At 69.8% G+C, this 56397-nt stretch carries 53 protein-coding genes, 1 pseudogene and 1 riboswitch (1 of these 55 only partly in view); of the genes and pseudogenes, 22 read left to right on the top strand and 32 right to left on the bottom strand.

The genetic code is table 11. The annotated features are described in order from the left end of the window. Positions 1-905, top strand: the 3' portion of a protein-coding gene (locus ABZT04_RS12205) for a DMT family transporter (protein ID WP_356055819.1). 37 nt of this gene lie to the left of the window's left edge; only the last 905 of its 942 coding nucleotides appear in the window; its start codon lies beyond the left edge, outside the window; the stop codon is at positions 903-905. A 344-nt stretch (positions 906-1249) separates the two neighbouring features. Here the strand turns inward: ABZT04_RS12205 and ABZT04_RS12200 are convergent, their stop codons facing one another. Continuing rightward, complete coding sequence (locus ABZT04_RS12200) at positions 1250-2581, bottom strand: aminotransferase class I/II-fold pyridoxal phosphate-dependent enzyme (RefSeq protein ID WP_356055817.1); 1332 nt, start codon at positions 2579-2581, stop codon at positions 1250-1252. A gap of 47 nt (positions 2582-2628) precedes the next feature. Here ABZT04_RS12200 and ABZT04_RS12195 point away from each other — a divergent pair, with 47 nt between their 5' ends. Both ABZT04_RS12195 and ABZT04_RS12190 read left to right on the top strand, forming a co-directional pair. Further along, positions 2629-3327 carry a pyridoxamine 5'-phosphate oxidase family protein gene (locus tag ABZT04_RS12195; protein WP_356055815.1) on the top strand — a complete coding sequence of 233 codons (699 nt, stop codon included), beginning with the start codon at positions 2629-2631 and terminating at the stop codon, positions 3325-3327. After that, on the top strand, positions 3327-3959 hold the full coding sequence (locus ABZT04_RS12190; protein WP_356055813.1) for an FMN-binding negative transcriptional regulator: 633 nt from the start codon (positions 3327-3329) through the stop codon (positions 3957-3959). Before ABZT04_RS12195 ends, ABZT04_RS12190 begins: the two co-directional genes overlap by 1 nt. A gap of 10 nt (positions 3960-3969) precedes the next feature. On the opposite strand, the gene ABZT04_RS12185 is transcribed toward ABZT04_RS12190, so the two are convergent. After that, entirely contained in the window at positions 3970-4914 is a 945-nt protein-coding gene (locus ABZT04_RS12185) for an EamA family transporter (protein WP_356055811.1), read from the bottom strand. Positions 4915-5205: 291 nt separating this feature from the next. Here ABZT04_RS12185 and ABZT04_RS12180 point away from each other — a divergent pair, with 291 nt between their 5' ends. Both ABZT04_RS12180 and ABZT04_RS12175 read left to right on the top strand, forming a co-directional pair. Continuing rightward, the gene (locus ABZT04_RS12180) at positions 5206-5682 is read left to right on the top strand and encodes a carboxymuconolactone decarboxylase family protein (protein WP_356055809.1); all 477 of its coding nucleotides are present in this window, start codon (positions 5206-5208) and stop codon (positions 5680-5682) included. 49 nt (positions 5683-5731) lie between these two features. Next, positions 5732-6655, top strand: coding sequence for an RNA polymerase sigma-70 factor (locus tag ABZT04_RS12175; RefSeq protein ID WP_356055807.1), 924 nt, complete (start codon positions 5732-5734; stop codon positions 6653-6655). A 688-nt stretch (positions 6656-7343) separates the two neighbouring features. Here ABZT04_RS12175 and ABZT04_RS12170 read toward each other — a convergent pair. Together ABZT04_RS12170 and ABZT04_RS12165 are read right to left on the bottom strand one after the other, a co-directional pair. Further along, positions 7344-8342 (bottom strand): EamA family transporter, encoded by a 999-nt coding sequence (locus ABZT04_RS12170; RefSeq protein ID WP_356055805.1) that lies wholly within the window; start codon positions 8340-8342, stop codon positions 7344-7346. 52 nt (positions 8343-8394) lie between these two features. Continuing rightward, entirely contained in the window at positions 8395-8943 is a 549-nt protein-coding gene (locus ABZT04_RS12165) for a Clp protease N-terminal domain-containing protein (RefSeq protein ID WP_356055803.1), read from the bottom strand. A gap of 219 nt (positions 8944-9162) precedes the next feature. Here ABZT04_RS12165 and ABZT04_RS12160 point away from each other — a divergent pair, with 219 nt between their 5' ends. Then, the gene (locus tag ABZT04_RS12160; RefSeq protein ID WP_106971117.1) at positions 9163-9330 is read left to right on the top strand and encodes a hypothetical protein; all 168 of its coding nucleotides are present in this window, start codon (positions 9163-9165) and stop codon (positions 9328-9330) included. A 113-nt stretch (positions 9331-9443) separates the two neighbouring features. After that, positions 9444-9872 carry an SRPBCC family protein gene (locus tag ABZT04_RS12155; RefSeq protein WP_356055801.1) on the top strand — a complete coding sequence of 143 codons (429 nt, stop codon included), beginning with the start codon at positions 9444-9446 and terminating at the stop codon, positions 9870-9872. A gap of 105 nt (positions 9873-9977) precedes the next feature. Here ABZT04_RS12155 and ABZT04_RS12150 read toward each other — a convergent pair whose 3' ends face one another. Next, the gene (locus ABZT04_RS12150) at positions 9978-10610 is read right to left on the bottom strand and encodes a PadR family transcriptional regulator (RefSeq protein ID WP_356055799.1); all 633 of its coding nucleotides are present in this window, start codon (positions 10608-10610) and stop codon (positions 9978-9980) included. Between the two features lie 161 nt (positions 10611-10771). Between ABZT04_RS12150 and ABZT04_RS12145 the strand changes: the two genes are divergently transcribed. The 4 genes from ABZT04_RS12145 (at position 10772) to ABZT04_RS12130 (ending at position 13919) form a co-directional block, all read left to right on the top strand. Further along, the gene (locus tag ABZT04_RS12145) at positions 10772-11671 is read left to right on the top strand and encodes an aminoglycoside phosphotransferase family protein (RefSeq protein WP_356055797.1); all 900 of its coding nucleotides are present in this window, start codon (positions 10772-10774) and stop codon (positions 11669-11671) included. Between the two features lie 150 nt (positions 11672-11821). Continuing rightward, the gene (locus ABZT04_RS12140; RefSeq protein WP_356055795.1) at positions 11822-12349 is read left to right on the top strand and encodes a hypothetical protein; all 528 of its coding nucleotides are present in this window, start codon (positions 11822-11824) and stop codon (positions 12347-12349) included. Next, positions 12346-13014, top strand: coding sequence for a methyltransferase domain-containing protein (locus ABZT04_RS12135; protein ID WP_356055793.1), 669 nt, complete (start codon positions 12346-12348; stop codon positions 13012-13014). Before ABZT04_RS12140 ends, ABZT04_RS12135 begins: the two co-directional genes overlap by 4 nt. Positions 13015-13109: 95 nt before the next feature. After that, positions 13110-13919, top strand: coding sequence for a PhzF family phenazine biosynthesis protein (locus ABZT04_RS12130; protein ID WP_356055791.1), 810 nt, complete (start codon positions 13110-13112; stop codon positions 13917-13919). A gap of 6 nt (positions 13920-13925) precedes the next feature. Here the strand turns inward: ABZT04_RS12130 and ABZT04_RS12125 are convergent, their stop codons facing one another. Then, positions 13926-14726 carry a type II CAAX endopeptidase family protein gene (locus ABZT04_RS12125; protein WP_356055790.1) on the bottom strand — a complete coding sequence of 267 codons (801 nt, stop codon included), beginning with the start codon at positions 14724-14726 and terminating at the stop codon, positions 13926-13928. Positions 14727-14836: 110 nt separating this feature from the next. On the opposite strand from ABZT04_RS12125, the gene ABZT04_RS12120 reads away from it, so the two are divergent. Continuing rightward, complete coding sequence (locus ABZT04_RS12120; protein WP_356055788.1) at positions 14837-16624, top strand: substrate-binding and VWA domain-containing protein; 1788 nt, start codon at positions 14837-14839, stop codon at positions 16622-16624. A 12-nt stretch (positions 16625-16636) separates the two neighbouring features. On the opposite strand, the gene ABZT04_RS12115 is transcribed toward ABZT04_RS12120, so the two are convergent. After that, the gene (locus ABZT04_RS12115; RefSeq protein ID WP_356055786.1) at positions 16637-18154 is read right to left on the bottom strand and encodes a glutamate-cysteine ligase family protein; all 1518 of its coding nucleotides are present in this window, start codon (positions 18152-18154) and stop codon (positions 16637-16639) included. A gap of 523 nt (positions 18155-18677) precedes the next feature. On the opposite strand from ABZT04_RS12115, the gene ABZT04_RS12110 reads away from it, so the two are divergent. Together ABZT04_RS12110 and ABZT04_RS12105 are read left to right on the top strand one after the other, a co-directional pair. Further along, the gene (locus ABZT04_RS12110; protein WP_356055784.1) at positions 18678-19262 is read left to right on the top strand and encodes a hypothetical protein; all 585 of its coding nucleotides are present in this window, start codon (positions 18678-18680) and stop codon (positions 19260-19262) included. Between the two features lie 284 nt (positions 19263-19546). Further along, on the top strand, positions 19547-19738 hold the full coding sequence (locus ABZT04_RS12105) for a DUF5999 family protein (RefSeq protein WP_329245543.1): 192 nt from the start codon (positions 19547-19549) through the stop codon (positions 19736-19738). 93 nt (positions 19739-19831) lie between these two features. On the opposite strand, the gene ABZT04_RS12100 is transcribed toward ABZT04_RS12105, so the two are convergent. From ABZT04_RS12100 to kdpF, 10 genes and pseudogenes are all read right to left on the bottom strand, one after another. Next, positions 19832-20881, bottom strand: coding sequence for an endo-1,4-beta-xylanase (locus ABZT04_RS12100; protein WP_356055782.1), 1050 nt, complete (start codon positions 20879-20881; stop codon positions 19832-19834). Between the two features lie 46 nt (positions 20882-20927). Continuing rightward, positions 20928-21755, bottom strand: a complete 828-nt coding sequence (locus ABZT04_RS12095; RefSeq protein WP_356055780.1) for a carbohydrate ABC transporter permease — start codon at positions 21753-21755, stop codon at positions 20928-20930. After that, positions 21752-22744 carry a sugar ABC transporter permease gene (locus ABZT04_RS12090; RefSeq protein ID WP_356055778.1) on the bottom strand — a complete coding sequence of 331 codons (993 nt, stop codon included), beginning with the start codon at positions 22742-22744 and terminating at the stop codon, positions 21752-21754. The genes ABZT04_RS12095 and ABZT04_RS12090 overlap by 4 nt, the downstream gene beginning before the upstream one ends. Before the next feature lie 9 nt (positions 22745-22753). Further along, positions 22754-24046: an extracellular solute-binding protein gene (locus tag ABZT04_RS12085; RefSeq protein ID WP_356055775.1), complete on the bottom strand. Its 1293-nt coding sequence runs from the start codon at positions 24044-24046 to the stop codon at positions 22754-22756. Positions 24047-24182: 136 nt separating this feature from the next. Then, a complete protein-coding gene (locus ABZT04_RS12080; protein WP_356055772.1) occupies positions 24183-25643 on the bottom strand; it encodes a glycoside hydrolase family 43 protein in 1461 nt (486 codons plus the stop codon). Between the two features lie 108 nt (positions 25644-25751). Next, positions 25752-25962 (bottom strand): annotated as a pseudogene (locus ABZT04_RS12075) (DNA-binding response regulator); the annotation flags it as partial. Between the two features lie 88 nt (positions 25963-26050). Then, positions 26051-26683, bottom strand: coding sequence for a potassium-transporting ATPase subunit C (locus tag ABZT04_RS12070; protein WP_356055770.1), 633 nt, complete (start codon positions 26681-26683; stop codon positions 26051-26053). 6 nt (positions 26684-26689) lie between these two features. Continuing rightward, a complete protein-coding gene (gene kdpB / locus ABZT04_RS12065) occupies positions 26690-28819 on the bottom strand; it encodes a potassium-transporting ATPase subunit KdpB (RefSeq protein ID WP_356055768.1) in 2130 nt (709 codons plus the stop codon). Beyond that, positions 28816-30480, bottom strand: a complete 1665-nt coding sequence (gene kdpA / locus ABZT04_RS12060; RefSeq protein WP_356055766.1) for a potassium-transporting ATPase subunit KdpA — start codon at positions 30478-30480, stop codon at positions 28816-28818. The genes kdpB and kdpA overlap by 4 nt, the downstream gene beginning before the upstream one ends. Before the next feature lie 8 nt (positions 30481-30488). Beyond that, on the bottom strand, positions 30489-30596 hold the full coding sequence (gene kdpF / locus ABZT04_RS12055; protein WP_356055764.1) for a K(+)-transporting ATPase subunit F: 108 nt from the start codon (positions 30594-30596) through the stop codon (positions 30489-30491). Between the two features lie 319 nt (positions 30597-30915). Between kdpF and ABZT04_RS12050 the strand changes: the two genes are divergently transcribed. From ABZT04_RS12050 to ABZT04_RS12040, 3 genes are all read left to right on the top strand, one after another. Beyond that, positions 30916-32487, top strand: a complete 1572-nt coding sequence (locus ABZT04_RS12050; RefSeq protein WP_356055761.1) for a Na+/H+ antiporter — start codon at positions 30916-30918, stop codon at positions 32485-32487. Positions 32488-32857: 370 nt separating this feature from the next. After that, positions 32858-34813, top strand: coding sequence for an amino acid transporter (locus ABZT04_RS12045; protein WP_356055759.1), 1956 nt, complete (start codon positions 32858-32860; stop codon positions 34811-34813). A gap of 99 nt (positions 34814-34912) precedes the next feature. Further along, positions 34913-35434 (top strand): hypothetical protein, encoded by a 522-nt coding sequence (locus ABZT04_RS12040; RefSeq protein ID WP_356055757.1) that lies wholly within the window; start codon positions 34913-34915, stop codon positions 35432-35434. Here the strand turns inward: ABZT04_RS12040 and ABZT04_RS12035 are convergent. Beyond that, a complete protein-coding gene (locus tag ABZT04_RS12035) occupies positions 35412-36008 on the bottom strand; it encodes a DUF1707 domain-containing protein (protein ID WP_356055754.1) in 597 nt (198 codons plus the stop codon). The two genes, ABZT04_RS12040 and ABZT04_RS12035, sit on opposite strands and share 23 nt — an antisense overlap. 329 nt (positions 36009-36337) lie before the next feature. On the opposite strand from ABZT04_RS12035, the gene ABZT04_RS12030 reads away from it, so the two are divergent. Further along, complete coding sequence (locus ABZT04_RS12030) at positions 36338-36733, top strand: helix-turn-helix transcriptional regulator (RefSeq protein ID WP_356055752.1); 396 nt, start codon at positions 36338-36340, stop codon at positions 36731-36733. Between the two features lie 21 nt (positions 36734-36754). On the opposite strand, the gene ABZT04_RS12025 is transcribed toward ABZT04_RS12030, so the two are convergent. From ABZT04_RS12025 to ABZT04_RS12015, 3 genes are all read right to left on the bottom strand, one after another. After that, the gene (locus tag ABZT04_RS12025) at positions 36755-37915 is read right to left on the bottom strand and encodes an NAD-dependent formate dehydrogenase (RefSeq protein ID WP_356055750.1); all 1161 of its coding nucleotides are present in this window, start codon (positions 37913-37915) and stop codon (positions 36755-36757) included. A 104-nt stretch (positions 37916-38019) separates the two neighbouring features. Continuing rightward, a complete protein-coding gene (locus ABZT04_RS12020) occupies positions 38020-38952 on the bottom strand; it encodes a LysR family transcriptional regulator (protein WP_356055748.1) in 933 nt (310 codons plus the stop codon). Beyond that, entirely contained in the window at positions 38909-39424 is a 516-nt protein-coding gene (locus tag ABZT04_RS12015; RefSeq protein WP_356055746.1) for a molybdopterin-dependent oxidoreductase, read from the bottom strand. The genes ABZT04_RS12020 and ABZT04_RS12015 overlap by 44 nt, the downstream gene beginning before the upstream one ends. A gap of 205 nt (positions 39425-39629) precedes the next feature. On the opposite strand from ABZT04_RS12015, the gene modA reads away from it, so the two are divergent. Genes modA through ABZT04_RS12000 form a run of 3 tightly spaced genes read left to right on the top strand, consistent with a single transcriptional unit; the run spans position 39630 to position 42402 of the window. Beyond that, positions 39630-40460: a molybdate ABC transporter substrate-binding protein gene (gene modA, locus ABZT04_RS12010; protein WP_356055744.1), complete on the top strand. Its 831-nt coding sequence runs from the start codon at positions 39630-39632 to the stop codon at positions 40458-40460. Between the two features lie 11 nt (positions 40461-40471). After that, positions 40472-41329 (top strand): ABC transporter permease, encoded by an 858-nt coding sequence (locus ABZT04_RS12005; RefSeq protein ID WP_356056177.1) that lies wholly within the window; start codon positions 40472-40474, stop codon positions 41327-41329. Further along, a complete protein-coding gene (locus ABZT04_RS12000) occupies positions 41326-42402 on the top strand; it encodes an ABC transporter ATP-binding protein (RefSeq protein ID WP_356055742.1) in 1077 nt (358 codons plus the stop codon). The genes ABZT04_RS12005 and ABZT04_RS12000 overlap by 4 nt, the downstream gene beginning before the upstream one ends. Before the next feature lie 193 nt (positions 42403-42595). Here ABZT04_RS12000 and gcvP read toward each other — a convergent pair whose 3' ends face one another. Further along, entirely contained in the window at positions 42596-45481 is a 2886-nt protein-coding gene (gene gcvP / locus ABZT04_RS11995) for an aminomethyl-transferring glycine dehydrogenase (RefSeq protein ID WP_356055739.1), read from the bottom strand. A gap of 180 nt (positions 45482-45661) precedes the next feature. Then, positions 45662-45757, bottom strand: a riboswitch (glycine riboswitch). A 114-nt stretch (positions 45758-45871) separates the two neighbouring features. Here gcvP and ABZT04_RS11990 point away from each other — a divergent pair. Continuing rightward, positions 45872-46243, top strand: coding sequence for a PRC-barrel domain-containing protein (locus tag ABZT04_RS11990; RefSeq protein ID WP_356055737.1), 372 nt, complete (start codon positions 45872-45874; stop codon positions 46241-46243). Here ABZT04_RS11990 and ABZT04_RS11985 read toward each other — a convergent pair. The 10 genes from ABZT04_RS11985 to ABZT04_RS11940 form a co-directional block, all read right to left on the bottom strand. Then, positions 46165-47637: a DNA polymerase IV gene (locus ABZT04_RS11985; RefSeq protein WP_356055735.1), complete on the bottom strand. Its 1473-nt coding sequence runs from the start codon at positions 47635-47637 to the stop codon at positions 46165-46167. The two genes, ABZT04_RS11990 and ABZT04_RS11985, sit on opposite strands and share 79 nt — an antisense overlap. Positions 47638-47694: 57 nt before the next feature. Beyond that, positions 47695-48339 carry a MerR family transcriptional regulator gene (locus ABZT04_RS11980; protein ID WP_356055733.1) on the bottom strand — a complete coding sequence of 215 codons (645 nt, stop codon included), beginning with the start codon at positions 48337-48339 and terminating at the stop codon, positions 47695-47697. 215 nt (positions 48340-48554) lie between these two features. Further along, complete coding sequence (locus tag ABZT04_RS11975; RefSeq protein WP_006123076.1) at positions 48555-49028, bottom strand: bifunctional nuclease family protein; 474 nt, start codon at positions 49026-49028, stop codon at positions 48555-48557. 85 nt (positions 49029-49113) lie between these two features. Beyond that, positions 49114-49851 (bottom strand): MerR family transcriptional regulator, encoded by a 738-nt coding sequence (locus ABZT04_RS11970; RefSeq protein WP_356055731.1) that lies wholly within the window; start codon positions 49849-49851, stop codon positions 49114-49116. 43 nt (positions 49852-49894) lie between these two features. Continuing rightward, entirely contained in the window at positions 49895-50776 is an 882-nt protein-coding gene (locus ABZT04_RS11965) for an FHA domain-containing protein (RefSeq protein ID WP_356055729.1), read from the bottom strand. Between the two features lie 61 nt (positions 50777-50837). Next, positions 50838-51674, bottom strand: coding sequence for a DUF881 domain-containing protein (locus ABZT04_RS11960; RefSeq protein WP_356055727.1), 837 nt, complete (start codon positions 51672-51674; stop codon positions 50838-50840). Positions 51675-51679: 5 nt separating this feature from the next. Next, the gene (locus ABZT04_RS11955; protein WP_019059351.1) at positions 51680-52012 is read right to left on the bottom strand and encodes a small basic family protein; all 333 of its coding nucleotides are present in this window, start codon (positions 52010-52012) and stop codon (positions 51680-51682) included. Beyond that, positions 52009-52845 (bottom strand): DUF881 domain-containing protein, encoded by an 837-nt coding sequence (locus tag ABZT04_RS11950; RefSeq protein ID WP_356055725.1) that lies wholly within the window; start codon positions 52843-52845, stop codon positions 52009-52011. The genes ABZT04_RS11955 and ABZT04_RS11950 overlap by 4 nt, the downstream gene beginning before the upstream one ends. A 167-nt stretch (positions 52846-53012) precedes the next feature. After that, positions 53013-55508: a mannose-1-phosphate guanyltransferase gene (locus ABZT04_RS11945; protein WP_356055723.1), complete on the bottom strand. Its 2496-nt coding sequence runs from the start codon at positions 55506-55508 to the stop codon at positions 53013-53015. A 114-nt stretch (positions 55509-55622) separates the two neighbouring features. After that, positions 55623-56231 (bottom strand): CDP-alcohol phosphatidyltransferase family protein, encoded by a 609-nt coding sequence (locus tag ABZT04_RS11940; RefSeq protein ID WP_355903741.1) that lies wholly within the window; start codon positions 56229-56231, stop codon positions 55623-55625. Between the last annotated feature and the right edge of the window lie 166 nt (positions 56232-56397).

Here is a 56397-nt window from a genome sequence, read left to right as displayed (position 1 = left end):
CCACCACCACTCCGCTCCTCCGCCCCGCCCTCGACTGGCGGCTGCGCTTCGGGGCCCTCTCCCTCATCTGGGGCTTCAGCTTTCTGCTCATCAAGGTGGGCACACAGGGCTACGCACCCTTCCAAGTCACGTTCGGGCGGCTGCTGTTCGGGACGGCGGTGCTCGCGGCGGCGATGGCGGTGAAGCGGGAGAGGCTGCCGCGCGGTGCGCGCACCTGGGGTCATCTGACGGTCGCCGCGTTCCTCCTCAACGCCCTCCCGTTCTCGCTCTTCGCCTACTCGGAGCTGACGATCCCCTCCACGCTCGCGGGCATCTGCAACGCGACCTCGCCGTTGTGGGGCATGGCGCTCTCCCTGGTCGCCCTCTCCGAGGACCGGCCGACGCGCGTCCGGGTCGCCGGTCTCGGCCTCGGCTTCCTGGGCGTCCTGACGGTCCTCGGCGCCTGGCAGGGCTTCAGCGGCCTGGACGCCAGGGGCACGGCGATGGCTCTGCTGGCCTCGCTCAGCTATCCGATCGGCTGGATCTACGTCCGCCGGACCCTGGCGGGCACCAGCACCTCGCATCTCTCCCTGACCGGCGCCCAGTTGCTCCTGGCCACCCTCCAACTGGCCGTCGTCACCCCGCTGTTCACCTCCCTGCCGACCCACCTCCCGGTCCTGCCCCTGCTGGCGATCGCCGCACTGGGCGCCCTCGGCACCGGCCTCGCCGTCCTGCTCCAGTACGGCCTGGTCGCCGAGGTCGGGCCCACGACCGCCCAGATGGTCACCTACTTCATCCCGGTCATCGCCACGGCTGCGGGCGTCGCGATCCTGGGCGAGTCGTTGAGGTGGTCGACTCCGGTGGGGGCGGTGATCGTGTTGGCGGGGGCGGGGCTCACGCAGGTGCGGGGGAAGAGAGCGGTGTAGGTCGGCGGGTCGGCGGGCTGCCGTGGACGTGCACTGGGGCGGTGGCCGACTCGGCCGGGCTCTGGGCTCTGGGCTCCGGACTCCGCGGGCGGAATGGCGCAGGCTTGCCGGTTTTCGGAACGAGGACGCCTTGCCGAGACTCTCGGCCGCAGTCCGAGCGGGGCGGACGAACGCCATAACGCCGGCCCACGACGCCTGGGCAGGCCCTGGCGAAAGGGGTACCCGACCCGGGCTCGGGCCAGATGCAGGGCGAGGGATCCGCCAGCCTCCCCGCCTCACCCCAGCCGCAGTACGGTTCGCCGCCACAGCCCCAAGCCGCTCACAGAACCCGTGCTCGACTCCCCTTACGCATAACCCCGGATCGGCACCGACCCGCACGCCGAAGCGATCGCTTCCGCCAGTACGCCGGCCTTCTCGGCCGTCAGGGTCGAGACCGTGACGCGGATGCCGGGCGGTGCGCTCATGCGGAAGCGGGCGCCCGGGGCGACGGCCCAGCCCGCGTGGAGCAGGCGGGACACGGCGCCCGTCTCGTCCGGTACCGGGATCCACACGTTGAGGCCGCTCACTCCGTGGGCCGCGACCCCGCGCTCGGCCAGGGCGGCGATCAGTGCGTCCCGGCGCCCGCCGTACGCGGCCGCCACCGCCGGCGTATCCACCGCGCCGTCGGCCCACAGCCGGGCGACGGCTCGCTGGATCAGGCGACTGACCCAACCCGGTCCCAGTCGTTGGCGGCCACGGACACGGTCGAGGGTGACTGCGTCGCCGGTCAGTACGGCGAGCCGTAGATCGGGGCCGTACGCCTTGGCGACCGAGCGGACGAAGGCCCAGTGGCGGGTGGTGCCGGCCAGGGGGTGCAGGGGCTGGTCGACGATGCCGTGGCCGTGGTCGTCCTCGATCAGCAGGATCTCCGGGTGACGGCGGAGCACGGATCGCAGGGCACGCGCGCGTGGGGCGCTCACCACGGCTCCGGTGGGGTTCTGCGCGCGGTCGGTGACGATCAGGGCCCGCGCCCCGGACTCCAGCGCGGCGCGCACGTCGTCGGGGAGCGGCCCCTCGTCGTCGACACGGACGGGTGTCACGCGCAGTCCGAGCGCCGGTACGAGGTCGAGGAGGCTGCCCCAGCCGGGATCCTCGACGGCGACGGTGTCCCCCGGCTTCAGATGGGCGGCGAGGACGCGCTCGATGGCGTCCAGGGAGCCGGAGGCGACGGCCACGGGGCCCAACGGAACGTCGTCCGCGTCCAGTTGGGTGCGCGCGATACGGGCCAGTTCCGGTTCCATCGGGTCGTCGCCGTACATGACCGGTTCCCGGTCGGCCCGCTCGGCGGCCCAGGCGAAGGCCGGCGCCAGGGCGGGCAACAGCGCCGGATCGGGGTTGCCGTGGGCCACGTCCCGCACCCCCCGCGGCACCTCCACCCGGATGTGCTCGCGCCCGGTCGTGGCCGGCTTGGGCCGCACCCGGCTGCCCCGGCGCCCGGCGGTCTCGATCACCCCACGCTCCCGCAGGGTCCGGTACGCGGCCGCGACCGTATTGGGATTCACCCCCAGCTCGACCGCCAACTCCCGCATGGGAGGCAGCACTTGACCGGGATCCAACTCTCCCGAACCCACCGCGCGCTCGACGTCCGCCGCGATGTCCGCCGCACGTCGCCCTTGAATCCGATATCCTCCTAGCACAAAGCAGATTATGCACTAGTGCAATATGGTACGCAAGGGAGAGCACCATGGTGAGCGCCGTCCAGGGGACCACCTCACAGCCGACGTCCGAATCCACCGCCTACACGCCGACCGACCGCACCGTCCCCACGCGTTCCGCGAACCGGGCGTCGTACGACAAGGAACTGGTGCACGCGATACTCGACCAGGCCTACGTCTGCCACCTCGGCTTCGTCCGCGACGGTGCGCCCGTGGTGCTGCCGACGCTGTACGGCCGGGTGGGCGAGCGGCTGTACGTGCACGGTTCGACGGGTGCGCGTCCGCTGCGGATGACGGGACAGGCCGACCCGGGGCTGCCGGTGTGTCTGACGGTCACGCACGTCGACGGTCTGGTGCTGGCCCGCTCGGCCTTCCACCACTCGATCAACTACCGCTCCGTGGTGGTGCACGGCATCGCCCACCAGGTGACGGACCCCGAGGAGAAGCGGACGGCGCTGGACGCGCTGGTCGACCACGTCGTGCCGGGCCGGGCGGCGGACTCGCGGCCCGCCAACAAGAGGGAACTCGCCGCGACCATGGTGATCCGCCTCGACCTCGACGAGGTCTCCGCCAAGGTCCGCACCGGCGGCGCGAACGACGACCCCGAGGACCTGGACCTCCCCCACTGGGCCGGTGTCGTCCCCCTCCGGCCCGCCTACGGAACCCCGCTCCCGAACGACGACCTGGCACCCGGCACCGAACTCCCCGGCTACCTGGCGGCGTTGTGATGCTCATCCACCCCTGGGACGCGCCCCACGACGACGCCGAGTGGCAACACTGGCTGGCCGCCCACGACTTCGGGCAGCTCGCCGTCAACGGCCCGCCCGGCGAAGCCCCGTTGGTCCAGCCGCTGCACTTCGCCTACAACCCCGGGCGCGGCGAGGCGGTCACCCACCTCGCCCGCCCCAACCCCCTGTGGCCCGCGCTGGAGGAGAACCCCCAGGTGGTGCTGAGCGTCGTCGACGACTACACGTACATCACCGGTCCCTGGCAGGCGGATCCGGACTGCCCGCCGGAACACGGCGTGCCGACCAGCTTCTACGCGGCGGTCCAACTCCGTTGCACCGCCCACCTGGTGGACGACCCCGCCGAGAAGGCGACCCTGCTCAACCGCCAGGTCGGTCACTTCCAGCCCGAGGGCGGTTCCGCGACGGTCGCGGCCGGCGAGGCGCCGTACGGACGGCTGTTGCCGGGTATCCGCGTGCTGCGGCTCGAAGTGACCGGCGTGCGGGCGAAGTTCAAGTACGCGGGCAAGCGGTCGGTGGAGGTGCAGGACCGTATCGCGACGGGGCTCGCGAAGCGGGGTGGTCCTCGGGACGCGGCGGCACGGGAGCATCTGCTGCGGCGGCGCGAGGGGTGAGCGCCTCCCGTCACACGGGGACCCGCTCGTCGGGTGTCGGCGTGCGGGCCTCCGTCACCGCGAGGCCCGCGACCGAGCCGAGCATCAGCAGGGTGCCGGCCAGGGTCGTGGGCGTCAGCGGTTCGCCGAGCAGGACGACGGCGAGGCCGGCCGCGCTCACCGGTTCGAGAAGCATGATCACAGAGACCGTGGCGGACCGTACGACGGCCGCCGCCGCGAAGTAGAGCGCGTAGGCGAGGGCTGTCGGGACGGTCGCGATGTACCCGAGCAGCCACAGGACCCGGCCGGGCTGGGCGGTGTGCGGCAGCAGCCCCTCGGCCAGGGCGAACGGCAGCACACACAGGCTGGTGACCGCGAAGGTCCAGACGGCCGTCTCCGACGCGTCGGTCCCGCCCTCGCGGCCCCAGCGCCGGGTGAGCAGGGTCATGGCCGAGCCGCCCGCCGCCGAGACGAGCGCGAGCAGCACGCCCGGTGTCCGTACGGTCGCGGCCGGGCCCAGTGAAAGGACGGCGAGCCCGGCGAGCGCCCCGCCGACGGCGACCGTGCCGGCCGCGCCGAGCCGCTCGCCCAGGGTCAGCCGCGCTCCTAGCGCGACGAGCACGGGTCCGGCGCCGAGGGTGACGACGGTCGCCACGGCCAGGCCGGTGGCCTCGACGGACGCGAAGTAGGCCGTCTGGAAGACGGCCAGCCCGAGGCCGGTCGGTACGGTCCGCAGGATCTTGCGGCCGAGCGGCTCGGATACGGCGGGGCGGGCCCTCGGGCGGCGAAGGAAATGGACGGCGAGCAACAGCACGAAGCCGGCCGCGCAGCGCCAGAAGGACAGGGCGAGGGGGCCGAGGTCACTGGTCCGGTAGACCAGGGAGGCGGCGGCGCCCGCGGTCCCCCAGGCGACACCGGCGACGATCAGGTAGAGCAGGCCTCGCCCGACGGGCAGGCCGAGAGCGGTGTTCGACACGCGTGGTCTCCGCAGAGGTGCAGAAGTGCGACGAGGAACCCCGGTCGGCGGGGTTCGTGGACTTCGTCTGCGGGCAGCACCGTCTGGCCCGGCGGTACCGGGCGTGGAATCCGGAGGGCCCGCCTCAGGCGGCGGGCGGCGGAAGCAGGAGTGCGATCACGTGCATGGCGGTCAGCCTAAGGGGCGGCGGCCTGGAGACGCAGGTCACTTTCGTCGATGTCACAGGGGGCCGGGCTGTCTCGTCTCGGGGATGTAGAGGCACTGACGACCACAGCCCACGGAGGGCACACCATGGACGCACGACTGAACTACCTCGCCAGCCCCGTCGCCGGAAAGGCAGCCAAGCAGTTCATGTCGGTGGGCAGGACGCTCAAGAACTCGGCCCTGCCGCCCCTGACGCAGGAGTTGGTGGCGCTGCGGGTGAGCCAGATCAACGGCTGCGCGGTGTGTGTCGACATGCACACCAAGGAGGCCGACGCGGCGGGCGAGACGGCGGTGCGGCTGAATCTGGTCGCGGTGTGGCGGGAGGCCACGGTCTTCACCGAGGCGGAGCGTGCCGCGCTGGAGCTGGCCGAGGAGGGGACCCGGGTCGCGGACGCGGCCGGCGGGGTGAGCGACGAGGTGTGGGCGCGGGCGGCCGAGCACTACGACGACGAGCAGCTCACCACGCTGGTCATTCTGGTCTCCTTTATGAACTCGGTGAACCGGCTGAACATCATCACCCGGCAGCCGTGCGCGGGCGACTACAAGCCGGGGCTGTTCGGCTGAGCGAGTCGCGAGGAACAAGGCAAGTACCGTCAGCAGAAGGGGAATTGGCGTGACCAAGGTCGAGGAGTTCGAGGAGCTGCGGCCGCTGCTGTTCTCGATCGCCTATCGGATCCTGGGCAGCGTGGGTGAGGCCGAGGACGCGGTGCAGGAGACCTGGCTGCGCTTCGACGGCACGGCCACCCGGCCCACGTCGACGAAGGCCTTCCTGTCGGCCACGGTGACGCGGATCGCGATCGACGTCCTGCGGTCCGCGCGGGTACGGCGGGAGGAGTACGTGGGTCCGTGGTTCCCCGAGCCGCTGCTGAGCGACCCCTACCAGGATCCCGCGCGCTCGGTGGAGCTGGCCGACTCGGTGTCGATGGCGGCCCTTCTGCTGCTGGAACAACTCAGCCCGCTGGAGCGGGCGGTGTTCGTGCTGCGGGAGGTGTTCGCCTTCGGCTTCGACGAGATCGCCACGACCGTGGGGCGTTCGGAGTCGGCGTGCCGGCAGTTGCTGGTACGGGCACGGCGGCACATGGCGGACCGGCGGCCCCGGTTCGCCGCGGACCGGGGGGAGCGGCAGGAACTGGCGACACGGTTCTTCGACGCGTTGAAGGACGGCGACGTGGGCGGCCTGCGTGAACTCCTCGCCGCCGACGTCCAGTTCGTCGGGGACGGCGGTGGCAAGGCCCCTCAACTGGCCAAGGCCGTCGTCGGAGCGGAGAACGTGGCCCGGGTGCTGGGCACGGTCTTCCCCTGGCTGATCCGCATCGATGTGTCCTGCGAACCCCACGAGGTCAACGGCCAACCCGGCGCGCTCTTCCGCGACCGCGACGGAAAGGTGCTGCACACCCTGTCCCTCGACGTACTCGACGGTCAGATCCAGACCATCCGCGCGGTAATCAACCCCGACAAGCTCAGCCACCTCGGGCCGGTCGCGGACGCCTGGGCGGTCGACCGCGAGCTGAGGCGGGCGCGTCGTGGGCCGAGCTGAGCCAGCAGTGGGCGATCAGGCGGACGCCGCTGAGGCGACCGTCTCGCGGGCGGCCAGCTCGCGCTCCGGACCACCGCCGGCCACCGGCACCCCGGAACCCTTCGTCGGCACCGCGAACAACGACAGGCACGTCGACGGCCGCGCTGACGGGCAGCGGGCAATCGGGGGTACGGCGCTCAAGCGGCCGTCTCCCGCGCGGTCAGTTCCCGCTCCGGACCACCGCCCGCCACCGGCACCCCGGAACCCTTCGTCGGCACCGCGAACAACGACAAGCGCGTCGACCGCCGCGCTGACGGACAGCGGGCGATCGGGGCGTACGCCGCTCAAGCGGCCGTCTCCCGCTCTGGACCACCGTCGGGCACCGGCCGCTCGGAGCCTCGTGGATGCCGGGACCGCGCGATGAACGCGCCCAGCGGGACGACCGCTCCACACCATCCGCGCGGTGATCACTCCGGACAGGCTTGGCCACCTCGGCCCAGTCGCCGAGGGCCCGCCCGTCGGCGGCCTCGCTGACAGACAGCGGGCAATCAGGGGGACGCCGCTCAGGCAGCCGTCTCCCGCGCGGTCAGTTCCCGCTCCGGACCGCCGCCCGCCACCGGCACCCCGGAACCCTTCGTCGGCACCGCGAACAACGACAAGCGCGTCGACCGCCGCGCTGACGGACAGCGAGCAATCAGGCGGACGCCGCTCAGGCAGCCGTCTCCCGCGCGGTCAGTTCCCGCTCCGGACCACCGCCCGCCACCGGCACCGCGGAACCCTTCGTGGGGGCCGAGGACTGTGCGATGAACGCGCCCAGCAGGACGACCGCTCCGCCGACGATCTGGGGTGCGGAGAGGTGTTCGCCGAGCAGGATCCAGGCCAGGACGGTCGCGATGACCGCTTCGAGGCAGGCGACGACGCCCGCGACCTGTGGGGAGAGGCGGCGGACGGAGAGCACTCCGGTGACGTACGCCAGGACCGTGGCGACCAGCACGATCCAGGCGAGCAGTGCGGCGGCCGGGACGAGGGTGCCGTTCATGTCGGCGTCGCCCTTGAGGATCGACCAGTCCATGGACCAGGGGCGGGCCACGGCGGTCAGCACCAGGGCGCCGACGAGCAGGCCGTAGGCGATCACACCGAGCGGGTCGGGGGCCTCGGCGCCGGCTTCGGTGCCCTGGTCGGACAGGACGAAGTAGCCGACCTGGCAGCAGGCGGCGCCGAGCGCGAGCAGCAGTCCCACGGCGTCGAAGCTCAGGCCCGCCCACACCTCGACGACACAGGCGAGGCCACCGGCCGCGAGGACCACGCCGAGCGCGGCGGCGCGGGTGACCGGACGCCGCTGCACGAACCGCACCCAGCCGAGGACGAGGGCGGGTGCGAGGTACTCCACGAGCAGGGCGACCCCGACCGGTATACGGGAAATCGCGGCGAAGTAGCAGGCCTGGACACCGGCGACGGCGAGCAGTCCGAAACCCAGGAGCAGCGCGGGGCGACGGCGTACGAGCGCGCGATGCCGTACGGCGAGGGGCAGCATCACCAGCGCCGCGCCGGCCACCCTCAGCCACACCACGTGCAGCGGGTCGAGCCCGGCCTCGATCAGCGGCTTGGCCGCGACACCGGACCCCCCGAAGGCCAACGCGGACCCGAGCGCCAGGCCGAGCCCGACACCCTTCCCGCCTCCCACCGCACTGCTCTCAGACGTATGCACGGCACCATGATGACAGGCGACGACATGAGCGTCACCCCGGTTGACTCCTGTCTCAGCGCGCGGACGGCTCCGTGGCGGGCGGGGGTGCGGTGCTCTCGATCCAGACCAGCACCTCGGGCGACTCGATGCCCGCCCGGCGGAGGACCTCGACGGCGCGGGACTCGGGGTCCGCGACGATCGCGGCGAGGAGGTCGATGCCGCAGGCCAGCTCGTCGCCGCGGAGTGCGGCGCGCTCGCAGGCGTACTCCAGGGCGCCCGCGGCCAGCGGCGACCAGCCCTCGGCGGCGGTGATCACGGGGATCGCGCCGGAGTCCTCGACCGTGCCCTGCCAGCGCAGGCCGTAGCCGATGCTGCGCTGCACGAGGTAGCCGAGCAGTCGGGCGATCTGCGGGCCGTCACCGAACACGGCACGTGCCTCGGGGTCCGATTCAAGGAGGCTGTGCAGCAGATGGGCCGTGTCGATCTGGCGGTCCCCGTCCCTCAGGGCCCGGCGGCGCGCGCCGGCGACCACCGCCGCCAGCTCCGCGCTGAGTCTGGCATCGTTGTCCGCGCGGTGGATTCCCTGCTCGTGGGTCGACTGCCTGGGGATACGGGGTTGCACACTCCCACCCCATCAGTCCCCCGCGTCGAGGGCATCCCCGGAGGGAAGCATTTCGGCGTCCCACACAAAGTGGACTCTGGGCGACGCAATCTCCTCCTTACGGATGAGATCACGCTCCTCGCCCCTGAGAGGCGCGCGCCTGACCAGCGTGCGCCCCATCCGCAACCGCACCGCATCCGGCGTACGTCTTTCGCGGACATGGAGAGCAGGTGCTGGCTGGTGGCTCTGCCGGCGGTCGACGGCAGACAGTACGTGTACCGGGTGTACGCCCCGGAGGACGCGCTGCTCGCCGATCTGTTCTGGGACGCCTGGCACTGCCACGACGAGAGCGCCCACCCGCGCGCGTGGGACCTGTTCGACGCGGCGGTGATACGGCGGGTGAGCTGAACCCAGGCGGGCAGACGGACGTGCACAATTCCTGACGGTTCATCAGTATTGAATGTTCGGCGCTCTGCGGCTACGTTCCGCGACACCGTAGCCCGATACGAAGAGGTGGTCGCATGGCCGAAATCAGCGCGGAGGCACGCATCGAGGCCCCGGCCGAGAAGGTGTGGGCACAACTCACGAACTGGCCCGCGTACGGCGAGTGGAACGCGACCCACACCAACTTCCCCAAGGGCGGCCCGGAAACTCTCGAAGTGGGCGGGACCTTCCAGGAGAACATGAAGCTGATGGGCTTCCCGGCGGAGGTCGAGTGGACCATCGAGGAAGTGGAACCGGCCCGCGTGCTGGCCATCCGCGGCAAGGGCCCGATGGCCGTGAACGTCGCCACGCGCTACACCCTCACCCCCGACGGCGACGCCACGACGGTCCGTATCGACGGCGAGTTCACGGGGGCGGCGGTGTCGTTGATGGCGGGCAAGCTGAAGGACTCGGGGACGGCCGCACTGAACGAATCGCTGCGCAAACTGGGTGGGCTGGTGGCCTGAGGAAGGCACCGGGACACCGCAGGAACGGGAACGCGCACAGGGAAGGCGCCCCACGGAGGTTCCGCGGGGCGCCTTGGCCTTGCGCCTCATCCGGCCCCGAGGACATCAGTCCTCGTCGGCCAGGATCAGGTACAGCTTCTTGCGGGCGTCGTTGATGACGGTCAGCGCCTTCTCGCGCTGCTCCTTGCTGCCGGTCTTCCAGACCTGGCCGAAGGCCTCCATCAGGCCGAAGCCGGCCTGGCGGATCTCACTGAGGGCCTCCCAGTCGACACCGCGGGAAGCCTCTTCCCAGGGAGCGTCCGGGCCCTCTTCGGCCGCGGTGCGGCCGGCGTCGGTGAGCGCGAACAGCTTCTTACCGCCCTCCGACTCACTGGCGATCAGGCCCTCGTCCTCCAGCAGCTGCAGGGTGGGGTAGACCGAGCCGGGGCTCGGCTTCCACGCGCCGCCACTGCGCTCGGCGATCTCCTGGATCATCTCGTAGCCGTGCATCGGCCGGTCCTTGAGGAGCGCGAGGATCGACGCGCGTACGTCGCCGCGCCGCGCCCTCCCCCTCGGGCCGCCGCGCCCTCGTCCGCCCCAGGGGCCGGGACCGAAGCCCGGGCCGAAGCCGGGTCCACCGGGACCGCCCGGGCCACCTGGCCCGAAGGGCCCGAAAGCCGCACGCCGCCCGTCGGGGCCACCCCGGCCGCGCCGGGGGCCGTCCTGTCCATGTCCACGCTCGTATCCGTGGGTACGCATCGCAATCACTCCATTCCATCGTTGATCTGTCGCGATGCGTCAACGATATATCGGAACTGTTCGGATGGCAATCCCCTGCCGTATAACCAGTGGCTGTCGTCCCCGTCGATCTGGTCTGCTTCCGGCGTTTGGCACTGGACCAGCGGAAGAGCCTGCGAGAGATGACCATGCACGTTGACCAAGTGGACGTGTCCACCGACATCGTCGCGACCTTGATCCAGGAACAGTTCCCTCAGTGGAGCGGCAGGGCGATCCACCGCCTGTCGTCGACCGGGACGGTCAACGCCATCTTCCGCATCGGGGACGACCTGGCTGCTCGTTTCCTCCTGCGTCCGGCCGAGGCCGCCGACGCGCTGGCGGTTCTGGAACGGGAAGCCCGGGCGAGCGCGGAACTGGCGCGGGTGTCCCGGTTCCCCGTCCCGGAACCCGTCGCCCTGGGAAAGCCCGGATCGGGTTACCCCATGCCGTGGTCGGTCCAGACATGGCTGCCGGGAACGGTCGCCTCCGACGCCGACCCCAGTGGGTCGGACGCTTTCGCCGAGGACCTCGCGGCCTTCATCGCGGCACTGAGGGCCGCCGAGACACGGGGACGGCTGTTCAACGGCGACAATCGCGGCGGCGTTCTCACTCACCACGACGACTGGATGGCAAGGTGCTTCGAGGAGAGTGAGGGGCTGCTCGACGTGCCCCGCCTGCGCCAAGTGTGGGGCCACTTCCGGGAGTTGCCCCGCACGGATGCCGACGTGATGAGCCACGGTGACTTGATTCCCGGCAATGTACTGGTCGCGGGAGACCGACTCAGCGGCGTACTCGACACCGGCGGCTTCGGCCCGGCCGACCCCGCGCTGGACCTGGTCGGTGCCTGGCACCTGTTGCGGTCAGGCCCGCGGGAAGTGCTCCGGCGGACACTGGCCTGCGACGATCTGGAGTGGGAGCGCGGCAAGGCATGGGCGTTCGAACAGGCGATGGGTGTCGTCTGGTATTACGTCGACAGCAATCCGGTGATGAGCGCAATGGGGCGCCGGACACTGGACCGCATTCTGGAGTCGATGCACCGCTGACGGCGAGCAACTGCCCTGCCTCCGCACCGATTTCACTCGCACCCGTCCCCCTGAGAACGCGCTGAAACCGCGTTGAATCGCGCGTCGGCGACTCTCTGCCGCATGACGACAACAGCCCGGACAGGGACAGCGGCGCGAGAGGGGATCACCATGAACGGCCTGCGACCGATCCGCCGGCACGCGGCGGCCTTCGGGCGCTTCGCCGGGCTGGGCAGCGGGATCACGCTGGTGGCCTCGGCGGCCCTGGTCCCGCTGGCGCAGTGGATGCCGTGGATGGCGGCGAACGCGCTGACCACCGTCGCTTCTACCGTGGTCGCCACCGAGTTGCACGCCCGCGTCTCCTTCGGCCACGGACGGCCGGGCCTGGCGGGGCACTTGAAGAGCGCGGCCACCATCGCCCTCGGCTGGCTGGTCACCTCCGGCGCGGTCGGCGCGCTGGCCGCGCTCCGCCCCGGCGCCGGACTCGTCCCGCAACAGACGGTGTATCTGTCGGCCACCGCGCTCGTCGGCATCGGCCGCTATCTCGTACTGCGTCTGGCCGTGTTCACGGAACGCGCCCCGCGGGCGCGGGCCAGCGGCGACGTCCGGCTGCGCGAGGGCCACCGGCACCATCACCGCTCAGAGCCAAGGGAGTTGCTGCCCACAGGGGCCATCGCGGGCCTAGAGTCGCCCGTGTGACCGACCCCTCCTACCTCTCCGCGATCCGGGAGTCGTACGACACCGTCGCCGCCGCCTATGTCCAACTGGTCAAGACCCCGGCCGAGTTGGACCCGCTGTCCCGCGCGATGCTGGCCGCGTTCGCCGAGACCGTGCGCGCGGCCGGCCTCGGACCGGTGGCGGACCTGGGCTGCGGGCCGGGCAGATTCACCGCGCATCTGGCGGAGTTGGGGGTGCCCGCCTTCGGCATCGACCTCTCCCCGCGGATGGTCGAACAGGCCCGCCGCGCCTACCCGGGTCTGACCTTCGCCGTCGGCTCGATGACCGCCCCGGTGATCGAGGACGACGAACTGGGCGGCATCCTCGCCTTTTACTCGACCCATCACACGCCCCCGGATCAACTGCCCGTCGTGTTCGCCCAGTTTCACCGCACACTCGCACCCGGCGGCCTGCTGATGCTGGCCGGCCACGTGGGCGACGGCCAACTCCTGCGCCCGATAGAGGCGTACGGCGGCCACCCCGTGTCCTACGAGTCCCACCTGCTCACTCCGGATCGGATCGCCGGGCTGCTGGAAGAGGCCGGACTCACCCTCACCGCCCGGCTGGTCCTGGAGCCCGCCGAGGGAGCGAAGCGGACGCACGCCACGTTCCTGGCCCGGAAACCGGGACGCCCTTCGCCGTCGTAGCGAGGAGATACACGCGGACCGTGTCGCGGAAATCGGTCCACCGCCCGCGAATTGGCCTTGTTCCGCCGCGTCCGAGAGCGTCTAGCGTCGACGTCATGCGGATCCGAATCGTCGATGCCTTCACCGACCGTCCCTTCGCCGGCAACCCGGCCGGGGTGCTGCTCCTGGACGCCTTCCCGGCGGACGAGCGGTTGCAGAAGATCGCGCTGGAGGTCAATCACGCCGAGACGGCGTTCGCCCACCGGCTGCCCGCGGGCGGGGACGCCGACTGGGCGTTGCGGTGGTTCACACCGGCCACCGAGGTCGCGATGTGCGGACACGCGACCCTCGCCACGGCCCATGTGCTGCACACCACCGGCGCCCACGAGGGACCCGTGCGCTTCGCCACGCTCAGTGGTGTTCTCATCGCCAGGCCGGCCCCGGACGGGTCCATCACCCTCGACTTCCCGACCGCTCCGCTCACGCCCGTGGGGATCCCGGACGGTATCGCCGGGGCCCTGGGTGCCGAGCCGCTCACCGCGTTCGACACCGGCCCGAACATCGGCGACCTCGTGGTCGAACTCGCCGACGAGAAGACCGTCGTAGGACTGGCACCCGACCACAAGTCCCTCGCCGCGCACTCCGCGCGCGGCATCATCGCCACCGCACGGGCCGAAGACCCCACCCGGGGCTACGACTTCGTCTCGCGCTGTTTCTTCCCGAACGTCGGGATCGACGAGGATCCGGTCACCGGCAGCGCGCACACGGCACTGGCTCCCTACTGGTCCGAGCGCCTCGGCCGTACCGTCCTCACCGGGCTGCAGGCCTCGCCGCGCTCGGGGCGCGTCCGTACCGAACTGCGCGGTGACCGGACCCTGTTGAGCGGGCGGGCGGTCACGGTGATCGACGGCGAGCTGCTGGCCTGAGGCCGCTCACGCGGTCGGCAGCCAGCCCACCTTTCCGGCCAGCAGCGCGTAGCCGACGAACGCCCCGATGTCGAGCAGGGAATGCGCCACCACCAGGGGGCCCACCCGGCCCCAGCGCCGGTACAGGTAGACGAAGACCACGCCCATCACCATGTTGCCGACGAAGCCGCCGATGCCCTGGTAGAGGTGGTAGCTGCCGCGCAGTACGGAACTGGCCACCAGCGCGGTGCCCGGCGTCCAGCCCAACTGGCCGAGGCGGCGCAGGAGATACCCCACCACGATCACCTCTTCGAGGATCGCGTTCTGCATCGCGGAGAGGATCAGGACCGGGTACTTCCACCAGACGTCGGGCAGCGCCTCGGGCACCACCGTGAGGTTGAAGCCGAGGCCGCGGGCGGCCAGGTAGAAGGCGATTCCGGTGCTGCCGATCACCGCCGCGATCGCCGCGCCGCGGCCCAGGTCGGGCCAGGGCCGGGTGCGGTCGAAGCCGATCGTGCGCAGGCTCTCGCCCTCCCTCAGCAGGAAGTGCGCGACGAGTGCGACGGGGACGAGGGCCGACGCGATCCCGAACAATTGCCAGGCGAGATCGAGCCACGGACGGCCCGGCGCGGCCGAGGCGTTGAGGGTGGCCGCCTGGTCCTTGAGACCTCCCGGTTTGGTGACCGATCCGACAAAGCTGATCAGGGCGGACACTCCACTCGCACCGAGCGAAACCCCCAGAACGAGCAGCGCCTCGGACCGGAGAATCCGCCGCGTGGGCCGCTCCAGCGGAAAAGTTTCGGCCACCTGCCCTGCCTCCACCTGCACACCTGCCTTCAGTTCGGAAATCCCGCCTCATGCCCATCTTCGCCCCGCTAGGGTCTCGAAAGAACATACGAAGATCGTGCGCGACAGGCCGTTGGGAGGGCACCACCGTCATGGGACGTCACAGCTTGCCCGATCAGTACGGGGCGGGCGGCAGCGACCCCCGTCCCCGCGCGCGCCGCCGCACGGTGGCCATCGCCACGGTTCTGGTGCTGACCGTCGCCGGCGGTACCGCGGTGGCGGCGCAGAGCGGTCTGCTGTCCTTCGGTTCCTCCTGCCGGAAGGACGCGGTACGGCTGAAACTCGCCGCCTCCCCCGACATGGCACCCGCCCTGCGCGCGGCGGCCGGACAGGCCCGGGACGAGGCGATCACCTCCGACGGGCAGTGCCTGAACGTCTCGGTGACCGCCGAGGAGTCGTACAAGTTCGCGGACAGCCTCAAGGCGGGCAAGCACCCGGACGTGCAGGTGTGGGTGCCCGACTCGGAGTTGTGGGTGACCCACGTCTCGTCGGCCGCCGACAGCGATGCGACGGAGGTGACCCCCGCGGGCAACGTGGCCTCCACGCCGGTCGGGGTGGCGATGGTCCCGGCCGCCGCGAAGTCGCTGGGGTGGCCGAAGAAGACGTACACCTGGCTGGACCTGGCCGGTGCCACCCTGCAGGACGACTCGCTGCGGCTGGGCGCGGCCGATCCGGCGCGCAGCGCGACCGGGCTGCTGGCGCTCACCGAGCTGAGCACGGCCGCCGCCAAGGTCAAGGACGGGGCCACCCAGGCTGCGGCGACGATGAAGACGCTGTCGCAGCGGATCTCGGACACCGACAGCCAGGTCCTGGACACCCTCCCGCGCGACTCCTCGGGCACCGAGCAGGGTAATCCGAAGCGCAACCAGGCACTGGTCCTCAGCGAGCAGTCGGCGTTCGCGTACAACGCGTCGGCCGACGGCGACGAGCGGCTCGACCTGTTCTATCCGAAGGACGGCTCGCCCAGGCTGGACTATCCGTACAACCTGGTCGACCAGGAGCGGCTGACCACGGACCAGAGCCGGGCCGCGATCCGGTTCCTGACCTATCTGACCCAGCCCGCGCAGCAGAAGCTGATGGTGAAGTACGGCTTCCGCACCGATGACGAGGACGCGCCGAAGGCGGTGGTCGCCAAGGCGGGCGGTATCAGTCCGCAGCCGTACGCGGCCCCGGCGCCCGAGCCCGCCTCCGACGCTGCGCTCCAGGAGGCGCTGGGCACCTGGACGATCACGGTGCAGAGCGCGCGGATCACCACGGTCGTCGACGCGTCCGCCTCGATGTCGGAAGCGGTGCCGGGGACCGGGCAGTCGCGGATGGACGTCACCAAGGCGTCGCTGCTCCAGGCGCTGGCCACCTTCACGCCCGAGGACGAGATCGGGCTGTGGGAGTTCTCCACGAAGCTCGACGGCGACAAGGACTACCGCGTCCTGGTGCCGACCGAGCGGCTCGGCGACCGCACAAGCGACGGCACCCAACGCGACCGGCTCTCGGCGGCGTTCGGCGGTCTGAAGCCGGTGCCGAACGGCGCGACGGGGCTCTACGACACCACACTCGCCGCGTACAAAGCGGCCACGTCCTCTTACGCGAAGGGGAAGTTCAACGCGCTGGTCATTCTGACCGACGGGGTCAACCAGGACCCGGGGAGCATCTCGCGGACCACGCTCCTCAAGCAGTTGCGGCAACTCGCCAGCCCCGAGCGGCCGGTGCCGCTGATCATGATCGCGGTGGGTCCGGACGCCGACAAGGAGGAGGCCCGGCAGATCGCCGAGGCGACCGGCGGTTCGGGCCACGAGGTGAGCGACCCGACTCAGATCCAGTCGGTGATCCTCCAGGCCATCGTGGCGGCCGGCGCGTCGGGCGCCTCCGCCAACGCGGGCTGAACCGCGCTCGGTTCACCCCAGCGGCACCGGCTCCGGTAGGCCCACCGGCCAGGTGTGGACGGGTTCCCCGAGGTGCATCAACTCGCTGTAGCGGCGGGTCGTGGCGGCCAGCGCGGCCTCCCTGCCGAGGCCCTGTTCGAGGGCGCGGTGGAAGGTGGCGGACTGCCAGGTCGAGCCGTTGGCCCGGCGTCGGCAGCGCTCGTCGATCACGCCCAAGTACAGGTCCCGGTCGGCGGGTTCGACCCCCCACGCGTCCAGGCCGGCCTCTGCGAGCGGCAGGAGTTCGTCGCGTACGAGGGCCACCGCGTCGATCTCCGTGGTGCCGCCGAGCCGTCCGCGCCGGGGCCAGACGAAGCGGGCGTCGATGCCGTGGCGGCATGCGGCGTCGAAGTTGGCGGCGGCCGCCTCGAAGGGCAGCCGGGTCCACACCGGGCGCGACTCCTCGGCGAGGGCGCGGACCACGCCGTAGTAGAACGCGGTGTTGGCGATGACGTCGGTGACGGTGGGGCCCGCGGGCAGGACGCGGTTCTCCACGCGCAGGTGCGGGACGCCGTCGGCGATGCCGTAGACGGGGCGGTTCCAGCGGTACACCGTGCCGTTGTGCAGGACGAGTTCGGCGAGGGTGGGGATGCCGCCCTTGTCGAGCACGTCGAGGGGCTCCTCCTCGTCGTGGACGGGGAGCAGGGGCGGGAAGTAGCGCAGGTTCTCCTCGAAGAGGTCGTACGCCGACGTGACCCAGCGTTCGCCGAACCAGGTGCGGGGGCGGACGCCCTGGGCCTGGAGTTCGGGCGGGCGGGTGTCGGTGGCCTGCTGGAACAGCGGCGGGCGGGACTCGTGCCACAGCTCACGGCCGAACAGGAAGGGCGAGTTGGCGCCCACGGCGATCTGGGCGGCGGCGACGGCCTGGGCCGCGTTCCACACGTCGGCGAAGCGGTCCGGGGTGACCTGGAGGTGCAACTGCACGGAGGTGCAGGCGGCTTCGGGCGCGATGGAGCCGGAGGTGCAGAGGAGGTGCTCGACGCCTTCGATGTCGAGGACGAAATCCTCGCCGCGGGCGGCCACGATCTGGTCGTTGAGCAGGGTGTAGCGGTCGACCGCGGAGAGATTCGAGGAGACCAGGTCGTCCCGGTCGAGCGTCGGCAGAATGCCGATCATCACTATTCCGGCGTCGACCTCGCCCGCTTTCCGATGGGCATATGCCAGTGACGTACGGATCTCCTCGGCGAGCCGGTCGAATACCCGGCCTTCCAATCGGTGTGGGGCAATGTTGACTTCCAGATTGAACATGGCGAGTTCTGTTTGGAAATCTCGGCTCGCGATGCGTTCGAGAACCTGTCCATTCAACATTTTCGGCAGGCCGTCGGAGCCGGCGAGGTTCAGTTCGATCTCCAGCCCCATGAGGTTCTTGGGGCGGTCGAACCGCTTCTCGGCCAGCAGCCGCTCCAGTCCCGTCAGGCACCGCCGCAGCTTGGCGCGGTAACGCTGGCGGTCGGCCAGCTCGAACGGCCCCGCCACCACCTTCTCGCCCATCGAAGCGTCACCTCCTCGTCCCGGGTCAGGAAGGATGATGCCCAGACCTGGCGATCGATAACGTCCCGGAGCGGCGCGGAGCCCGCTACTCTGGTCGGACGTGACCCGCGGCACATTCACGAGGCATGCGGCAACTTGCGGTTCCGCGCCAATGAAGACCTCGTGAAAAACGCCGACGAGAATGGGCCGACCGCAGCGGCGGCATATCCCGAGGTCATCGACCCGGGTTCGGCCCAAAATCGGGATGATTCCCGCGAATCACTGGCCGAATAGTCCCTTGTTGTTCATACGGGAAACGGTTAGACGAAACACCGTCTGAACACGCGTCGTATAAACTCCGCGAACAAGTCAGAAGGCTGGCGCCCACCGTCCTGGTCCTGCCGTCGAGGTGACGTGCGGCAGGCCCCACCCATGTTCACAGCACCCCGCGGCCCCCGCCTCCTTGACCCCGAGAGCAGACAGCGCCGTCCGCCCCCGTCCCGCCCTCGCGCCACCGTGCCTGTCGAATGAGAGGCGACCCACCATGCCGCTGCATGTCCCCCCGGCTCCCGCGCCCGCCCTGCGCTCCGTTCTCACGGCACTCGGTTCCCCCACCGCCGTCCGCGAGGCCCGAACACCGTCCCTGCGCGCGGCCCAGGGACCGGCAACGCCCGAACTCCCGCTGCCCGTACATGTGTTGGACCGCGTCACCGCGGAAGGGGCAGCCGTCACCCGGCTGGCCGGGTGGCGTTTCCTGATCCGCTGCGGCGACCGCGCGGTCGCCGCGGCCGAGACGATGCTGACCCCCGACGGCTGGGCGTTCTCGCACTTCTTCGAGGGCCCGTACATCACCTCCACCGAGCTGGCGCTGCGCCAGGCCGAGAACATGAAGGGCGCCTACCAGCCGCGCCTTCTCTCGGTACCCGGCCTCTACATGCTCACGCTCTGGCTGCACGGCGACCTCACCGCGGACGGCGCCGAGGGTCACCCCGAGGCGACCGATCTGCTGGTTCCGCTGGCCCCGGCACCGCCCGGCATCGCGGCCCACCGCCCGCACCGGGTCGCCGACTTGCTGCCGGTGCTGACCCATCGGGTGACCCCGGCGCCACTACTCGGTTCACCCGCCTGACTTCACTCCGCAGTCACCCTCGTACCCCGCCGCCGAATTCCCGGTAGCGGGGTACGATCGCGTTTCCGGCCCTATTACGCTCGACATGCTCGTACGAGCAGCAAAAAGCTCGTACGAGCTGGGGAATTGGGATGAACCGTCCGCGCGGGTGAAGCGTCACTAACCTGTGAGAAGCGGTGCTGCTAAATCCCTGCGGATTGACGCCCGTGGGGCAACACTGGGTTCGGAGTGACTCAACACCACGGGGGACGGACATGACCACGACAGAGCGAGAGATCCCACCCATGTGCAAGCACCAGCCACCGTGTCCCACAGCCGAATCCGCCGACCGGGAATCCGCCCGCCTCATGGCGCACCACCCGGAACAGGGCTGGAGCCTGCTGTGCAACGGCGTTCTCCTGTTCGAGGACACCGGTGAGCTACTGCCCGACGGCCAGATCATCGCCCCGCACCGCCAGGTGATGACGGCCGCCTGAGCAATTCACGAACATGAGGGGCCGGCCGCACATACTTCGGTGCGCACCGGCCCCGACGCATATCCGGGGCCGATCACTCCCCGTAGCCGGTCGCTATCCGAGTGCCTCCCGGAGTGCGAAATAGGCGGGCTTGGGCGCGAACTGCTCGTCCCACGGAAGAGCCGCTCCCTCTCCGGGGAAGAACGCCGGAATCCACGAATACTTGTCCGTGTAGTCCCACACGGTCACGCCCACGCACCGGCGCACCGCGAGGCATGCCTCGGTCAGGTCCCGGTACCAGGTGGCCTGCTCGGCCAACTTGGCATCGGTCGCCGGGAGTTGCATCCGGACGTCGACCTCGGTGAGCGCGGTGTCGAGGCCGAGGCGGGAGAAGCGGCGGAGGTTGTCCTCCAGGGTCGTCGGAAAGCCGTACTGGAGCGCCAGGTGGGCCTGGAGACCGATGCCGTCGAGCGGCACGTGCTGGGCCTTCAACTCCTTGGCCAGGGCGTAATAGGCGTCGCTCTTGGGGCCGGTGGCCTCGATGTTGTAGTCGTTGAGGTAGAGCTTGGCGTGCGGATCGGCCTGGTGGGCCCAGCGCAGCGCGTCGGCGATGTAGCCGGGGCCGAGCGTCCGGTACCAGATGGTGTCGCGGTAGGTGCCGTCCTCGTTGAAGGCCTCGTTGACGACGTCCCAGGAGTAGACCTTGCCGCGGTAGTGCCGCACCTCGGTGGTGATGTGCTTCTTCAGTACGGCCCTGAGCTGGTCGGCCGTCCAGGTGCCGGAGGTGAGCCAGTCGGGCAACTGGCTGTGCCAGACCAGGGTGTGGGCGCGGACCCGCTGGTGGTTGGCGCGGGCGAGGTTCACGATCTGGTCGCCGTTGGTCCAGTCGAAGACGCCCTGCTGGGGCTCGGTGGCGTACCACTTCATGCCGTTGCCGGGGGTGATCATGTCGAACTCGCTGCCGAGGATCTTCGTGTACGCGGTGTCGGTCAGCTCGGGGTTGTCGGTGGCGCTGCCGAAGTAACGGCCGTGGCGCTCGGCGAGTTGGGCGAGGGTGGAGGGCTTCTCGTGGGCCTGGGCGGGCGGCCCGGTGGCGATGCCCGCGGCCATGAGGACTGCGGCGAGGGCGCCCGCGAGTCTGAGTCTGTTTCTGCTGATGGGCATGGTGCGACTCCTTTTCATAGGTGGGTGGTTCGTCGTCCGGCGCCCGTCATCCCTTGGTGGCGCCGGCGGTGAGGCCGCCGACGAGCTGGCGCTCGGCAACCGAGTAGAAGGCGAGGGCCGGGATCATCGCCAGCACGAGATAGGCGAAGACGCGGGCCGTGTCGGAGGAGTACTGCCCCTGGAACTGCTGGACACCGATGGGGATCGTCCACCACTTGGGATCGGTGAACACCAGCAGCGGAAGCAGGAAGTTGTTCCAGCTCGCGACCACGGCCAGCACCGACACCGTGCCGAGCGCGGGCCGGGCCATCGGCAGCAGCACCCGCCAGAAGAAGCCGAGCGGACCGCAGCCGTCGAGCGTGGCCGCCTCCTCCAACTCGGCCGGGATCTCCCGGAAGAAGCCGCGCAGGATGACGATGGTCATCGGCAGCCCGAACGCTGCCTGCGGGAGGATCACGCCCAGCGGGTTGTCCAGCAGGTCCAGGGAGCGCAGCAGCAGGAACAACGGCAGCGCGGCCACCGCGAACGGGAACATCAGCCCCATCGTGAACAGCGTGAACAGCAACTCCCGCCCCCGGAAGGCGAATCGGGCGAAGGAGAACGCGGCGAGCGCGGACACCGCGACCACCAGGACCGTCGTCGCCACCGCGATCAGCGTGCTGTTGCCGGCGAGCCGCCAGAAGGAGCCCGAGCCGAGGATGCCGGTGTAGTTGGAGACGACCCACGGGTGGGGCGGCCCGATCGGGTTGCCGGAGAGCTGACTTGTCGACTTGAAGCCGGAGACGACCGCGTACACCAGCGGTACGGCCATCACCACGCCGACGACGACCAGGACCGCGTGCAGCGAAACCGTGGTGCGCGTACGGGACTTCACGCGCCGCCTCCCCGCATGGTGGTGGTCGCGCCCGCCAGGTCGCGGCGGAGCACGAACCGCTGGTAGACGAGGGCGAAGACGAGGCTGATGCCGAACATGGCCACGCTGATCGCGCCGGCGTAGCCGACCTGGTAGCGCTTGAAGCCGTACTGGAACATCGAGATGGCCATGGTCTCGGAGTGGTGGTCGGGGCCTCCGGCGGTGATCACCCAGACCAGGTCGAAGAGTTGGATGGACCCGATGACGGACAGGAAGGCGCTGATCCGGAGCGTCGGCGCGAGCAGCGGCAGGGTGACCCCTCGGAAGCGCTGCCAGGGGCCTGCGCCGTCGACGATCGCGGCCTCGGTCAACTCGGCGGGGATCGCCTGGAGTCCGGCGAGGTAGAGCATCATGTGGAAGCCGAAGTACTTCCACGTCATGACCAGGAAGAGGGTCGCCATCACGGTGGACGGATCGGCGAACCACTTGCCGCCGAGCGCGTCCAGGCCCACGGTGCCCAGGACATGGTCGGCGAGGCCGTCGTCCGGCGCGAAGATCATGCTGAAGAGCACACCGGTGACGACCTCGGACAGGACGTACGGGGCGAAGAACAGCATCCGGTAGACGGGCCGGCCGCGCAGCCGCTGGTTGAGCAGGACCGCCATGGCGAGCGCGAACGGCAGTTGGAGCGCCAGCGACAGTACGACCAGCAGCGCGCAGCGCCACAAGTCGCCCAGGAACACCGGGTCCTGGAAGAGCCGGGTGAAGTTGTCGGTGCCCGTGTAGTCGGAGGGCATCCCGAAGCCGCCCCAGCGGAACAGGGACGCGTAGACCGCGAAGAGGATCGGGAGGAGGACCAGCAGACCGAACAGGGCGAGGGCGGGGAGCTGGAAGGCGATGGCGGTGAGCCAGTTGAGGACGCGGCGCCTTCCCCGGCCGGGGGCGGGTGCGGTGATCGGCGACGCGCGGGGCGCGCGGGACCGCTCTTCGGGGAGGTAGGTAGAGGTCATCTTCTCGGCCTACTGCTCCTCCTTCGCGGTCTGTGTGATCGACGCGGCGACCTGCTTCGGTGACTTGGAACCGGCGATGAGCGCGGCCACGCTGTCGTTGACCTCCTGGCCGACGGCGGGGGCGTAGGCCTGGTCGAGGTAGAGCTGGAATCCGGTGGCGCTCTTCAACTGCTCTTGTACGGCTTTGAGGTTGGGGTCGGTCAGCGCGTCCTCGGCGGCCGTGACCACGGGGATCACCCCGGTCTTGGTGACGAGTTGCCGGTCGGTGGCCGCCGAGGCGAAGAACTTCAGGAAGTCGACGGCCGCCTGCGGTGCACCCTTGCGCAGGGCCAGGCCACCGCCTCCGCCGAACACCTCGGTGAGCGCGCCCTTGCCGCCCTCGACGGTCGGGAACGGGAAGAAGCCCAGGTCGGAACCGATGCCCTTGCCCGCGCTCTTCTGCGTGAGGGGCGCCCACTGGCCCATAAGCTCCATCGCGGCCTTGCCGTTGCCCACGGCGGCCGCCTCGCCGGTCGGCGTGGAGTAGGCGGCGCCGAGGAACCCCTTCTGGAACGGCTGGAGTTGGACCAGATCCTTGAGGTGCTGCCCGGCCGCGACGAACCCGGCGCCGGTGAAGTCCTTGCTGTCGGCGGCCTGTTGGAGGGCGTCGAGGCCGGCGGTGCGCATCGCGAGGTAGGCCCAGTAGTACATGCCGGGCCACTTCTCCTTGCCCGCCAGGCCGATGGGGGTGATCCCGGCGGACTTCAGCTTCCGTACGGCGTCGAGGAACCCGCTCCAGGCGGTGGGGGGTTGGGGAATGCCGGCCCGCTCGAAGAGTGCCTTGTTGTACCAGAAGCCGACCATCCCCATGTCGTCCGGGATGCCGTAGACCTTTCCGTCGAGGAGGTACGCCTGCTTCGCGACCGGCAGGAGCGTGCCCGACCAGGACTTGGTGCTGTCGGTGAGGTCCTCGACGAGTCCGGCGTCCGCCTGCTGCTTCAGGACGCCGCCGCCCCAGGTGTGGAAGACGTCCGGGAGCTTCCCCGAGGCGGTGAGGGCGGTCATCTTGGATTTGTACGACTCGTTCTCCAGCGTGACGATCTTGATCTTGACGCCGGTGTGCTGTGCCTCGAACTGCCGGGCCAGTCCGGCCCAGATGCCTTTCGCGGGTTCGGTGGTGTTGATGTGCCACCACTCCAGGGTGGTCGTCCCCGAGGCCCCTCCGTCCGAGCCTCCTCCGCAGCCGCCGAGTGCCGTCATACCCAGACCGGCAGCGGCGGAGGTGGCCAGGAAACGTCTGCGGGACAGTGCCGACTCGCCCATGGTGCGCTCCTTGGGGTGAAGGTCGAAACTTTCGGAGTCAATCCAGAAAGCTGCGCTGCTGCCGTACCCTAGAGACACCTGTCAAACGGTGGCAATCCCCTGTACCTCGCGAATATCTCGTCAACCACCTTCACCTTCAGCACTCCTGACGCACTGTCGGCTCGTATTCGAACCAGTCGAAGGCCACACTTCCCTCGGTGACGTACATGCCGATCACCCGGCCGGTGAAGCCCCCGGCGACCTCGGTGGAGAGATAGCGGCCGTCCAACTGGGCCAGTTCCACGGCGCCTTGGGGTCCCGTCACGGAGAAGGTGAGGGTGTCGGGGCCACGTGTGGGGACGTCCGCCGTGCTGATGTCGACGGCGAGGGTGAGCGGGCCGGGCGGCACCGGTGCCTCCGCCACCCGCTGCCGTACCGGGCCGATCTCCGCGACCACGCTCACCACTCCCCCGGCGACCTCGATGTCGTAGTGGTGGGCCTCGTCCATGCGGACGGAGAGTCCGGAGCGCCCGGAGCCGGGGTCGATCCGGGCCGCCGCCCGGCAGTCGGGGTGCTGCTGCCGCCGGCCGAGGAAGGCGGGGCCCTCCGTCGCGTGCAGGGTGAGCCAGCCCGGCCGCTCGGTCAGCGACCAGTCGGCGTCCGGCCTGCGGCGCGGGGAGATCCAGGAGAAGGCGAGGGCCGGGGCGTCGAAGTCGTCGCGCATGGGCGGGAGTTGGTGAGGTTGCCAGGTCTCCGGGGCCGGGTGCTGTTCCTGCACCGGACCGACCCGTGGCCAGCCGTCCACCCACTCCACCGGGGTCAGGAACGTCTCACGGCCCAGCACATGGAAACCCGGGAACCAGCCGCGGGGCCGGGTGCCGAGCAGCACCATCCACCAGGTGCCGTCGGGGGCGGTGACGAGGTCGGCGTGGCCGGTGCTCTGGATGGGCCGGTCGGTGCCGCTGTGGGAGAGGATCGGGTTGGCGGGGGCCGGTTCGTAGGGGCCGCGCGGGGAGCGGGCGCGGGCGATCGAGACGCTGTGGCCGTGCGCGGTGCCGCCCTCCGCCAGCATCAGGTACCACCAGTCGCCGACCCGGTAGAGGTGCGGGGCCTCCGGGTGCTGGAGTCCGGTGCCGGACCACACCGGGAGCGGACCCTCCAGGACCTTGCCGGTCGCCGTGTCGATGCGGGCGACCTTCACCCCGGCGACCGCGCACCAACAGGAGCCGTCCTCGTCCCAGGCCAGGTCGGGGTCGATGCCGGGCACGTCGACGACCACGGGGTCCGACCAGGGGCCCTCGGGCCGGTCGGCGGTGACCAGGAAGGTGCCCTTGCCTCGCACATCGGTGGTGATCAGGTGGAAGCGGCCGTCGTGGTGGCGGAGGGTCGGGGCGTAGATGCCGGCCGACGCGGGGGTGTCGTCCGGCAGGTCCAACTGGCTCGGCCGGTCGAGTACGTTGCCGATCTGGCGCCAGTGCACCAGGTCCCGGCTGTGGAAGAGCGGGACCCCGGGGAAGTACTCGAAGCTGGAGCACGCGAGGTAGTAGTCCTCGCCGACCCGGCACACGCTGGGGTCGGGATGGAACCCGCCGATGACCGGGTTGTCGTACGTCCGCATCCGTGTCGGCCCTCCGTCCGGTCCGATCGAATGTTTCGGACCGCTCGACGAACATTACGGAGCGGGACTGTAGGTGGATCCTTCGAGTGGGGCAAGGTCGGACGCATGTCATCCTTCGAAGCGGTAGCCCATACGGGGCTCGGTGATCAGATAGCGGGGGCTGGACGGGGCCCCCTCCAACTTCCGGCGCAACTGGGCCATGTAGACCCGGAGATAGTTGGTCGACGCGGCGGACGGCGGCCCGTAGCCGGGCCAGGAGTTCGTCCATGCTGAAGGGCTTGGTGATGTAGTCGTCGGCGCCCGCGTCGAGGGCGGCGACCGTACGAGCTGCGGGTCGTCCTCCACCACCAGCACCCGTGTCATGGGGGTGCGCCTTTCGTGTGGTCCCTGCCCATCGCGTAACGCCATCAGCTCTTGGTCACAAGGGACTTGAGCGCGATGTTGAGCTCCAGCACGTTCACCGTGGGCTCGCCGATGAAGCCGAGAGTGCGGCCGTCGGTGTGGCTTTTCACCAGCTTCTCGACCTGCGTGACGGAGAGTTGGTTCCGCTCCGCGACCCGGTGCACCTGGAGTTCGGCGTAGGCCGGGGAGATGTCCGGGTCCAGGCCGGAGCCGGAGGAGGTGACGGCGTCGGCGGGCACCTGGGAGGGCTTGACGGTGTAGCCGGGCACTGAGTTGTCCTTGACGACCGCCGCCTTGGCCTTCTCCACCTGCTGGAGCAGCACCTTGCTGTCGGCGGAGAGGTTGGTGGCACCGGAGAGGATCAACTTGTACTGGGTGTTGACCGAGTTCGTGCCCAGTCCATTGGCGGGGCGCGGCTGGAAGTAGTCGAGGCTGTAGCCCTGTTGGCCGATGAGCGAGGAACCGACAACCTTGCCCTCCGATTTGATCTCCGAGCCGTTCGCCTTGCCGGGGAAGACCGCCTGCGCGATACCGGTGACCACCAGCGGGTAGATGACACCCGTCACCAGGGTCAGCACCAGGAGCGCACGCAGGCCGGCCCACAGCAACCGGGCCGTATTGGATACCGAGTTGTTCATGATGGATCAGCCGATCCCGGGGATGAGTGAGATGAGCAGGTCGATGATCTTGATGCCGATGAAGGGGGCGATCAGCCCGCCGATGCCGTAGATCCCGAGGTTGCGGCGGAGCATCTTGTCGGCGCTGACCGGCCGGTACCGCACACCCCGCAGGGAGAGCGGCACCAGGGCGATGATGACCAGCGCGTTGAAGATGACGGCGGACAGGATCGCGGAGTCCGGCGAGGACAGCCGCATGATGTTGAGCTTGTCCAGGCCCGGGTAGACCGCCGCGAACAGCGCCGGGATGATCGCGAAGTACTTCGCGACGTCGTTGGCGATCGAGAAGGTCGTCAACGCGCCCCGGGTGATGAGGAGTTGCTTGCCGATCTCGACGATCTCGATGAGCTTGGTCGGGTTCGAGTCGAGGTCGACCATGTTGCCGGCCTCCTTCGCGGCCGACGTGCCCGTGTTCATCGCCACGCCGACGTCTGCCTGCGCGAGTGCCGGGGCGTCGTTGGTGCCGTCGCCGGTCATCGCGACCAGTTTGCCGCCGGCCTGCTCCCGCTTGATGAGCGCCATCTTGTCCTCGGGAGTGGCCTCCGCGAGGAAGTCGTCGACCCCGGCCTCGTCCGCGATCGCCTTGGCGGTCAGCGGGTTGTCACCCGTGATCATGACGGTCTTGATCCCCATGCGGCGCAGCTCGTCGAACCGCTCGCGCATGCCCGCCTTGACGACGTCCTTGAGGTGGATGACGCCCAACACCCGTGCGCCTTCGGTGTCTTCGACGGCCACCAGCAGCGGGGTGCCGCCGGCCGCGGAGATCCGTTCGGTGAGCACGCCGGCGTCCTCGGACACCTCGCCGCCCCGCTCCCGGACCCAGGCGACGACCGAACCGGCCGCGCCCTTGCGGATCCTGCGCCCGTCGACGTCCACGCCGGACATCCGGGTCTGGGCGGTGAAGGCGATCCACTCGGCGTGGGTCAACTCGCCCTGGTGGCGCTCCCGCAGACCGTACTTCTCCTTCGCCAGGACGACGATGGAGCGGCCCTCGGGCGTCTCGTCGGCCAGCGAGGAGAGCTGGGCGGCGTCGGCGAGATCGGCCTCGGCGGTGCCGGTCACCGGCACGAACTCGGCGGCCTGGCGGTTGCCCAGGGTGATGGTGCCGGTCTTGTCCAGCAGCAACGTCGACACGTCACCGGCGGCCTCAACTGCCCTGCCGGACATGGCCAGTACGTTGCGCTGCACCAGCCGGTCCATGCCCGCGATGCCGATCGCGGAGAGCAGCGCACCGATCGTGGTCGGGATGAGACAGACCAGGAGGGCCACCAGGACGACCAAGGTGAGGTGCGTGCCCGCGTAGTCCGCGAACGGCGGCAGCGTGGCGCAGGCCAGCAGGAAGACGATGGTGAGGGACGCCAACAGGATGTTCAGGGCGATCTCGTTCGGCGTCTTCTGCCGGGCGGCGCCCTCGACCAGGGCGATCATCCGGTCGATGAAGGTCTCGCCGGGCTTCGTCGTGATCTTGATGACGATGCGGTCGGAGAGGACCTTCGTGCCGCCGGTGACGGCGCTGCGGTCGCCGCCGGACTCACGGATGACGGGCGCGGACTCGCCGGTGATGGCCGACTCGTCGACGCTCGCCACACCGTCCACGACGTCACCGTCGCCGGGGATGATGTCGCCGGCCTCGCAGACGACCAGGTCACCGATGCGCAGTTCGGTGCCGGGGACCTGCTCCTCGGTGGATCCGTTGAGCCGCCTGGCCACGGTGTCGGTCTTGGCCTTTCGCAGGGTGTCGGCCTGTGCCTTGCCACGGCCCTCGGCGACCGCCTCCGCCAGGTTGGCGAAGACGACCGTCAGCCACAGCCAGACGCTGATCGCCCAGCCGAACCAGTCGCCCGGGTCCTTGAAGGAGAAGACCGTGGTGAGGACGGACCCGATCCACACCACGAACATCACGGGCGACTTGACCATCACCCGCGGGTCGAGCTTGCGGCACGCGTCGGGCAGGGACCTGATCAGTTGCTTCGGGTCGAAGAGGCCCGCGCCGACCCGTCCTTCGTCCTTGTGGCCGGTCGGCACGTCGTCGTGCGGCGCGCGGGTCGGAGTGGCTGTGGACATCGAGTCCTCTGACTTTTCTGTACGGGTAGTCATGACGCCAGCCCCTCGGCCAGCGGCCCCAGCGCCAGGGCCGGGAAGTAGGTCAGACCGGTGATGATGAGGATCGCGCCCACCAACAGGCCCACGAAGAGCGGCTTGTGGGTGCGCAGGGTGCCCGCGGTCTCCGGGACGGGCCGCTGGTCGGCCAGTGAGCCGGCCAGGGCCAACACGAACACCATCGGCAGGAAGCGGCCCAGCACCATCGCGAGCCCCGTCATGGTGTTGAACCAGTCGGTGTTCGCGTTCAGGCCGGCGAACGCCGAGCCGTTGTTGTTGGCGGCCGAGGTGAAGGCGTACAGCACCTCGGAGAAGCCGTGCGCGCCGGAGTTGAGCATCGAGTGCGGCGGGGTCGGCAGCGCCATGGAGGCGGCCGTGAAGATCAGCACCAGGACCGGAGTGATCAGGATGTAGCAGGCCGCGAGCTTCATCTCGCGGGTGCCGATCTTCTTGCCGAGGTACTCGGGCGTACGGCCGACCATGAGTCCGGCGATGAACACCGCGATGACCGCCATGATCAGCATGCCGTAGAGGCCGGAGCCGGTGCCGCCGGGCGCGATCTCGCCCAACTGCATGCCCAGCATGGTGATTCCGCCGCCGAGGCCGGTGAACGAGGAGTGGAAGGAGTCCACCGCGCCCGTCGAGGTCAGGGTGGTCGACACCGCGAAGATCGAGGAGGCGCCGACGCCGAAGCGCTGTTCCTTGCCCTCCATCGCACCGCCCGCGAGCTGGAGCGCCGGGCCGTGGTGGGCGAACTCGGTCCACATCATCAGGGCGACGAAGCCGACCCAGATGATGGCCATGGTGGCGAGGATCGCGTAGCCCTGCTTGATGGAGCCGACCATCACGCCGAAGGTGCGGGTCAGCGCGAACGGGATGACCAGGAGCAGGAAGATCTCGAAGAGGTTGGTGAACGGGGTCGGATTCTCGAAGGGGTGCGCGGAGTTGGCGTTGAAGTAGCCGCCACCGTTGGTACCGACCTCCTTGATGGCCTCCTGCGAGGCGACCGCCCCGCCGTTCCACTGCTGGTGCCCACTCATGAACTGACCGACTTCATGTATGCCGGAGAAGTTCTGGATGGCCCCGCACGCCACCAGCACGATCGCGGCGACGACGGAGAGCGGAACCAGGATGCGGATGACACCGCGCACCAAGTCGGCCCAGAAGTTGCCGAGTTCACCGGCGCGGGAGCGAGCGAAGCCCCGTACGAGAGCCACCGCGACGGCGATGCCCACGGCGGCGGAGACGAAGTTCTGTACGGCGAGGCCGGCGGTCTGTACGACGTGACCCATGGTCTGCTCGCCGTAGTACGACTGCCAGTTGGTGTTCGTCACGAACGACACGGCCGTGTTGAACGACTGCGCCGGATTCACCGAGGAGAAGCCCAGCGAGCCGGGCAGAATGCCCTGGATCCGCTGGAGCAGATAGAGGAAGAGCACACCGACCGCCGAGAAGGCGAGCACACCGCGCAGATAGGCGGGCCAGCGCATCTCGGTGTTCGGGTCGGCGCCGATGCCCTTGTAGATCCACTTCTCGACCCGCAGATGCCTGTCGGAGGAGTAGACCCTGGCCATGTAGGTGCCGAGGGGGATGTAGGCGAGGGCCAACGCGCCTATGAGGGCGAGCAGTTGGAGGACGCCGGCGAGTACGGGACCCATGGGATCGCTCAGAACCTCTCCGGGAAGATCAGGGCGAGGACGAGATAGCCCAGCAGGGCGACGGCCACGATCAGGCCGACGCCCATTTCAAAATTGAATGCAGCCTCGGCGGTCACAGCTTCGTCACCCCCTTGGCGACGAAGGCCACCAGCGCGAAGACCGCGATCGTGGTGACGACGAAGGCCAGATCGGCCATCGTGAGCTCCTGGAGTGAGGTGCGAAGGGAACGGACACTTCGAGGTAACCCCGCCCGTGACCGGATATGACCGCCGTTGACGGGTCCCTTACGGCGGTGCGTACGCCTTTGACGGGACTCATACGGCGGGACCTCACCGGTCCTGCGGTCCCCGGCCGCGTTAGGGTGATCTCGGTGTGCCGGGAAGTCTGGTCGGCGGGGAGTCCACATGGGCTCGTCCGAGGCCCCAGGGGGACGGCATGCGCAGCGTCGGTACGGTTCTCGCTCTCGTGGTGCTGGCGACGCTGGTGGCGACGTTCGCCCGCCGGTGGCGCATCCCGGCGCCCTCCCTGCTCGTGGTCGCCGGCCTCGCCGTAGCGCTGCTGCCGGGTACGCCGTCGATCGAGATCAGCCCGGATGTGATCGGCCTGGTCGTCCTGCCGCCGCTGCTCTACGCCAGTGCCGAGGACATGTCGTGGCGCGAGCTGAAGGCGGTGTGGAAGCCGGTCGGGATCCTCGCGATCGGTCTGGTCCTGGCGTCCGCGGCGGCGGTGGGCTGGGTGGCGTCGCGGGTGACCCCGCTGTCCTGGCAGATGGCGTTGGTGCTCGGCGCGGTCCTGGCCAGCACCGACCCGGTGGCCGTCACCGCGCTGGGCCGCCGGCTCGCGCTGCCGCCCCGGGTCCAGGCGCTTGTGCAGGCGGAGTCCCTGTTCAACGACGCGACCTCGCTGGTCCTGTTCCGGGTCGCGGTGAGCATCGCGGTGGCCTCGGCGGCGGCCGACTGGGGCGCGGCGGGCGGTGAGTTCGTCGTGCTCGCGGGTGGCGGCACGGTCATCGGGGCGGCCGTCGCCTACGTCGTGACGCTGATCCGGCGACGCACCGAGGACCCGGTCCTGGAGACGGTGATCGCCCTCGTCACGCCGTACGCGGCCTACGTCCTGGCGGAGGGCGCCCACACCTCCGGCGTGACCTCCGTCGTGGTGGCGGGCGTGGTGCTGGGCGGTCGCGGCGACCGGCTCACCAACGCCCGCATCCGACTCCAACTGCACGCCGTCTACGGCACGGTGGTGTTCCTGCTGGAGAGCGTGGTGTTCTCGCTGATCGGACTCGCGCTGCCCGCCCAGGTGCGGGCGCTGTCCGACGGCGACCGCGCGTGGCCGCTGTACGCGCTCGCGGTGGCGGGCACCCTGATCGCCGTACGACTGCTGTGGCTGGCGCCGCTGTCGGCGGTGGTGCAGCGCAAGGGCGGGACGCACCGGGTGAACTGGCGGGTGCCGATGGTGCTGACCTGGGCGGGCACCCGGGGTGTCCTTCCGCTGGCGGCGGCCCTGTCGATCCCGGAGGTGACGAAGAGCGGCGCCACGCTCACCGACCGCCCGCTGGTGCTCGTCCTCACCACCTCGGTCGTGGTCGTCACCCTCGTCGTGCAGGGTTTCACGCTCGCACCGGTGGTCCGCCGCTCCGGCATCGCCCTGGAACCGGACCACACGGAACGCGAAGAGGCGTCCGCCCTCTGCCGGTTGGCGGACGCGGGCATCCGCCGCCTCGACGAACTCGCGGAGCTGGAGGCCGTACCCGACGTGGTCCTCGACCGCCTCCGCCGCGGCCTCAACGCCCGCCTCGACGACGCCCGCGACCGCCTCTCCGACGACAACGGCGTGGCCCACGCGGACTCCGCCGACCTGATCTACCGCCAACTTCGCCGCGACCTGATCGCCGTGGAGGCGGTGGAACTGCAACGCCTCTACGACGACCACGCCATCAGCGACACGACCCGCAGACGGCTCCAGCGGTCCCTGGACCTGGAGGAGGCGAGGCTGGCGGACGTCTGACGCGGCGAGGCTCCGGGCCGCCCTTCCCGAAGGCGCCGCGCGAGGCTCCCTCGGGCTCGCCGGGCGCGGACCCGGCAAGCGGCCGCCGTCCCGCTCCGGACCACCGGCCCACCTCGCACGCCGTAACGCTCGGTATCCGCCGAGGATCACCACCCGCCCGCGCCCCCCATACAGCGCAGCCCACCCCGGACCGGTCCCAGCCACCTCTTCCTGATGCGCTCCTGCCGTCCACCCCGCCAGTCTTAACGGAAGATTGACGCCCACGACCCCCTCATCCATGGGCCCACGCGTCACTCTCCGCTTACGCTGGTGCCGCCGTCCGCGTGATGGCCAGAAACCGCACGCTGACCCGCACCTCAGGAGCCCGCCGATGGCCACGACCGAACACCCTCCTCCCAGTCGCCTGCGCGTCTGGATGCTGGAGGGGCTGGCCGACATGGGCAAGGGCGGGCAGGCCGCGCAGACCGCGCCGGAACCCGAGCAGCACGCCCACCAGGGCCAGCGCTGGTGGCGGGTGATGTGTCTGACCGGCGTCGACTACTTCTCCACCCTCGGCTACCAGCCGGGGATCGCGGCCCTCGCGGCCGGACTGCTCTCCCCGGTCGCGACGATCGTGCTCGTGGTGGTCACCCTGGCCGGCGCCCTGCCCGTGTACCGGCGGGTCGCCGAGGAGAGCCCGCACGGCGAGGGCTCGATCGCGATGCTGGAGCGGCTGCTGTCGTTCTGGAAGGGCAAGCTCTTCGTCCTCACCCTGCTCGGGTTCGCGGCGACCGACTTCCTGATCACCATCACCCTGTCGGCGGCGGACGCCTCCACCCACCTCGTGGAGAACCCGCATCTGACGAACGCCCTGCACGACAAGCAGATGCTGATCACGCTCATCCTGGTCGCCCTGCTCGGCGCGGTGTTCCTGAAGGGCTTCCTGGAGGCGATCGGCGTCGCCCTGTACCTGGTGGCGATCTACCTGAGCCTCAACGTGGTGGTCGTGATCGTCGGCATGTGGCACGTGCTCACCGAGGCCCATGTGGTCACCGACTGGACCAGCGCCCTGACCACCGAGCACGGCAACGTCTTCGCGATGGTCGGCGTCTCCCTGCTGGTCTTCCCCAAGTTGGCGCTCGGTCTGTCCGGCTTCGAGACCGGCGTGGCCGTGATGCCGCACGTCGAGGGCGACCCCGACGACACCCACGAGAACCCCAGGGGCCGGATCCGGGACACCAAGAAGCTGCTGACGACGGCCGCGCTCATCATGAGCGTGTTCCTGATCGCCACCAGCTTCATCACCACCGTGCTGATCCCGGAGAAGGAGTTCAAGGTCGGCGGCGATGCCAACGGCCGTGCGCTCGCCTATCTCGCGCACCAGTACCTGGGCAACGGCTTCGGCACGGTCTACGACCTCTCGACCATCGCCATCCTGTGGTTCGCCGGCGCCTCCGCGATGGCCGGTCTGCTCAACCTGATGCCGCGCTATCTGCCCCGCTACGGCATGGCCCCGCACTGGGCCCGCGCGGTGCGCCCGATGGTGATCGTCTTCACGCTCGTCGCGTTCCTGGTCACCTGGATCTTCGACGCCAGCGTCGACGCCCAGGGCGGCGCCTACGCCACCGGCGTCCTGGTCCTGATGTCCTCGGCCGCGATCGCGGTGACCATCGCGGCCCGCCGCGCCCAGCAGCGCAACTGGACGGTCGCCTTCGGCATCGTCTCGGCGGTCCTGCTCTACGTCACCGTCGTGAACGTCATCGAACGCCCCGACGGTGTGAAGATCGGCGCCTGCTTCATCGCCGGCATCATCCTGGTCTCCCTGCTGTCCCGGCTGGCCCGCGCCTTCGAACTCCGCGTGACGAGCGTGCAGTTGGACCCCATGGCGGAACGATTCATCCGCGACATGGCCAGCCGCAAGATCCGCTTCGTCGCCAACGAGCCCGACAACCGAGACAAGGCCGAGTACCGCGACAAGATCGAGCAGATCCGCACCGACAACGACATCCCCGGCGAGGACTTCGTCTTCGTCGAGGTGACGGTCCTCGACGCCTCCGAGTTCGAGGCGGGCCTGACCGTGCGCGGTGAGGTCCTGCACAACCGCTACCGGGTGCTGACCCTGGAGTCCTCCTCCATCCCGAACGCCCTGGCCGCGCTGATGCTGCACGTCCGCGACACGACGGGCTGCACCCCGCACATCTACTTCGAGTGGACCGAGGGCAACCCCTTCGCCAACTTCCTCCGCTTCTTCCTCTTCGGCCAGGGCGAGGTCGCCCCGGTCACCCGCGAGGTCCTGCGCGAGGCGGAACCGGACCGCACCCGGCGTCCGCGCGTGCACACCGGCTGAGGACGGCACCGTAAGAGACACGACAAAATCCGGTCGCGCAGCGTAAGAGGCCCGTCAGCGGCCCACGCGGCGCACGCGTCGCGCCCTACGGTCGGCCTCATGCGGCACAGCACCCCACCACCGGACCCGGCCGGCGACCGCCACTGGCGCGGCGACGCCCAACTGGCGGCGGGCTGCGCGCTCGGCTTCCTCGGCATGACCCTGCTGGTCGACTGGGACGCGGGCACCCTGACCCTGGCCCGCGCACTTCTGTGGTGCGCCATGTCGACGACGCTCCTCGCCGTCCTGCTGCCGCACCGCGTCACCGCCGGCCCCGGCTGGCTCACCGTGGACAGCCCGCTGCTGCGGCGCACGGTGCACACGGACGCGCTGACCGTCGTACGGCAGTACGGCGATGTCTCCGCGCGTCTGGTCCTTCGGGACGCGCACGGGCAATGGCTCGAACTCGACCCCCGGGTCCTGGTCGCCAACCCCCTGCTCTGGCACGAACTGGACACGGGCATACGGCACTCGATGGAGCGCGGCACGCTGCGTCAGGGCACCGATGTCCGGCGTCACCTGGGCCATCTGATCGACGACGAGACGGCGCGGTCGGTCCTCAAGGCGTCGGGGATTTCCTGACCGCGTGCCGGGTCCTGCGCACCAGGACCTTCCCGAACCCGATCTGGCCGACGATCTCGATCCGCAGATCGACCGGGGCCCCCGCGTCACCGGGCCCACGTGTCTTGACCTTGCCGTAGCCGGTCACCAGGGAGTCGGTGTCCACCACGACACCCGGCCCGATGATCAGCCGCAGCTTGCCCAGGTGCATGTCCAGGTCGATGCGCAGGGTGTCCTGGGTGATCACCGCCTGCGTGAAGTCGAGCGTGACATCGCCCAGGTGCGAGACGATCTCCAGCCGGCGCGGCACCACCCAGCCCTCACCGCGCCGCGTCGAACTGCCGCGCTGCTCGATCCGGCCGACGTCCTTGACCTCCACCGCGCCCGCGCCCGCCTCCACCGTCACCGGCAGATCGGCCGTCAGGACCGCCAACTCCCCCAGTGTGCGGGCGGTCAGGGCCGCCTCCACGCGCTCGTCGAGCTCCTCGGCGGTCAGCCGTCCGTCGCCGGCCGCGCCGGTCAGCACGTCCACGACGCGGTCCCGGTCCGCATGCGAGGCCCGCAACCCGGTCGTGCCCGTCAGCTCACCCGACATACCCACACCCCCATCGACGCCCTGGCGCTATATCGCGTTATACCCCAGAGCCGATCCCCCGTCCACCGCCTCGCGTCCGTGGCCCAGGCCCTGTCGTCACATTTGCGTCTGCCCGGCGACGCCATGCACGCTCCCCCACTGCCTCAAGGGCGTGAAAGGTGCCCCCACTCGCCGCACCGGGCCCAGACCCAAGTACGTCCAGTACGAGGATCTGGGCCCGGCACGCCGAGAGCACGCACCTACGGCGACATCAGCCGCTCCCGCGTCGGGCACCGGGCCGCTCTCCGGGCGACGACGGGAATGCGACGACAGGACCTAGGGTGGCGCGTATGCAGTCCTACACAATCGGCCAGGCGGCGCGGCTGCTCGGCGTGAGCCCGGACACCGCACGGCGCTGGGCGGACGCCGGGCGGGTGACGACCCATCGGGACGAGGCCGGGCGCCGGCTCATCGACGGGGTCGCCCTGGCCGCGTTCTCGGTCGAGTTGGCGAAGGCGGGCGGTGTCGAGGAGGACCCCTCCTACACCTCGGTGCGCAACGCCTTCCCCGGCATCGTCACCGCCATCAAGCTCGGCGATGTCGCGGCCCAGGTCGAGATCCAGGCGGGCCCGCACCGGCTGGTCTCACTGCTGACCCGGGAGGCCGTCGAGGAACTCGGCCTGGAGGTCGGCATGGAGGCCACCGCCCGCGTGAAGTCGACGAACGTACATATCGACCGCGTGTGAGATGTGCGGTGGCCCCATCCGTCACTTGGTGACGGAGTAGGAGTGGGCGCCGGTACCGGCCAGCGCACCCCCGTCCACGATCAGGTACTCGTCACGGATCGGCCGCCCGGCGAAGAAGGCCTCCAGGATCTCCCGGGTGCCCGCCGCGTACCGGGCCTGTGCCGACAGCGAGGAGCCGGAGATGTGCGGGGTCATGCCGTGGTGCGGCATGGTCCGCCAGGGGTGGTCGGCCGGAGCGGGCTGCGGGAACCACACGTCACCGGCGTAACCCGCCAACTGCCCGGCGCGCAGAGCCCGGTCGACGGCGTCCCGGTCGACGATCCTCGCCCGCGCGGTGTTGATGAGATACGCGCCGCGCTTCATCTGCGCGAGCAGCTTGTCGCCGAACAGCCCTTCCGTCTCCGGGTGCAGCGGCGCGTTGATCGTCACGACGTCGCAGTGCGGCACCATGTCGGCGGCCGACTCGTGCCAGGTGAGCCCGAGTTCCCCTTCGGTCTCGCGCGGCAGCCGGTACCGGTCGGTGTAGTGCAGTGTCACGTCGAAGGGCGCGAGCCGCCGCAGCACGGCGAGCCCGATCCGCCCGGCCGCGACCGTGCCGACGTGCATGCCTTCGAGGTCGTACGAACGGGCCACGCAGTCCGCGATGTTCCAGCCGCCGTCGAGCACGACCTGGTGGGAGGGCAGGTAGTTGCGGACGAGGGAGAGCGTCATCATCACGACGTGCTCGGCGACGCTGATGCTGTTGGAGTACGTCACCTCCGCGACCGTCACACCGTGCGCGACCGCCGCGTCGAGGTCGACGTGGTCGGAGCCGATGCCGGCGGTGACCGCGAGCTTGAGGTTCTTTGCGGCGGCGATCCGCTCGGGGGTCAGATAGGCGGGCCAGAACGGCTGCGAGATCACGATGTCCGCGTCGGCCAGCTCACGGTCGAAGACCGAGCCCTCGTCGTCCTTGTCGGAGGTGACCACGAGGGTGTGCCCGGCGCCCTCCAGATAGGCGCGCAGGCCGAGTTCACCGGAGACGCTGCCGAGGAGATGCCCGGGCGTGAAGTCGACCGCCTCGGGGGTTGGGGTGCTCTGGCCGCCCGGATAGTGGTCGATCACGGGCAGGTCGTCGCGGGCGTACGAGGTCGGGTATCCGTCGGTGGGGTCGTCGTACAGGACACAGAGAACCTTGGCCATGTCGCGGCTCCTCAACTCCGTTGTCGGAAGGTGCACTTCACGATCCTCGGAGTGAATCGCCCTGGTCAAAGCGAACGTTGCTATGCCGGGATAGCCAGCTCCTATCAGCGGCCGTCGCCCAGGTAGGTGTGCAGCAGTTCGTCCAGCGCGTCCCGTACGCCCGCCTCCCTCGCGACCTTCAACAAGGCCTCCGCCAGCACGGATTGGGGCTCGCTGCGGGCGACGACCAGTCCGACGCGGGGACCGTGCGCGGGCCCGTTCAGCGGCACCACCCGCATCCCCTCGGGTACGTCGAACATGTGCAGCCACGCGTGCGAGATCACGCTGGACCAACGCCCGCCGGGCAGCAGCGTGTAGAGCCCGGCGACGCTGTCGGACTCGATCGCCGGGGACGCCGTGGCACCCTCGGCGGCGAAGCACTCGTCCATGATGCGGCGGTTGCGCATCCGCGAGTTGAGCAGACAGAGGGGCAGGGTGGCCGCCTGTGCCCAACTGGCCCTGGAGACGGCGCCGAGCGGGCCGTCGACGGGGGTCAGGAGGACGTACCGCTCCTCGTAGAGCGGGAAGCGGCGCACGTTGCGCAGAGTGTCGTCGTCCAGGTAGGTCATCGCCGCGTCCAGCTCGAACTCGGCGAGCCCGTGGGTGATGTCGACGGACGCCAGCGACTCCAGGGCGACCCGGGCCCGGGGGTGCCGTTCGCAGAACGGGGTGGTGAGCAGGGAGGCGGCGGGCAGCGCGGTGGGCACCACGCCGAGCCGCAGGGTGCCGGTCAGCCCGCCGCGCAGGGCGGACAACTCCTGGTGCAGGGCGTCCCGTTCGGCCAGGATGCGATGTGCCCAGGCCAGCACCACCTCGCCCTCCGGGGTCAGCCCCTCGTACCGTCTGCCGCGCCGCACGATCGGCACGTCCAGTTCGTGCTCCAGCCGCCGGATCGCGGCCGACAGCGAGGGCTGCGAGACATAGCAGGCCGCCGCGGCGCGCGCGAAGTGCCGCTCACGGGCGAGCGCGACGAGATACTCGAGCTGACGGAGCAGCATCACCAACCTTCCCTGGAACGTGCAGGGTAGGCACCGCGCCGTATCCCCCGTCCACCCGTATCGCACTGATCCCACTGATGTGCCGGGCTCCGCAACGGTCCTGCGGAAGCACCAGTTGCGGTCCCGTGCGGTCGAGCGGGGTGTCGTCGATGCTGACAGCGAGCAGAACAGGGGCATGAGCGAAGTCGGGATCGATCTCGGCCCACGACAGCAGCGCGTGGTGCCCGTCCGCACCGCTCACCGCGATGAGGAAGCGCAGCCGGTCCTTGCGGCGGACGGGGTCGAAGCCGGGACCGGCCGCGGACAGGACGTCGTAGAGGCGCGGTCCCGTGAAGCGGTGCACCTGGGTGCCGCTGGTGGCGCACTCGAAGCTGACCCGCACCCGGTGCAGCGGCCAGTCGAACAGGTCCGGCACGGTCAGCCGGGCGGGGCGGGCGAGGTCACCCGTCAGGTCGAGCTGCGCGAGCGTCACGAGCCATCACCTCCCGGGATGTGGTACCCGGACGGCAGTCCCGTACAAACGCACATGCGCACCACGCAAGCGAATAGTGCAGCTCATGCGATGTGACAGGAGACTTACGCCTTGCATATGCGGCAGTATCATCGCGGCACGGCTGTTGCGGCCGGGCAAGGGCGCGACGACCCCTTATCAGCAGAATCAGAGGAGTAGAACCGTGATGACCCGTTCCGCGCGTCGGACCCGCCGAACCCTTCAGGTGGCCGGCGCCGGCGCCGCCGCGCTGTTGGCCCTGAGCGCCTGCTCGTCCAACGACGACTCCTCCTCCTCCGCGGAGTCCGACACCTCGGCGTCGGCGTCCGCGTCGACGAAGCTGTCCGGCACCGTCACCGTCTTCGCCGCCGCCTCGCTCCAGGAGTCCTTCACCACCCTGGGCAAGGAGTTCGAGAAGGCGCACCCGGGCACCAAGGTCACCTTCAACTTCGGCGGCAGCGACACCCTCGCGGCCAGCATCACCGGCGGCGCCCCGGCCGACGTGTTCGCCGCCGCCAGCCCCAAGACGATGGCGATCGTCACGGACAAGGGCGACGGCGTCGGCACGCCGGCCACGTTCGTGCGCAACCAACTGGAGATCGCCACACTGCCGGGCAACCCCGACAAGGTGACCTCCCTGAAGGACCTCACCAAGTCCTCGCTCAAGGTCGTGCTGTGCGACAAGACGGTGCCGTGCGGCGCCGCAGCCCAGAAGGCGCTGACGGCAAGCAAGTTGAAGCTCACCCCGGTGTCGTACGAGGCGGACGTCAAGTCGGCCCTCAACAAGGTGGTGTTGAAGGAGGCCGACGCCGCGGTCGTCTACAAGACCGACGTCCACGCCGCCGGCAGCAAGGTGGAGGGCGTGGAGTTCCCCGAGTCGGCCAACGCCATCAACGACTACCCGATCACCCTCCTGAAGAACGCGCCCAACGCGGTCGCCGCCAAGGCGTTCATCGCGCTCGTGCAGTCCGCCGAGGGCCAGAAGGTGCTGTCCGCGGCAGGCTTCCTCAAGCCGTGACCCAGCAATCCGTGACCCGGTTCGGCACCTCCGACGCCGCGGCCGAGACCCTGAAGGGCGGCCCGCGGCGCCGCCGGCTCCGGATGACGGGCGGCGGAGTGCCGCTCCCCCTGCTGGTGCCCGCACTGGTGGGCCTGGCGTTCCTGCTCCTCCCGCTGATCGCCCTCCTCGTACGGGCCCCGTGGCGGTCCCTGCCACGCGAGTTGACGAGCACGGAGGTCTGGCAGGCGCTCCAGCTCTCCCTGCTGAGCGCGACGGCGGCGACGGCGGTGTGCCTGGTCCTGGGCGTGCCGCTGGCCTGGCTGCTGGCCCGCACAGAGTTCCCCGGCCGCCGCCTCGTCCGGGCCCTGGTGACCCTCCCGCTGGTCCTGCCCCCGGTGGTGGGCGGTGTGGCGCTGCTCCTGGCCCTCGGCCGCAACGGCGTCGTGGGCCAGTGGCTCGACTCGTGGTTCGGCATCACCCTCCCCTTCACCACGACGGGCGTGGTGGTCGCGGAGGCGTTCGTGGCGATGCCGTTCCTGGTCATCAGCGTCGAGGGCACCCTGCGCGCCGCCGACCCACGCTACGAGGAGGCGGCCCAGACCCTCGGCGCCTCCCGCTTCACGGCGTTCCGCCGGGTCACCCTCCCGCTGATCGCCCCCGGCATCGCGGCCGGCGCGGTCCTCGCCTGGGCCCGCGCGCTCGGCGAGTTCGGCGCGACCATCACCTTCGCCGGCAACTTCCCCGGCCGCACCCAGACCATGCCCCTCGCGGTCTACCTCGCCCTGCAGAACGACCCGGAGGCCGCGATCGCCCTCAGCCTGGTCCTGCTGGCCGTGTCGATCGCGGTCCTGGCGGGACTCCGCGACCGCTGGATGACCACCTCATGAGCGACCTCCGCACGACCGACACCACCACCCGGGACGAGGGCCTCGACGCCCATCTCGTCGTCGACCGCGGCACCTTCCGCCTCGACGTGACGCTGACCGCCGCCCCCGGCGACGTCGTCGCCCTGCTCGGCCCCAACGGCGCCGGCAAGACCACCGCACTGCGCGCACTGGCGGGACTCGTCCACCTGACGGACGGTCATCTACGGCTGGACGGCGCCATGTTGGACCGCACGCCACCCGAATCCCGCCCGGTCGGCGTCGTCTTCCAGGACTACCTCCTCTTCCCGCACCTCACCGCCCTCGACAACGTCGGCTTCGGCCCGCGCTGCCAGGGCGCGACCAAGGCGGAGTCCCGCGCGATCGCCGCCGAGTGGCTGGACCGGATGGGTCTCGCCGAACACGCTGGCGCCAAGCCCCGCAGACTCTCCGGCGGCCAGGCCCAACGCGTCGCCGTGGCACGGGCGTTGGCGACACGCCCGCGCCTCCTGCTCCTCGACGAACCCCTCGCCGCCCTGGACGCCCGCACCCGCCTGGACGTACGGGCCCAACTCCGCCGTCACCTCGCCGAGTTCGAGGCGGTCGCCGTCCTGGTCACCCACGACCCGCTGGACGCCATGGTGCTGGCCGACCGGCTGGTCGTGATCGAGCACGGCACGGTCGTCCAGGAAGGCGCCCCCGCCGACATCGCCCGCCACCCGCGCACGGACTACATCGCCCAACTCGTCGGCCTCAACCTCTACAAGGGCCGGGCCGACGGTCACACGGTCACGCTCGACACCGGCCCCGCGATCACCACCACGGAGGACCTCACCGGCGAGGTGTTCGTCGCGTTCCCACCCAGCGCGGTCACCCTGTTCCGCGACCGCCCCACCGGCTCCAGCGCCCGCAACCTCTGGCGCTGCGAGGTCACGGGCCTGGAGACCCACGGCGACCAGATCCGCGCCGCCCTCACCGGCGAACTCCCCCTGGCCGCCGACCTGACCACGGTCGCCGCCGCCGAACTGGACCTGCACCAGGGCGCATCGGTCTGGGCAACGGTCAAGGCGACCCAGACGCACGCGTATCCGGCGTAAGGCGAAGGGGCTCCCGCTGAAACACGGAAAGGGAAGCCCCTTTCACCCGCTGGCCTCCTCACGCGTGTACGCGTACCCACAGTCCCCGCTGAGCGCGGCAGCGGTATGCGGGGCGTTGCGCAGCAGGTTGCCCGCGGCCGGCCGTAAAGCGAAGGGGCTCCCGCCGAAACGGAAGCCCCCTCTCACCCAACCCTCAGTCCTCGTACGCGTCCAACGGCGGGCACGAGCACACCAGGTTCCGGTCACCGAAGGCCTGGTCGATCCGGCGCACCGGCGGCCAGTACTTGTCGGCGACGGAGACACCGGCCGGGAAGACGGCCTCCTCGCGCGTGTACGCGTGCTCCCACTCCCCGCCGAGCGCGGCGGCGGTGTGCGGGGCGTTGCGCAGCGGGTTGTCCTCGGCCGGCCACTCCCCCGCGCCGACCTTCTCGATCTCTCCGCGAATCGCGATCATCGCCGCGCAGAACCGGTCCAGTTCGATCAGGTCCTCGGACTCGGTCGGCTCGATCATCAGCGTCCCGGCCACCGGGAACGACATGGTCGGCGCGTGGAAGCCGTAGTCGATGAGCCGCTTGGCGATGTCGTCGACGCTGACGCCGGTCGCCTTGCTGATCGGCCGCAGGTCGATGATGCACTCGTGCGCGACGAGGCCGCCGGGCCCGGTGTAGAGCACCGGGTAGTGCGGCTCGAGGCGCTTGGCGATGTAGTTGGCGCTGAGGACCGCCACCTGGGTGGCCCGCTTGAGCCCCTCGCCGCCCATCAGCCGGACGTACGCCCACGAGATCGGCAGGATGCCGGCCGAACCCCACGGAGCCGCCGAGATCGGCCCGACGCCCGTCTCCGGACCGGCCGCCGGCTGCAAGGGGTGGTTCGGCAGATACGGCGCCAGGTGCGCGCGTACCCCGACCGGGCCGACTCCGGGACCGCCGCCGCCGTGCGGGATGCAGAACGTCTTGTGCAGGTTGAGGTGCGAGACGTCGCCGCCGAAGTGGCCCGGCTTGGCAAGCCCCACAAGCGCGTTGAGGTTGGCGCCGTCGACGTAGACCTGCCCGCCGGCCTCGTGGACCTGTGCGCAGATGTCGGCGACGTGCTCCTCGAACACCCCGTGCGTGGACGGGTAGGTGATCATCAGCACCGCCAACTCCTCGCGGTACTGCTCGATCTTCGCCCGCAGATCCTCGACGTCGATCTCGCCGTCCTCGGCGGTCTTCACGACGACGACCTTCATGCCCGCCATCACCGCGCTCGCGGCATTGGTGCCATGGGCGGACGACGGAATCAGACACACGGTCCGCTGCTCGTCACCGTTGGCGCGGTGGTATCCACGGACGGCGAGCAGCCCGGCCAGCTCGCCCTGCGAACCGGCGTTGGGCTGCAACGACACCTTGTCGTACCCGGTGACCTCGGCGAGCCGCTCCTCCAACTCCCGGATGAGCGTGAGGTATCCCTGCGCCTGCTCGGCGGGCGCGAAGGGGTGCAACTGCCCGAACTCGGGCCAGGTGACCGGCTCCATCTCGGTGGTCGCGTTGAGCTTCATGGTGCAGGAGCCCAGCGGGATCATGCCCCGGTCGAGCGCGTAGTCCCGGTCGGCGAGCCTGCGCAGATAGCGCAGCATCGCGGTCTCGGAACGGTGGTCCCGGAAGACCGGGTGCGTGAGATAGGCGTCGGTGCGCAACAGCGCCTCGGGAAGCGTGTCCTCGGCGCTCGCGTCCAGCGCCTCGATGTCCGCGTCGACCCCGAACGCGTTCCATACGGCGGCCAGTTGGGCCCGGTTGGTGGTCTCGTCGCAGGCGATGGACACCTGGTCGGCGTCCACGAGGTGGAGGTTGACCCCGTTCTCGCGGGCGGCGGCGACGACCTCGGCGGCCCGGCCCGGCACCCGCGCGGTCAGCGTGTCGAAGTAGCCGCCGTGCACGACCTCGACGCCACCGGCGGTGAGTCCCGCGGCGAGGATCGTGGCGTAGCGGTGGGTGCGCCGCGCGATGCCCTTGAGGCCGTCCGGCCCGTGGTAGACGGCGTACATCCCGGCCATGACGGCGAGCAGCACCTGCGCGGTGCAGATGTTGCTGGTGGCCTTCTCACGGCGGATGTGCTGCTCCCGCGTCTGCAGGGCGAGCCGGTAGGCCTTGTGCCCGTCGGCGTCGACGGAGACCCCGACCAGCCGCCCGGGCAGGCTGCGCGCGAACTTCTCGTGCACGGCCATGTATCCGGCGTGCGGCCCGCCGAAGCCCATCGGCACCCCGAAGCGCTGCGTCGTACCGACCGCGATGTCCGCCCCCAGCTCGCCCGGCGACTTCAGCAGCGTGAGCGCGAGAAGATCGGCGGCGACGGTGACGAGCGCACCGAGCGCGTGCGCCTGCTCGATCAGCGGCTCGATGTTCCGTACGGCTCCGGAGGCGCCCGGGTACTGCACGAGCACGCCGTTGATCTCGCGCTCGGCGAGGTCGGCCGGAATGCCGTCGCTGAGGTCGGCGACGACGACCTCGACGCCGGCCGGCTCGGCGCGGGTCTCGATCACGGCGATGGTCTGCGGCAGCGCGTCCGCGTCGACCAGGAAGAGACCCTTCTTGTTCCTGCCCATGCGCCGCGACAGGGCCACCGCCTCCGCGGCGGCCGTCCCCTCGTCGAGCAGCGACGCACCGGAGGTCGGCAGCCCGGTCAGGTCGGCGACCATGGTCTGGAAGTTCAGGAGCGCTTCGAGCCGCCCCTGGGAGATCTCCGGCTGGTAGGGGGTGTACGCGGTGTACCAGGCCGGGTTCTCCATGACGTTGCGCAGGATCACGGGCGGGGTGAAGGTCCCGTAGTACCCGAGCCCGATCATGGAACCGAGGACCTCGTTGCGGTCCGCGAGGGAGCGCAGCTCGGCCAGCACCTCGGCCTCGGTGCGGGCGCCGGGCAGGTCGAGGGCGTCGGCGTTCTTGATCACATCCGGGACGGCGGCGGCCGTCAGCTCGTCGAGCGAGCCGTAACCGACCTGCGCGAGCATCTTGGCCCGCGCTTCCTGGTCGGGTCCGATGTGGCGCTGCTCGAACGGAATGCCCTGTTCGAGCTCGGAGAGCGAAGTGCGAGGGGCGATCATTTGGGAGGCCTCCTGGTCGGTCACGACCTTCGGGGGACACCACGACGGTGGGGTGCCCGGACGGCCTCCCCCTCTGTCATCTCAACCTGAGAGCTTCACCGGTCACCCGAAGGTCACCGGCTTTCACCGTCGGTGAGAGCGAGGGCCGTCGTCGGCACCCGCCCTGCTTTCCAGAGTGACCTCGTCCGTGCGGTACGTGAGCCTGAGAGATTCCGGGGAGGATTTGCTCCTTCGGCGCCTCCGATGAAGTCTGGAGGACTCTCCCGCACGGGGTCAGCAGCCGCTCGCCAGCCTACCAGCGAGTGTTGAAGCCGGGCTTTCGAGTGGCCACCTTCACCAATGTGCTCTTTTGTAGTGCTTACGGATGAGTTGCGACCAGGAGGAGGGCCCGTGCAGACCGATATCGATCCGCGCAACCTGATCGGCCGCAAGGCGTTCGACCGCACCGGCGCCAAGATCGGCACGATCGACGAGGTCTACCTCGACGACGCGACCGGCGCACCGGAGTGGGCGGCCATACGCACCGGCCTGTTCTCCAGAGACGCCTTCGTCCCCCTGGAGCCCAGCGAACTGATCGAGGGCTCCCTGCACATCCCCTTCGACCGCTCCCTGATCAAGGACGCCCCCGACTTCGGTGTGGGCCGCCATCTCTCCCCCGACCAGGAACTCCAGCTCTACCACCACTACGGCCTGGACGTGGCCGCTCCTCCCTCGCTCACGGACCACGACTTCGGCAAGCTGGCGGGCTCGGACGACTCCTGAGGCGAAACCTCGGGACCTGGCCCCACCTGCGGCACCGGCCCGGCCGGTGTGACATCGGGACGTCGGCTCACCAGCGGCAGCGGCTCGGCCGGCGCGAGCTCAGGATCGTCGGTCCGGAACGTCCGCACCCGCCCGGGAACCGCGTCCTCGGGCGTCTCGAACCGCACCGTCACCCGCCCCAGCCCGCTGCCCTGCACCCACCCGTGCCCGAACCCGGCGTGGTGCACATCGTGTCCCGAAGGCCAGCGCCGCTCCACGGCCGCCGCCTGCTCCTCTCCGGCCTCCTCCGGGTGTTCCTCCTCAAGGAGGTCCGCCTGCTCCCCCGCCGCCTGCGCGAACAGGTCCTCCTGCGTGTAGTCGGCAAGCCCGGAGACCCCCACCCCGAGCAGCCGGACCCCGCCCGTGGTGTCCACGGAGTCCAGCAAGCGGGCCGCCGCCTCCCGCACCACCCCGGGGTCGTCGGTGGGCCCGCGCAGGGTCTCGGACCGGGTCAGCGTGGAGAAGTCGTACCGCCGCACCTTCAGCACGATGGTCCGCCCCGACAACCCGGCGCTCCGCAACCGCCGCACGCACCGGTCGGCGAGCCGCTGCACCTCGAGGCCCACCCGGATCCGGTCGTGGATGTCCACGTCGTAGGTGTCCTCGACGGACACCGACTTGGTCTCCCGCTCGGCCACCACGGGCCGCTCGTCGTGCGCCAGCGCCATGGCGTACAGCGCGTGGCCGTGCGCCTTGCCGACGAGGCGTACGAGCTCGTCCTCGCCCGCCTCGGCGATCTCGTCGACCGTGGTGATCCCGGCCCGCCGCAGATGGTCGCCCGTCGCCGGTCCGACCCCCGGCAGGGTCCGCACCGACAGCGGCCCGAGCAGCGCCCGCTCGGTCCCGGGCTCGATCAGCACCAGCCCGTCGGGCTTGGCCCGCTCCGAGGCGATCTTCGCGAGCATCTTGGAGGCTGCGAGCCCCACCGACCCCGTGAGCCCGGTGACCGCCCGTATGTCGGCGCGCAGCCGCGCCCCGGTGAGCTGCGCCGAGGTGGCGTCCCAGGCCACTCCCCCGGCCTCCAGGTCCACGAACGCCTCGTCCAGGCTCAGCGGCTCCACCAGCGGTGACAACGCCCGCAGCAGCCCCATGACCTGCTCGCTGATCGACCGGTAGAACCCGAAGCGGGGCACGAGATACGCGGCGTTCGGAGCGAGCCGCCGCGCCTGGGCCATGGGCATCGCCGAGTTCACCCCGAAAACCCGTGCCTCGTACGACGCGGTGGCGACCACTCCGCGCGGCCCGAGCCCGCCCACGACGACGGCCTTCCCGCGCAGACTCGGCTTGGACGCCTGTTCCGCCGAGGCGAAGAAGGCATCCATGTCGAGATGCAGGATCGTGGGCGCGGTTCTCACATCTCCGATGCTGCCCTACGCCACTGACAATGCCCCGCTACGGCTTCTGCCGGGCCCTCAGACGGCCCGGTTGCGCCGCCTGGCCAACTCGTCGGCGGGGTTGATCCCGACGAGCGTCTCGCCCGTGTCGACGCGCTCCCCGTGCAACTGCGACAGGGCGTTCTCGACATCCCGCCACACCACGCCCACGGCGATCCCGAAGACGCCCTGGCCGCCCTGGAGCAGGGCGTGGACCTCGTCCGGCGAGGTGCACTCGTAGACCGTGGCGCCGTCGCTCATCAGCGTCATGCGCTCCAGATCGCGGAAGTCGCACTCTCTCAGGTGCAGCACGGCACTGCGGATGTTCTGCAGTGACACACCTGTGTCGAGGAACCGCTTGACGATCTTCAGGACGACGACGTCCCGGAAGCTGTAGAGCCGCTGCGTGCCCGACCCGTGTGCGGGCCGCACGCTGGGCTCCACGAGCCCGGTGCGTGCCCAGTAGTCCAGTTGCCGATAGGTGATGCCGGCCGCCGCACAGGCCGTCGGGCCCCGGTAGCCGATCTGCTCGGACGCCATGGACGTCGCCCCTCCGCTGCTCGGCACGGCAGTGGGTCGATGTGGAGCGTGATCGGCCGCACTGCCATGAAGCGGGTACGGAACACTGTCCCCGAAACTGCGTTCCGGGGCACCCCCAGCCGTACCGTCGCCGCTGCTTCTCACGCCGACCTCCGTCCTTGACCTGCCTTCTCGACGGTAGGCAGTCACCAGGGGTGCGTCAACGATCGCCACACTCGGCACGCCGAGTGATAATCACCCTAGGAGTGGTTTCCCGTACCCCACCGCGGGGAAAGGCTAGCCGAATGCGCTCGCGGGGAGCCGCAGGACGCTCTCACTCGCCGGTGGCAAATGCCAGCATTTCTCTGCCGGTCGGCGTCTCACTGGCTGTTGGTGCCGAAGTCCTCGGGCGAGATCTGGTCGAGGAACTCGCGGAACTTCTCCACCTCGTCCTCCTGCTCGTCGGGGATCGCGATGCCTGCGTCGTCGAGCACACCGTCACTGCCGTAGATCGGCGTGCCGGTGCGCAGTGCCAGCGCTATGGCGTCGGACGGGCGGGCGCTCACCTCGACACCGCTGGCGAACACCAGCTCGGCGTAGAAGACGCCCTCACGCAGATCCGTGATGCGCACTTCGGTCAGCTCCTGGCCGACGGCCTCCAGCACGTCCTTGAACAGGTCGTGGGTCAGCGGTCGTGCGGGGGCCATGCCCTGCTGCGCGAAGGCGATCGCCGTCGCCTCCCCAGGCCCGATCCAGATGGGGAGGTAGCGGTCGCCTCCCACTTCACGCAGGAGCACGATCGGTTGGTTGGAGGGCATTTCGACCCGGACACCTACGACATCGAGCTCGTTCACACAGCAACCCTAGGCCGTGCCCGGGACGTTTGGGTAGTCGGGCCGAGAACGGGTGGCCGATCCGACGGCCAGGAGCCCCTCCGGCTCAGGGCAGGCGCACACCGAGCGCGGTCTGCACCAGCGCGGCGTGCAGCTTCACCGTGAGCCCCGCCAGCTCCTTCGTACGGGCCTCGGCGTGGGTCCTGGTCTGCGGATTGCGGTGGCGCTTCAGCGGGGCCACCACCTGGTCGACGAGTCCGGCCTCACGGTCGGCGGCCGCCTTCATCACCCGCAGATGGCGTGGCTCGATCCCGAACCGCCCCAGTTCGAGGACAAGTCCGGCCACGGTGACCGCCTCGGCGTCGTAGACCCCGTCCGGCAGCGGAGCGATGAGTCCGTACGACTCCCACTCGTCGAGTTCCCGCTCGCCGATGCCGGCGGCGGCCAGCAGCTCGGCCCGCCCGATCCGGGCCGCCGTGGGCACCTCCACGGGCTCCAGGACGACTTCGCCGTCCCTCTGGCGCCCCACCGTGGGCAAGGGGGCGGCCTCTCCGCGCTCCATGGCGTCGAGGTGCTCACGGATCACCTTGAGCGGCAGATAGTGGTCCCGCTGCATCCTCAGGACGTGGCCGAGGCGCTCGACGTCGGCGGGGCTGAACTTGCGGTACCCGGAAGGGGTCCGCTGCGGCTCGATGAGGCCCTCCGACTCCAGGAAACGGATCTTGGAGATGGTGACTTCGGGGAACTCGTCGCGCAGCACGTTCAGCACCGTGCCGATGCTCATCAGCCCAGTGTCCGCGGCGGCGGTACCGTGCCCGGCACCGCCGCTCGGTGTTTGAAGCATGGACCTTCCTGGGGGATCTCCCCGGACCCAGTCCGAGGGAGGGTCAGTAACCCCGCTGGCTCGCGTAGAACACCAGCCGGTACTTGCCGATCTGCACCTCGTCACCGTTCGCCAGCGACACGGAGTCGATGCGCTCGCGGTTGACATACGTGCCGTTCAGGCTGCCGACGTCGGCGACGGTGAACGCGCCGTCCGGGCTGCGCCGGAACTCCACGTGGCGGCGCGAGACCGTCACGTCGTCCAGGAAGATGTCGCTCTGCGGATGACGGCCGGCCGTGGTCAGCTCGCCGTCCAGCAGGAAGCGGCTGCCCGAGTTCGGCCCGCGGCGGACCACCAGCAGCGCCGAGCCCAAGGGCAGGGCGTCCACGGCGGCCTGTGCCTCCGGGGAGAGCGCGGGCGTCTGCGTCTGGCCGGTGACCTCGGCGTCGTAGGCCTCAAGACCGGAGATGGAGATCGTGGAGGTCGTCTCGGACGGACGCTCCGGGGTCGCGCCGGGCCGCAGCGGCGCACCGCAGTTGGAACAGAAGCGGCTGTTCTCCGCGTTGCGGTTACCGCACCTCGTACACACCAGGGCCGACATAGGGGAAAACCCTCCACCCGTACTTGAGGTTGACGGTTGCCCGAAACCTATGTCGCCGGACTGCGCAGGGTCAACCGACGGCGCGCCCGGCCCGCCGACCTGGTCGCGGAACAGCGGACGCTGGCCCTCCGCATCCGGTTGTGCGCGGTGGCGAGCGGTCTGATTGTCGCTGCTCTCTTTCGCGCTCTTGCCGAACAACTTCGCAAACAACTTCACGGGCGATTCCCCTTGACCGAAACAGACCCGCCCGTGGGGCAGGACGAACCCTGATTGAACACACCGGTCGACCCGGACATCCTCACAACGTCCGTATCCACCAGACAGTTTCCACCACGCACCACCCAATCGGTGCGTCGACCCCCCGCAACCTCATGCCCTCGCCCGACGGTCGCCATGCACCCCCGGTTCACCGGGAGGACGACCGAGCGTAGTCAGGCTGCTTCGCCGCTCGCAAGGCTTCCACAATGATCTTGCTCGACCGCTCGACGGTGACGGTGGCCTGCTCCTTCTCAAGAGTCTGCACCACACCTCCAGGGATGTTGAGCGCCGGTTCGAGATCCTGCGGCTTGCCGATGACCTTGAAACGATACGGAGCGTTGATCTTGTTCCCGTCGACACTCACGCTCTTGCCCGAGTCCGTCAGATATGTGCCGGCCACGACCCGTACACCGTTCACCTGGATCGCCTCCGCGCCGGCCGCGCGCAACTCCTGGACCGCATCGAGCAGCATGTCTGCCTCGACCGTTCCCTTCGTGTCGTCGATGGTCATCGTGATGCCGGGTCCCTGCGCGGCCACGGTGCCCGCCAGAATGCCGAGTTGCTTCTCCTTCTCGGCCGTCTGCTTGCGGGCCTCCTCGGCCTGGTCGGAGCTGTTCTCCAGCTCGTCGCGCTGTTTCTGCAGACCCTGCTTCTCGTCCTCAAGACGCTGAGTACGGTCGTCCAGTTCATCGAGAATGCGAACAAGATCTTCCTGACGGGCCCCGCGCAGCGCGCTGTCGCTGTTGCTGTTCGAGGCGACCTGTACGGCCAGCCCGAATCCGAGGCCGAACAGCAGCACGGCGACGATGAGTTGGGCCCGGCTGACACGCGGCGGCCACAGCCCCTGCACCAGCCGCTGCCGACCGGTCACGGTGGGACCGGACTTCTCCTCGGTGATCGGCGTCTCCGCGGAATCGGACGCCGACACCTCTTCGGGCAGTTCCCTGCGCAGCCTGTTCTCCGGCCGCTCGTCCTCGTGGCTCATCGGCCTCACGCCCGGAAGACGTGCCGGCGAATGGCCGCGGCGTTGGAGAAGATACGGATACCGAGGACGACCACCACACCGGTGGACAACTGGGCGCCGACGCCCAACTTGTCACCCAGGAACACGATCAGCGCGGCCACGACCACGTTCGACAGGAACGACACCACGAAGACCTTGTCGTCGAAGATGCCGTCGAGCATGGCCCGCAGACCACCGAAGACCGCGTCGAGCGCCGCGACGACCGCGATCGGCAGATAGGGCTCGACAACCACCGGCACCTCAGGCCGGACCAGGATTCCGGCCACCACTCCCACGATGAGGCCCAGTACGGCGATCACGATGTGCCCTTCTCAGTTCTCGGCTGTGCTGTACGTACGATCACGCTCGGCGCGGCGGGGAGCCGGAGATCGCTCTCCACGGCGATGGTCGCCCTGATGTCGTAGTTCTCTTCCAGGGCGTGCAGATAGAGCCCGTCGGCGCCGTTCTGGAACCTGGTGCTCAGCCGTTGGCCGTCCCCCACCGCGAGAACCGTGTAGGGCGGCACCAGTGGCTTGTTGTCGACCAGTATCGCGTCACCCGCGGCCCTGATCGCGGACAGCGCCGTCAGCCGCTGCCCGTTGATGGAGACGGCCTCGGCGCCCGCCGCCCACAGTCCGTTGACGACACGCTGCATGTCGCGGTCGCGCACCCGCCCGGTGTCGGAGAAATCAGCGGTCTCCCGCGGGTCGTCGCCCCCGCCACTGCTGGCTTCCTTCGCGTCGTCGACGACGAGCCGCACACCAGGACCGTGCACCGCGGTCGCGCCGGACAGCATGCTCACCAGGTCCGCCTGGCCGCTGCCACCGCTCGTCTTGAGCGCCGCCCGCTGGCGCGAGCTCACATCGTCCCGGAGCGTGTCGACGGTGCCTTCCAGCTTGTCCGCCGACGCGGTCTCCTTGTCGATACGGTCGATCAGTTCCTGTCGCTCCTTGGCCACCACGGGGGCCGCCACCCGCGCCTGTGCCGCTCCCAGGGTCACGACGAGGGCGGCCAGCACCAGGCCGCCGGAGAGCCCGAGCTTCGCCCGGAGGGTCTTCGGCATACGGCTCGCGCCCGAGGCCTTCTTCCGCGCGGCCGCCTCGGCGTAACCGTCGTCAAGGCTGTGGTCCATGACGTTCGTGAGCAGCGACATGGATGCGTCCGGACGCGAAGGTCGCGTGGGTGTGCTCCGAACGGGGGGCTGCTGCGGCATGCCGCACATCGTCGCACGTGGTGGCCCGTACCTCCGAATGGCCCCACCGGCGTGCCGGACAGGCCCCCTTGGGGAGACATGTCCGGCACGCGCGCGTGCTCCGTGTTCTACCGGCCGGCGCTGTCCACGACCGCCGACCACTCGTCCAACAGGGCCTGCGCGGAGGCGTCGTCGGGCCCTTCGGCCCACAGATGCGTGACCGCCTCGGCGGGGTCGGGCAACACCATCACCCAGCGCCCGTCGGTCTCGACGACCCGTACCCCGTCCGTGGTGTCGACAAATCGATCACCAGCCGCCTCGACGACCCGCCGCATCACAAGTCCCTTGACGGCCCAGGGAGTCGCCAGGTCCCGCTTCAGGACGTGCGCCCGAGGAATCCGGGCGTCGATCTGGCTCAGCGTCAACTGTGTCCGCGCCACCAGCCCGATGAGCCGTACGAAGGCCGCCGCGCCGTCGAAGACACTGCTGAACTCCGGGATGATGAACCCGGCCTTGCCGTCGCCACCGAAGATGGTCGACTCATCGCGGCCGACCCTGGTCAGGTCGTCCGGCGAGGTCGTCGTCCACTCGACCTGCGTCCCGTGATAGGCCGCCACCTGCTCGGCGATCCTCGTGGTGGTCACCGGCAGCGCCACCCGCCCGCTGCGCCGCTCCGCGGCCACCAGGTCGAGCATCACGAGCAGGGCCCGGTCGTCCTCGACGATCCGCCCCTTCTCGTCGACGAGCGACAACCGCTCGCCGACCGGGTCGAACCGCACTCCGAAAGCGGCCCGCGCGGAGGCCACGATCTCACCGAGCCGCACCAGCCCCGACCGCCGTGTGTCCGCGGTCTCCGTCGGCCTGGACTCGTCCAGACCGGGGTTGATCGTCAGCGAATCCACCCCGAGCTTGCCGAGCAGACTCGGCAGCACAAGCCCGGCGCTGCCGTTCGAGGCATCCACCACGACCTTCAGGCCGGACTCGGCGATCCCGGTCGTGTCGACGTTCCGCAACAGCGACCCGGTGTACGAGTCGAAGACGCTGGCCGGGAAGTGCAGGTCCCCGATCTCACCGGGGAACGCACGCCGGTACTCCTGGCGCGCGAACACCCGGTCCAGCTTGCGCTGACTCCCCTGCGAGAGGTCGGCGCCATCGCTGTCGAAGAACATGATGTCGACGGAGTCCGGCACTCCGGGTGTGGTCCGGATCATGATCCCGCCGGCACTGCCCCGCGCGGTCTGCTGCCGGGCCACGGGCAGCGGTACGTTCTCCAGGTCCCGTACGTCGATGGCGCTGGTCTGCAAGGCGGAGATGACCGCCCGCTTGAGCGCACGCGCACCTCGGGAGTGGTCACGGGCCGTGGTGACCGTGGAGCCCTTCTTCAGGGTCGTGGCGTAGGCACCGGCGAGGCGCACCGCCAGCTCCGGTGTGATCTCCACGTTCAGGATCCCGGACACGCCACGCGCGCCGAAGAGATGCGCCTGACCTCTGGACTCCCAGATGACCGACGTGTTGACGAAGGCACCGGCTTCGATCGTCTTGAACGGGTAGACCCGCACATTGCCCTGCACGATCGATTCTTCACCGATCAGGCACTCGTCACCGATGACCGCGCCGTCCTCGATCCGGGCCGCGCGCATGATGTCGGTGTTCTTTCCGACGACACAGCCACGCAGGTTGCTGTGCTGGCCGACGTACACGTTGTCGTGCACCACGGACTTGTGCAGAAAAGCCCCGGTCTTCACGACGACGTTCGAGCCGACGACGCTGTGCTCACGAATCTCGGCGCCGGCCTCGACCTTGGCGTAGTCACCGATGTAGAGCGGCCCGCGGAGAACCGCGTCAGGGTGCACCTCGGCACCTTCGGCCACCCACACGCCCGGCGACAGTTCGAAGCCGTCGATCTCGACGTCGACCTTGCCCTCAAGGACATCGGCCTGCGCCTTCACGTAGCTCTCGTGAGTGCCGACGTCCTCCCAGTAGCCTTCGGCGACAAAGCCGTAGACCGGCTTGCCCTCCTTCATCAACTGCGGGAAGACATCGCCGGACCAGTCGACGGGAACGTCGGCCTCGACATAGTCGAAGACCTCGGGCTCCATCACATAGATGCCCGTGTTCACGGTGTCCGAGAAGACCTGGCCCCAGGTCGGCTTCTCAAGGAAACGCTCGACCTTTCCCTCTTCGTCGACGATGGTGATGCCGAATTCCAGCGGGTTGGGCACCCGGGTCAGACAGACCGTGACCAGTGCACCCTTTTCCTTGTGGAAATTGATGAGTTCGGTGAGGTCGAAGTCGGTCAGGGCATCGCCGGAGATAACGAGGAAGGCATCGTCCTTCAACGCCTCTTCGGCGTTCTTGACGCTTCCGGCGGTACCGAGTGGCTTCTCCTCATTGGCATACGAGAGCTCCATGCCGAGCTCTTCGCCGTCACCGAAGTAGTTCTTGACCAGCGAGGCCAGGAACTGGACGGTGACTACGGTCTCATTGAGCCCATGCCTTTTCAGCAGCCTCAGCACGTGTTCCATGATCGGTCGATTGACCACGGGCAACAGTGGCTTGGGCATGCTTGAGGTCATGGGGCGAAGGCGTGTGCCTTCGCCTCCGGCCATCACGACGGCCTTCATGTCGGAAGCGTCCTCCTCTGCGAGACGACGGTCTAGCCGACTTCACCAGTCCAGATTGTCCCGCACTTTTGCGCAACGGGCCATCGAGCGACTGTTGCCGCCCCATCGGCAAGGTCAGTCGGCCATGGCGTCCGCACGCAACAGGCGGCGGACTTGTACCACGTACAGGACTCCTGCCCACCAATACAGCGTTGTACCCCATCCGGCGAACGCCCATCCGAAAATCGCTGCGAGTGACGGAAGCCATCCGCTTCCGTCACTGAGCAGCAACAACGGGAACGCGTACATCAGGTTGAACGTGGCAGCCTTGCCCAGGAAGTTCACCTGCAGCGGCGGATAGCCGTGCCGCCTGAGGATGCCCACCACGACCAACAGAACCAGCTCGCGCGCAAGCAGTACGGCAGTCAACCAAATTGGCAGAATCTCGCGCCAGGTGAGCCCGACCAGAGTCGACAGGATGTAAAGCCGGTCCGCTGCGGGATCAAGGAGCCGGCCGAGGCTGCTGATCTGGTTCCAGCGACGCGCCAGCTTGCCGTCCAGGTAATCGCTGACCCCACTCAGCATCAGCACCAGGAGCGCCCAGCCGTCACTCTTGGGGCCTCCGAACTCGGGCCTGAGGATCAGCCACAGGAAGATGGGTACGCCGACGAGGCGCGCCATGCTGAGGATGTTCGGGATGGTGAGCACCCGGTCTGTCTGGACGCGGGTCTCCTGGACCTCCACCCGGGGGCCTCCTGTGGGGAAAACGTGCCAACGATGCCCCCTGACCTTACCCCAACGCAAAAAAGCTCTGGCTCTTGGGCTGTATGCCCAAGAGCCAGAGCTCTAAAAGGAGTTCGGCGGCGTCCTACTCTCCCACAGGGTCCCCCCTGCAGTACCATCGGCGCTG

Source organism: Streptomyces sp. NPDC005492 (assembly GCF_040605995.1).
Classification (GTDB): domain Bacteria; phylum Actinomycetota; class Actinomycetes; order Streptomycetales; family Streptomycetaceae; genus Streptomyces.
This window is presented reverse-complemented; position numbering and strand designations above follow the sequence as displayed.

Excerpts from the sequence above, each read along its gene's own strand:
- ABZT04_RS12030 (WP_356055752.1), top strand. The coding sequence starts at position 36,338 with ATGCAGTCCTACACAATCGGCCAGGCGGCGCGGCTGCTCGGCGTGAGC.
- kdpB (WP_356055768.1), bottom strand. The coding sequence starts at position 28,819 with ATGACTACCCGTACAGAAAAGTCAGAGGACTCGATGTCCACAGCCACT.
- ABZT04_RS12035 (WP_356055754.1), bottom strand. The coding sequence starts at position 36,008 with ATGTCGGGTGAGCTGACGGGCACGACCGGGTTGCGGGCCTCGCATGCG.
- ABZT04_RS11970 (WP_356055731.1), bottom strand. The coding sequence starts at position 49,851 with ATGCTTCAAACACCGAGCGGCGGTGCCGGGCACGGTACCGCCGCCGCG.
- ABZT04_RS12110 (WP_356055784.1), top strand. The coding sequence starts at position 18,678 with ATGCCGCTGCATGTCCCCCCGGCTCCCGCGCCCGCCCTGCGCTCCGTT.
- ABZT04_RS12045 (WP_356055759.1), top strand. The coding sequence starts at position 32,858 with ATGGCCACGACCGAACACCCTCCTCCCAGTCGCCTGCGCGTCTGGATG.
- ABZT04_RS12145 (WP_356055797.1), top strand. The coding sequence starts at position 10,772 with ATGACCATGCACGTTGACCAAGTGGACGTGTCCACCGACATCGTCGCG.
- ABZT04_RS12100 (WP_356055782.1), bottom strand. The coding sequence starts at position 20,881 with ATGCCCATCAGCAGAAACAGACTCAGACTCGCGGGCGCCCTCGCCGCA.
- ABZT04_RS11945 (WP_356055723.1), bottom strand. The coding sequence starts at position 55,508 with ATGAAGGCCGTCGTGATGGCCGGAGGCGAAGGCACACGCCTTCGCCCC.
- ABZT04_RS11960 (WP_356055727.1), bottom strand. The coding sequence starts at position 51,674 with ATGAGCCACGAGGACGAGCGGCCGGAGAACAGGCTGCGCAGGGAACTG.
- ABZT04_RS12115 (WP_356055786.1), bottom strand. The coding sequence starts at position 18,154 with ATGGGCGAGAAGGTGGTGGCGGGGCCGTTCGAGCTGGCCGACCGCCAG.
- ABZT04_RS12000 (WP_356055742.1), top strand. The coding sequence starts at position 41,326 with ATGAGCGACCTCCGCACGACCGACACCACCACCCGGGACGAGGGCCTC.
- ABZT04_RS11950 (WP_356055725.1), bottom strand. The coding sequence starts at position 52,845 with ATGTCGCTGCTCACGAACGTCATGGACCACAGCCTTGACGACGGTTAC.
- ABZT04_RS12025 (WP_356055750.1), bottom strand. The coding sequence starts at position 37,915 with ATGGCCAAGGTTCTCTGTGTCCTGTACGACGACCCCACCGACGGATAC.
- ABZT04_RS12050 (WP_356055761.1), top strand. The coding sequence starts at position 30,916 with ATGCGCAGCGTCGGTACGGTTCTCGCTCTCGTGGTGCTGGCGACGCTG.
- ABZT04_RS12090 (WP_356055778.1), bottom strand. The coding sequence starts at position 22,744 with ATGACCTCTACCTACCTCCCCGAAGAGCGGTCCCGCGCGCCCCGCGCG.
- ABZT04_RS12140 (WP_356055795.1), top strand. The coding sequence starts at position 11,822 with ATGAACGGCCTGCGACCGATCCGCCGGCACGCGGCGGCCTTCGGGCGC.
- ABZT04_RS12020 (WP_356055748.1), bottom strand. The coding sequence starts at position 38,952 with ATGCTGCTCCGTCAGCTCGAGTATCTCGTCGCGCTCGCCCGTGAGCGG.
- ABZT04_RS12105 (WP_329245543.1), top strand. The coding sequence starts at position 19,547 with ATGTGCAAGCACCAGCCACCGTGTCCCACAGCCGAATCCGCCGACCGG.
- ABZT04_RS12085 (WP_356055775.1), bottom strand. The coding sequence starts at position 24,046 with ATGGGCGAGTCGGCACTGTCCCGCAGACGTTTCCTGGCCACCTCCGCC.
- ABZT04_RS12180 (WP_356055809.1), top strand. The coding sequence starts at position 5,206 with ATGGACGCACGACTGAACTACCTCGCCAGCCCCGTCGCCGGAAAGGCA.
- ABZT04_RS12080 (WP_356055772.1), bottom strand. The coding sequence starts at position 25,643 with ATGCGGACGTACGACAACCCGGTCATCGGCGGGTTCCATCCCGACCCC.
- ABZT04_RS12190 (WP_356055813.1), top strand. The coding sequence starts at position 3,327 with ATGCTCATCCACCCCTGGGACGCGCCCCACGACGACGCCGAGTGGCAA.
- ABZT04_RS12070 (WP_356055770.1), bottom strand. The coding sequence starts at position 26,683 with ATGAACAACTCGGTATCCAATACGGCCCGGTTGCTGTGGGCCGGCCTG.
- gcvP (WP_356055739.1), bottom strand. The coding sequence starts at position 45,481 with ATGATCGCCCCTCGCACTTCGCTCTCCGAGCTCGAACAGGGCATTCCG.
- ABZT04_RS12130 (WP_356055791.1), top strand. The coding sequence starts at position 13,110 with ATGCGGATCCGAATCGTCGATGCCTTCACCGACCGTCCCTTCGCCGGC.
- kdpA (WP_356055766.1), bottom strand. The coding sequence starts at position 30,480 with ATGGGTCCCGTACTCGCCGGCGTCCTCCAACTGCTCGCCCTCATAGGC.
- ABZT04_RS12150 (WP_356055799.1), bottom strand. The coding sequence starts at position 10,610 with ATGCGTACCCACGGATACGAGCGTGGACATGGACAGGACGGCCCCCGG.
- ABZT04_RS12155 (WP_356055801.1), top strand. The coding sequence starts at position 9,444 with ATGGCCGAAATCAGCGCGGAGGCACGCATCGAGGCCCCGGCCGAGAAG.
- ABZT04_RS12040 (WP_356055757.1), top strand. The coding sequence starts at position 34,913 with ATGCGGCACAGCACCCCACCACCGGACCCGGCCGGCGACCGCCACTGG.
- ABZT04_RS12195 (WP_356055815.1), top strand. The coding sequence starts at position 2,629 with ATGGTGAGCGCCGTCCAGGGGACCACCTCACAGCCGACGTCCGAATCC.
- ABZT04_RS12120 (WP_356055788.1), top strand. The coding sequence starts at position 14,837 with ATGGGACGTCACAGCTTGCCCGATCAGTACGGGGCGGGCGGCAGCGAC.
- modA (WP_356055744.1), top strand. The coding sequence starts at position 39,630 with ATGACCCGTTCCGCGCGTCGGACCCGCCGAACCCTTCAGGTGGCCGGC.